The organism is Hymenobacter citatus (assembly GCF_014333615.1).
In the GTDB taxonomy this organism is placed as follows: Bacteria; Bacteroidota; Bacteroidia; order Cytophagales; family Hymenobacteraceae; genus Hymenobacter; species Hymenobacter citatus.
The window spans coordinates 1-57,022 of the sequence record NZ_JACSCY010000007.1 but is presented as its reverse complement, the minus strand read 5'-3'; the positions used below and the strand labels follow the sequence as shown (position 1 = coordinate 57,022).

The window sequence follows — 57,022 nt, the reverse complement described above, 5'->3', positions numbered from 1 at the left end:
CTACAGCGCTTACGGCAGTGCACGATGTACTACAGGCAGAAATTCAGAAAGGCAATATGCAGCTGGTCAGCGACTTTGTTACCAGCAAAGCGCTTCCGGCCGCACGGGCGCTGCTGCTGGAACGCATGGCAGCGCGGGTGCTGGTACGCCTGGGGCTACGGGGCGCATTAGCTTCCAACGTAGTAGGCTGGGTGCTACCCCTGGTGCTGGAGCAGTTGGTACAGGCTGGCCATAAAACCGGCTTTTTCAATAAAGTACAAAGCAACACCACTATTCTCGACGCGCTCAGTCGCCTCGATGAACTCAAACAGACCGTGTGGAAGCGCCTAGTACCCGATGCTGGTACCGGGGCCGAGGTGTTACCCGACGATACGCCCACGCCACTGTTGCTGCCACAACATGTATCCGCCCCTCCAGCGCCAGCTAGCCAAACGTAGCTGCCAGACACGTTTCTCTGAGACACTACTAGTTACTGCTGGCCGGTAGGTGGTTCTGCATTCCACTGCACGGGGGAGTCTTATCTCGCTTTCGTGCTATCCATAGCTGTTATTGTATAACCCCAATTAGAGAATAGGACTTTATTCGCCGTGAAGGTGCATTTGGCTTGTGTTTTGAGTGAATTTACTCGAATGGGTTGTACTTGCCCGCTATGAGTAGCCACAACCTTACCTGCCATCTCGCTACCTTACCTGTTCTCAGCTATGCCCCGCACGTTACTTTCTACCCTTTTGCTTGGCACCTTTCTCTTCGCCTGCCCCACGGTACAAGCGCAGCAACAACCTACCGATGCATTCTCTACTGCTCCCACTGCCGACGGTTTGCAGCAGTTAGACCGCACGTATGGGTTCCGGGATGTCACGTTCGAGACGCCCGTCTCAGCCCTTCGAAATCTGGTGCTGGTGGATGCCACCGGCCACACCAAAATCTACCGCCGCACAACCGACTCATACCAGCTTGGGCAGGCACAGGCCGCCAGCATTCTCTACTATTTTTACAAAGGCAAGCTTATTACGGTACGTCTCACCACTCAGGGCGATGCCAATAGTCGGGGTATGCTAGCGGCTTTCTCTGATCTGTACGGTCCCGGCTATCAGGCCAACGACCACGTAGAGAAACATGTTTGGCAGGGCAAAAAAGCGTATCTGGGTTATGAACAGAATACACTAACCAACAATGCCACCGTCTATATATGGAGCAATGCTCTGGTGGAACAGCGGCGCAGAGAGGAGTTGCAGGCTGCTCCTAAAGCCACTCCATCCCGACCCGCACCAAAAACGTCACGTCGATAGCCCGGTTTTCCGCTAATTTCATTCCTGTCATTTGCTTCATTCCTCCCTTTATGCATCGTAACGAATGGAAACCAGAGCACACCGGTTTATCCAAAAACCATTGGCAATTGGTGTTCATAGGTTTCATCCTGCTTCTATTTAGCCTAATAGCTTTGCTCTGTACTCCCTGACTGTTTCTCTGGCACTACGCCAACGGCCTTTCCTACTTCTGAGCAGGAAAGGCTTTTTTTGTATTTAAAAAGGCACAAAAAAAAGGCGCCCCACCCGGAACGCCCTTTTCGAAACCAAAACCGAAGAAAATTCCCACCCAACTTCGGTTTGGTTCTGTGCTGCTGATACTAGTGCCGGAACAACAGTTCACGGTACTTTACCAGCGGCCAGTCCTCATCGGCCACCATCAGCTCCAGCTTGTCGGTAGAGCGGCGGATGGTGTCGAAATGTGCTTTCACCGTATCGCAGTAGGCAATAGCCCGTGCGTGCGTGTCTTCCAGCTTGTTGGCTACTTTGCGGCTGTTGGTCATGGCATCCACCTCGGTTTTGATGGTGCTGATGTGGCGCGAAATAGCTTTGATGGTGTCTACCGTCACCTGCGAGTGCTCGTCGTCGAGGCCCAGTTCGCGCAGGCCGCGCACGTTCTCGATGAGTTTGGTTTGGTAGGCTACTGCCGTCGGAATGATGTGGTTGATAGCCAAGTCACCCATCGTACGGCCTTCAATCTGAATCTTCTTGATGTACTCCTCCAATAGAATCTCGTGGCGGGCGTGTAGCTCTACCGTCGAGAAGATACCGTGACGAACGAACAAGGCTTCGGCGTCGGCGCTTACTAGAGCGTCCAGCGCCTGGGGCGTGGTGCGCACATTGGGCAGGCCGCGGCGGGCCGCTTCCTCTTCCCACTCCTGCGAGTACCCGTTGCCTTCAAAGCGAATGTCTTTCGACGAGATTACGTACTCGCGCAGCACGTCAACAATGGCTACTTCTTTCTTCTTGCCTTGCTCAATCAGCTCATCTACCGACTTTTTGAACTCGATTAGCTGGTCGGCTACCACAGCGTTGAGGGTAGTCATGGCCGAGGAGCAGTTGGCTGAAGAACCCACTGCCCGCAGCTCAAACTTGTTGCCGGTGAAGGCAAAAGGCGATGTACGGTTACGGTCGGTATTGTCGAGCAGGATGGCTGGAATCTTGTCGATGCCCAGCTTCAGGTAGATGTTGTCTCCTTTGTCGAGCGGTACTTTGGCCGTGCGCTCCAACTCATCGAGTACCGAGTCCAGCATCGAGCCTACGAATACCGACATAATGGCCGGTGGGGCTTCGTTGGCACCCAGGCGGTGGTCGTTGCTGGCCGAGGCAATGCTGGCGCGCAGCAGCGCACCGTGGGTGTGTACCGCTTTGATTACGTTGATAAAGAACGTCAGGAATTGCAGGTTTTCCTTGGGTTTGCGGCCGGGTGCGAGCAGGTTAACGCCCGTATCGGTGCTCATTGCCCAGTTGTTGTGCTTGCCTGAACCGTTTACCCCAGCAAACGGCTTCTCGTGCAGAAGCACTTTTAGGTCATGCTTTTCGGCTACCCGGTCCATGATATCCATCAGGAGCTGGTTGTGGTCGACGGCCAGGTTAGCATCCTCGAAGGTAGGGGCGCACTCAAACTGATTGGGCGCTACTTCGTTGTGGCGGGTACGCAATGGAATACCCAGCTTATTTGCTTCCTCTTCGAAGTCCAGCATGAAGGCGTGCACCCGGCTCGGGATAGAGCCAAAGTAGTGGTCTTCGAGCTGCTGACCTTTGGCCGGAGCGTGACCGAATAGTGTGCGGCCAGTCAGCACTAGGTCGGGGCGGGCATTAAACAGCGCCTTATCTACCAGAAAGTATTCCTGCTCGATACCCAGCGTGGTATTTACACGCTGTACATCCTTGTCAAAATACTGGCAAACATCAACAGCGGCTTTTTCTAGGGCAGCCAGCGACTTCAGCAGCGGGGCTTTGTAGTCGAGTGCCTCGCCGGTGTAGGCTACGAAAATGGTAGGGATGCAGAGCGTTTTGGCGCCAGCGGTTTCGATGATGAAGGCGGGCGAGGTAGGGTCCCATGCGGTATAGCCACGGGCCTCAAACGTATTGCGGATGCCGCCATTGGGAAACGACGACGCATCGGGCTCCTGCTGTACCAGCGCCGAGCCTTTAAAATTCTCAATTGGCCGTCCGTCGGAGTTCAGATCGAAAAACGAATCGTGCTTCTCGGCAGTGGAACCCGTGAGTGGCTGAAACCAGTGCGTGTAGTGCGTAGCACCCTTAGCCATGGCCCAGGTCTTCATAGCCGCTGCTACCGCATCGGCCACGGAGCGCTCTACGGCAGCCCCCTGCTTGATGGCATTCTGAAGCTTCTTGAAATACTCGCCGGGCATGTTTGCCCGCATCGCATCCAGATTAAAGACGTTTTTACCGAAATTATCGGAGCGGCGCTCAGCGGAAGTGAAGACCGGCAGCGGCTGACGCGTGTCAGCTAATTCAAGGGCTTTGAAACGAAGAATGGCCATGTAAAAAATTAAACAGGATACGTTTGGCAGATGACGGGTGGTGTTAGCAAAGGTAAAGCAGCATTTTTTTAAATACCAAACCTGTATACCCTTATTTTTTTACCCCCTTTTCAGAAAAAACTGTCCTTTATTTGAAGTACACCCTGAAAAAGCACCCTACCTATCAACTAAAACGTTTGAAAAATGAAGTGCCTTTCAACATATATATTTTTTGATATTATACAGAAAACGTTTGCGGTCATATTGTAGGGTACTACTGTTCCACTACGACTAGCTAGCCTCATCCATTAAGCCTTGTCAATCAAGTATGTCTGTCTGCCTTTGTAGGCATCACGATCTGTACTTCTGGCCATGTGTCAGTATCCTGCGCTTGACCCGCTACTTTTGTGCTGTGAATACTACTCGCTTTGCTTTCCAAGCCCGTTATTTTCTGTTCTGGCTGCTTTTTTTCGTTGTTACTAAGCTTCTCTTTCTGCTCTATCAGTGGAGTGATACTACTTCACTGCCTCTAAGTATCATTGCTCAGGTTTTTGGGTATGGTTTGCGGCTAGATGCCTCGGCCACGGCGTATGTGTGTCTCCTACCCTTTGCGCTGCTCACGCTGGGCAGCCTGGTAGGCCCTGCTTTTCCGCAGGAACGTCTTGTGCGTGGCTTCTCGGCGGTGGCGGGTATCGTCCTTTCGTTCTTGTCGGTGGCCGATCTGGCCTTATATAGAGCCTGGGGGTTTCGGCTCGACGCTACACCACTACAGTACCTAGACACCCCCGGCGAAATGGCCGCCTCGGCCGCCTCGGCCCCCTTGCTGCTGCTAACGGCACTATTTGTGGCCCTACTTGTGGTGGGCTGGCTCTTATATAAAGGATTGGTAGGCCGACTGGCTCCCCTACCCCTACACGTTGGCCGGGGCCGGGCCGGGCTGATTGGCCTATTATATATGCTGCTGCTGATAGTGCCGCTGCGGGGCGGCGTGCAGCAGATTCCGATCAACCAAAGCGACGTGTATTTCGCGCCGCAGCTATTTGCCAATCATGCGGCCGTGAATGTGCCCTGGAACGTGATGAACTCGCTGTTCCTGCAAAACGCTGGGCCCAATCCGTACCACTTCATGCCCGACACTACGGCTGCTCGGCTGGTTGCGGCGCTGTACCGGCCAGCCGCTACTCCGTTGCCGACGCCTACCCTGCTGCGCACGCCGCGACCCAATGTGTTGTTTATTATTCTGGAAAGTTTTACGGCCAAGCTAGTGGGTAGCCTGGGTGGTGAGGCCGGCGTGACGCCTACTCTGGATAGCCTGAGCCGCACGGGCGTACGGTTCAGCCACATCTATGCGGCCGGCGACCGGAGTCAGAAGGGTTTGGTAGCACTGCTTAGCGGCTATCCTAATCAGCCCACCACTAGCATTATTAAGTATCCGCGCAAAACCGAGCGGCTGCCCCAGCTAGTGGGCACCCTTCGGGCGGCGGGGTACTCATCGCACTATTATTATGGCGGTGAGCTAGCCTTTGCCAACATGAAGAGCTACTTGGTAGCCGGCGGCTACGATGCTCTGACGGAGCGCGCCGACTTTAAACCTGCAGAGCAGAATTCGAAGTGGGGCGCCCACGACCACGTGCTGTTTCAGCGCATCCTCACCGATTTAGAGCGCCAGCGGCAACCGTTCTTTGTAACGGCTTTCACACTCAGCAGCCACGAGCCGTTTGATGTGCCCATGCGCCCGCGCTTTCCCGGCACCAAGGAGGCCAGCCTGTTCCGCAACTCCGTGTATTACACCGACCACGTGCTGGGCCAGTTTCTGCACGCGGCCCGCCAGCAGCCGTGGTGGAACAATACGCTGGTGGTGCTGGTAGCCGACCACGGCCACCCCCAACCCGGCAACACCCCCAACTACGCCCCAAAGAAGTTTCATATTCCGTTGGTAATAACAGGCGGTGCCCTTCTCCCCGCCGCGCAAGGACGCACTATCGACGTAATAGGCTCGCAGACGGACGTAGCCGCAACGTTGCTGGGCCAACTAGGGCTATCAGCGGCGCCCTACTCCTTCAGCCGCGACCTGCTGCGCCCGGCGGCGCGCTCTTTCGCATTCTATTGCTTCACCGACGGCTTTGGCCTGCTCACTCCGCAGAATATGGTGCTGTATGACAACGTGGGCCGCCGCGTGATTCACAAAACGCCCGGCACAACGGCTTCGCAGGTGCAGTTGGGGCAGGCCTACGAGCAGGTGTCGTTCGAGGATTTTTTGCGCAAATGAGATTTGTCGTTCCGAACCCAGCCAGGAATCTGAGTAGTCGTTGTTTACTTAGATTCCTCGTTGCGTTCAGAATGACAGGACGGCGACTCTTCGTATCTTTGCGGCTTGCTTATGGAAACCAGAAAAGTTGCCTTTTACACGCTGGGCTGCAAGCTCAATTTCTCCGAGACTTCCGCTATTGGACGCCAGTTTGAGGAGTACGGCTTCGAGAAAGTAGCCTTTGAGGATGCGGCCGATATTTACGTTATCAATACCTGCTCGGTCACGGACCACGCCGACCGCAAGTGCCGCAAGGTGGTAAAGGAAGCCCTCAAGCATAACCCCGAGGCGTTCGTAACCATCGTGGGCTGCTACGCGCAGCTCAAGCCCCAGGAAATTGCCGAGATTCCTGGCGTGCACGCCGTGCTGGGCGCCGCCGAGAAGTTTCGGCTGGTAGAAACGCTGGCCGGTTTTGAGAAGCCCGCCGCCGGACCAGGACGTGTGTATGCGTCGCCCATCAGCGAGGCTACGGAGTTTCACGCGGCCCACAGCTTCGGCGACCGGACGCGCACGTTTCTGAAAGTGCAGGACGGCTGCGACTACTCCTGCTCCTTCTGCACCATTCCGCTGGCGCGCGGCCACAGCCGCTCCGACTCGGTGCAGAGCGTGGTAGAGCGCGTGCAAAAGCTGGCTGCTACCGGCGTGAAGGAAATTGTGCTAACGGGCGTGAACCTGGGCGACTTTGGCCTGCAAGGCCCGGAGCGCGAGCGGCGCGAAAATTTCTACGACTTGGTGCGGGCCTTGGACGAGGTAGCGGGCATCAACTGCTTCCGCATCAGCTCTTGCGAGCCCAACCTGCTCAGCGACGAGATTATCCGGTTTGTGGCGCAGTCGAAGCGGTTTGCGCCGCATTTTCACATTCCGCTGCAATCGGGCTCCAACAAGATTCTGGGCCTGATGCGCCGCCGTTACCGCCGCGAGCTGTATCAGGAGCGCGTGCGCCTGATCAAGGAAGTGATGCCCCACGCCTGCATCGGGGTGGACGTGATTGTGGGCTTCCCCGGCGAGACGGAGGCCGACTTCCTCGACACCTATCAGTTTCTGAATGAGCTGGACGTGAGCTACCTGCACGTATTTCCGTACTCGGAGCGGGCCAACACACTGGCGCCTACCCTCCCCGGCCGGGTACAGGACCGCACCCGCCACGAGCGCACCACGCAGCTGCGCAGCCTGTCGGAAAAGAAAAAGCGTTTCTTCTACGAGCAGCATGTGGGCCAGGAAGCCGAAGTGCTGTTTGAGGATGACGTAACCAACGGACAAATGGAGGGCTTCACGCCCAACTACATCCGCGTAACGGCCAAGTACGACCCCTTACTGGTGGGCGAGCTGAAGCGCCTGCGTCTTAGCACCGTAACCGCACACAACCTAATGGAAGTGGAGGAATTGGGACTAGAGGTTTTTCAGCATTAGCTTATTCAATTTTTTGAAACGCGGCAAAGCGCGGGGTCATTGGCAACTACTGCCGTGGTTCTGCACTTTGCCGCGTTTTGTATAGTAAAAGCAACGCTTTGTGTTACGTCAACGGTGGGCCACACCTCGACCTTTGTAGCACGCTAATCGTTATAGATCAGCACCCCATTACTACCTCTATGCATCTCACTGATTTTCGTACGCTGGGCCGCTCTGGCCTGTTGGTTAGTCCGCTTACCTTGGGCACCATGACGTTTGGTACGCCGCGCTGGGGCTCCTCCGATGAGGTATCGCGGGCTGTTTTTGATGCGTATGTAGAGGCTGGTGGCAATTCTATTGATACGGCCAACGTGTATGCCAAAGGTCGCAGCGAAGAACTGGTAGGCAGCTACATAGCCGAGCGCGGCCTGCGCGACCAGGTGGTACTGGCCACTAAATTTGCCTTCAATACCACGCCCGGAAACCCGCACGCGGGTGGCAACGGCCGCAAAAACATCTACCAGGCCCTGGAGGCCTCGTTGCGCCGCCTGCAAACTGACTACATCGACCTGTACTGGCTGCACGTGTGGGACATGGTGACGCCCGTGGAAGAAGTGCTGCAAACGCTGGGTGACCTGGTGCGCGCCGGCAAAATCCGCTATTTCGGCTTTTCCGATGTTCCGGCCTGGTACGCTGCCAAAGCGGCCACCCTGGCGCAGGCGCACGCCATGCCCGCCCCCATTGCCATGCAGCTGGAATATTCGCTTGTAGAGCGTCATATCGAACAAGAGCACGTGCCCGCCGCCCGCGAGTGCGGCCTAGGCATCCTACCCTGGAGCCCGCTGGCGGCTGGGTTTCTGGCAGGCAACTATCAGCGCAACGACGCTGGCACGACGGGCGAAGGCCGGTTAAGCGGCAGCAATCCGTTTGGTGATTCCAAGTTTACGGACCACAACTGGCGCGTGCTCGACGCCCTGCGGGCAGTGGCAGCGCAGGCCGGCCGGCCCTTGGCTCAAATAGCCCTGGCCTGGGCTTCGGCGCAACCCGGCATTACGTCGCTGATTCTGGGTGCCAGCAAGCCGGAGCAGTTGCGTAGCAATGTGGCTTCACTGGACATCACGCTCACCCCCCATCAACTCCAACAGTTAGACGAAGCCAGCGCCCTACCCCCGGCTTTTCCCTACGGTATCTTCACCCCAGCCGTAAACAAGAGCGTTTTCGGTGGCAACGCTGTACAGGGCTGGCAATAGCTTTGCCCTAGTATAGTATTGTCACCATCACTGCATAACCATTTGAGTTAGCTAAAGAAGCTGTTGAGGAAGTCTGAAATTCGAAAGGAAGCGTCATGCTGAGCTTGTCGAAGCATTTCTACCGCTTCGTTGAATGCCTACCCTACTGCACCGAAAAACGGAATTCGGCGGGTGTCAGGCCAGTTTTGCTTTTGAACAGCCGGCTGAAATACTGCGGATACTCAAAGCCCAGCTGAAAGGCTGTTTCGTTGATAGTCAGCGAGGTGGACAGCAGCAGGCGTTTAGCTTTTTCGATTAGGGCCTGATGTATATGCTGCTGGGTGCTCTGCCCCGTGAGGGTGCGGAGCATGTCGCTGAGGTAGGCCGGCGACACGTGCAGAGCATCGGCGAAGAACTGTACAGTAGGCAGCGGCTGCTCGCCGTCATCCTGGGCAAAGTAGGCGGTCAGCAACTCTTCGAAGCGGCTGAGCAGGTCGTGCTCGGCAGTGCGGCGGGTAAGGAACTGCCGGTGGTAGAAGCGGTTGGCGTAGCTCAGCAGCACATCGAGCTGCGACACCAGCACGTCCTGACTAAAGGCGTCGATGGGCTGTTCACATTCCCGCCGTATTCCGTTAATCAGCCCAGCTAGTGCGCTTTCCTCATGGGCTGCAAGGTGCAGAGCCTCGTGCACCTGGTAGGAGAAAAAGCCGTAGTTGGTGATTTTCTTCCCCAACGGATACTTCGCCAGCAGATCGGGATGAAAAACCAGCATCCAGCCACTCAACTCTGAAATATCCAGCCCGTCGTTGCCTTCGCAGAGCTGGCCGGGCGCGTAGAATCCCAGCATACCATTGCTGAAATCGTAGCTCTGCCGGCCGTACTGCATCTGGCCGCGCAGGTTTTTCTTCAGGGCAATGATGTAGAGCTGCCGCAGCGCCGGCATGGTAGGCGGCGTGAGGTGGCGGTTTTTCTCTAAGTCGATGACCGTCAGCAACGGGTGCACGGGCTCGGGAAAGCCAAAGTGCTGCGTAAAGTCCGATACGGAGGCAAGCAATTGAAATTCTTTCGCTGATGGCTTCATATTCTGGCTTGAAGTGGAAGCGGTGTATGGGTAGAAATACAGCTGCTTTGGCATTGTAGTAATGCCAAAGCAGTTGCAATGTTTCGTTGCGGGCGCACCTTGCCCGCTTTTCTGGTTTACAGCCCTTCCGGGTAGGCGGCGCCGGCCGTACTACCCACGGGCATAATGGCTTCTAGTTCGGCCAGTTCTTGCTGCGTCAGCACGATGCTGGCGGCGGCCACGTTCTGCTCCAGGTACTTGCGGCGCTTGGTGCCGGGAATGACGACCACCTCCTGCGCCAGCACCCAGGCCAGGGCGAGCTGTGCCGCCGTAACGCCTTTCGCCTGGGCCAGCGTTTGCAGCTTTTCCACCAGCGCCACATTCTTGTAGAAGTTTTCGCCCTGGTAGCGCGGGAAGAAACGGCGCGAATCGTTGGGCTCAAAGTCGTCGGGCGTTTTGATGTCGCCGGATAAAAAGCCCCTACCCAACGGCGAGTAGGCCACGAAGCCAACGCCTAGCTGCCGGGCCGCCTGCAACGTGCCCTTTTCCTCCACGCCGCGGTCGAAGAGTGAGTACTCCGTTTGCAGGGCCGTGATGGGATGCACTTGGTGCGCCCGGTGCAGCTCGTCGGCGGATACTTCGCTTAGCCCCAGATAGCGCACTTTACCTTCCTCCACCAGCCGGCTCATGGCCCCTACCGTTTCCTCAAGGGGCGTGTTGGGGTCGACGCGGTGCAGGTAATAGAGGTCCACGTAGTCAGTGCCAAGGTTGCGCAAGGAACGCTCGATGGACTTGCGCACGTACTCGGGGCGGCCGTTATAGCCGCCGGTCCAGTTTTCCTGGTCGTCTACCTCGAAGCCGAACTTGGTAGCCACGATGTACTTCTCGCGCTGGCCGGCCAGAGCTTTGCTGATCAGCCGTTCGTTGAGCATGGGACCGTATAGGTCGGCGGTGTCCAGCATGTTCACGCCCAGCTCCAGGGCGCGGTGCAGGGTAGCCAAGCTTTCCTGCTCGTCGGCTTCACCGTACACGCTCATGCCGTTGATGCCGCCCGTCATGCCCATGCAGCCCAATCCTTCGACGGGCACTTCCAGTCCCTGGCTGCCCAGGGCTACTTGTTTGATACTGCTCATGATGCTGTTATACCTATTTGTTGAACTATCTTTTTGCTCAACAAAGGTCAGGTGTCGACCAGCCTCCAGGCGTATACAAACTGCGGGGAATGCTACACAAAACGCAGCATCGCCTTACGCTTCAAAAAAAAAGCACCGGCAGATGCCAGTGCTTTATAACAGCTTAAGTGGGTAGCAACCTTAGCTAAGTTGCCGCTGCATCAATTCCATCATTTGTTGCATCATGCGTTGCTGCTCCTGCAAATGCTGGTTGCGCATTTCAGCCATAGCTAATTGATGCGCCATTTGTTGCGTGTAGAGGGCCGTTTGCCAGCTAGCATCGGACGCAGCGGGAGCAGCCACAACAGGCGCTGGCGTTGGGGGTAGCGAGGCAATTGGCGCCGCTGGGGCCGGAGTTACCGGCTTGGGGGCTGCTGGTGCAGGCGTTGGCGCTTGTGCTACCGGCTCGGGGGCCACCGGGGCCGGCGCCGGTGTTGGCGTGGCGGGGGTAGGCGCTACGGGCGCCGGATTGGGTAGTTCTTCTACGGGTGCTGGTGCGGTAGCAGCTACCGGAGGAGTGGCTACAAGCTGCGCTGCTTCGGCGGGAGCCACCATGGTGGCAAACATAGTACCTTCTCCCTGCATCAGCCAGTCTTTTGACACCGCTGGATACGTTTCAAATATCTTACACAAAAGGTCAAATCCTGGCTTATTACGTTCGTCTACAAGGTGTTGGATGACCGTTGCCGTTTTATCCAATGACATTGCAAAAGCATTTTTGGAGATACCCAATTGTGCTATCAACTGACTGATTCGTTGCCCTACCGTGCTGCCTGTGGCCATATATGCTACCTTCTGTGGAAGCACAAATATATACTTGTTTTTACATATCCATAATAACAACATTTGTATATTCTTCTTGCACGCAGAGTTAAGGGCGTTAAAAAAGGGAGTTGAAAAGAGTTTCCATGAACTCCTTTCAACTCCCCTGATTCCGTGCGAAAGCCTAAATGGTTACTCGTAGCGAAGTGACTCAATAGGGTCGAGCCGGGCGGCTTTGCTGGCGGGGTAGTAACCCGAGGCCAACCCCACGCTCACACAAATGAGCAGGCCCAGCATAATCCAGAGCCAAGGCACCAGAAAGCCGCCGCCGCCCACAAATAGCATCACGCCATTGCCCATGGCCACACCCAGCGCCACGCCCAATGCTCCTCCCAGCAGACAAATCACAATGGCCTCCATCAGAAACTGCTGCCGGATCTGGCGGGAGGTAGCGCCCAATGCCTTGCGAATACCAATTTCGCGAGTACGCTCCGTCACCGACACCATCATGATATTCATAAGGGCAATGCTGGCCCCAAGCAGCGTGATAAATCCTACCAGAAAGCCCCCAATGCGAATGTTGCCCGACAGCTCATCGAGTTTAGAGGCCAGCGAGTCGCTACGCTCTACCTCAAAAGAATCGGGTTGGCCCAAGGCATCGTGGCGCACGGCGCGCATGGTGCCGGTGGCCAAGCCCGTGAGGTAGGTGAGGTTGTTGGGGTCGGGGGTAGCGGTTTTGATTTCGTAGTTCAGGGCTTGCTGGCGCGGCATCTGGTTGCCGGTTTCCAACGGAATCAGTACGGTGCGGTCGGCGCCACCGCCGCCCATGGTGCTGCCACTTTTTTCCAGCTGACCAACTACCAAGAAGCGGCGTCCCATCAGGTATACATAGTGTCCTATCGGGCTCTGGCTTGGGAATAGTTTATCCTTAATTTCCTGGCCCACAATGGCCACGTTGGCGCCGCTTTCCAGCTCAGACGCTGAGAAGGTACGGCCGGCCAGCAGGTTAAAGCTCTGGATCAACAGGTAGTTGTCGTCGCCGGCCACTACGCGCATGTTGGGGTTGGTCTTCTCGCTACCCGCCTTCACTTCCACTGCTCCCGAAATAAAGGCCGAGATGCCCACCCTCCCCTCGTCGCCGATCTGTTGCTTGTATTGGCGGGCCTGCAAATAGTTGATAACCGGGTAGACTTTCTCCTGCACGCCCCCGCGCCGGGAGCGGTTGTTATATCCTTTCGCACTGATTTCAAATGAGTTAGCCCCCAGGCTGGCAAATGTCTGGCTCAACGAGAACTTCATGGCGTCGATGGCCGTCAGAATGCCAACCAGCGCCATGATACCAATGCTCACGATGAGCGCCGTGAGGATGGTGCGCAACAGGTTACTCCGGATGGAACGGAACGCCTCCTTTATGTTTTCTAAAAAGTGCATGGCAAAACGTGGTGCAGCTACCCGGCAACGCGCTGGATAGTGGGTAGTGCAAGGTAGGCGCTTTCAGCACAACTCCCGCCCCGTTTCGCTACATTTGTTTAGATGCGATACGGGCTTTTATCTCGTTTTTTGGGCTGAGCGCGTTGTTCTTTTTTCGCGGTTTTTAGTTGTTGAAGCTATGATGTTGAAGCGTTTTTCTCCTCTTCTGCTGCTGGTCGCTCTCTGGGTAGGCGCGCCCGTGGCGGCCTGGGCCAACCATATTCTCATCCCCATGGATGAGGCGCAGAAAGAGCACCTGAAGGCCTACGGCATTGCCTACTGGCTGCTGGGCAAGCAGGTGGAAGTGGACTGGCTCCTGAACTACCGGGGCGGGGCCTTTGCCTTCGACGCGGTGGCCGGCGCCGAAAACGAGCTGGCCGTGCGCGGCGTCACCTACCAGGTGATTTCGGAGGCGCAGTACACGGGCGTACTCAGCCAGATTGCCGACCCTAACGCCAACATGGACATCATGAAGCTGGAGAAGGTACCCAAAATTGCGGTGTACACGCCCAAAGGCAAGCAGCCCTGGGACGATGCCGTGACGCTGGTGCTGGCCTACGCCGAAATTCCCTACACCCAGATTTACGACGACGAAGTGCTGCGCGGCGACCTGCCCAAGTACGACTGGCTGCACATCCACCACGAAGACTTTACGGGCGAGTACGGCAAATTCTACCGCAACTACCGCTTCCGGCCCTGGTACCAGCAGCAGCAGCGCGACTCCGAAGCCGCGGCCAAGCGCAACGGCTTTGCCAAGGTGAGCGAGATGAAAGGCGCCGTGGTGACCAAAATGCAGGCCTTTATTGCCGGTGGCGGCTTCATGTTTGCCATGTGCGGCGCCACCGACACCTACGACATTGCCCTGGCCGGCCTGGGCGTAGACATGGTGGAAAGCATGTACGACGGCGACCCGGCCGATCCGCAGGCCCAAAGCAAGCTCAACTTCAACCGCACGCTGGCCTTCCAGAACTTCCAGATCGTGCGCGACCCATACGAGTACGAATTCTCCAACATCGACATGCAGCCCGCCGAGCGGGGCGTGTACGAGGGAAACGACTACTTCCAGCTGTTCACGTTTTCGGCCAAGTACGACCCCGTGCCCACCATGCTCACGCAGGACCACGAGAAGGTGATAAAAGGCTTTATGGGTCAGACCACCGCGTTTCGCAAGTCGCTCATCAAGCCCGACGTGGTGATAATGGGCGAAAACAAGGCCTCCGGCGAGGTGCGCTACATGCACGGCACGCTGGGCAAAGGCACCTGGACGTTCTACGGCGGCCACGACCCCGAGGACTACCAGCACATGGTAGAGGAAGAGCCTACCGACCTGTCCCTGCACCCCAACTCTCCCGGCTACCGCCTGATTCTCAACAACGTACTCTTCCCCGCGGCCAAGAAGAAGAAGCAGAAAACCTAGGCCGTTATTGGAAATATCATCTGTCATCCTGAGTGCAGCGAAGGACCTTATCACGTGTGAACGGCAAGCGTACCAACGACTCGTTCAACTGGCATAAGGTCCTTCGCTGCACTCAGGATGACAGTACTATTATATTCGCCTTGACTTTCTTTGCCCTACCTCCAAAACCCTCAACCTCTATGACAACCCGGCGGAATTTTGTTAAAAACAGCGTAGTAGCGGGCCTCTCCGCCTCACTCCTACCCAGTGTGGCCGCCGCGGCCGTGCCCGCAGCCGCGCCCAAAACCCGCTGGAAGCACTGGGTATGGACTAACCCCGATGCCAAAGACACCGAGCAACAGCTGGCCGAGCGCTACCGCAAGTATTACGACGCGGGCGTGCGCGGCATTTTCTTCGAGGCCGACAGTGAAAAGCACTGCCGCGCCGCTAAAGCCCAGAAGCTGGAGGCTCACCGCTGGATCTGGACCATGAACCGCGGCGAAAAGTCCTTGCTGGCGGCCCATCCCGAGTGGTACGCCGTGAGCCGCACGGGCAAATCCTGCGCCACCCACCCACCCTACGTAGATTACTACCGCTGGCTGTGCCCCTCGCGCGAGGAGGTGAAACAGTACCTGGCCGACGACTACGAAGCCGCCCTGAAAAAGGACTACGTAGACGGCGTGCACCTCGACTACGTGCGCTTCTGCGACGTAATTCTGCCCGTAAACCTGTGGGACAAGTACAAGATTGTGCAAACCAGCGAGCTGCCGGAGTACGATTTCTGCTACTGCCCGGTCTGCAAAGCCGCTTATAAGGCCGAACATGGTATTGATATCGACACGGTGCAGTATCCGGAGGCCAGCCCCTCGTGGCGGGTGTTTCGCTACCAGCGCGTGAACCGGGTGGTAGAGCGCCTAATGAAGGTGGCTCAGAAGTACAAGAAACCCATGACGGCCGCCGTGTTCCCTACCCCCGACATTGCCCACCGCAACGTGAAGCAGGACTGGGTGAACTGGAACATCAGCGGCGTGTGCCCCATGATCTACCACGGGTTCTACAAAGAAAACGTAGCCTGGATTGGGCAAGCCGTGGCCGAAGGCGTGCAGGCCCTCAACGGCAAATTTCCGCTCTACGCCGGCCTCTTTCTCCCCGATTTCAAGAACGACGCGGAGGTGCAGCAAGGCATTACCAACGCCCTGCGCAACGGCGCAGCCGGTGTATCGCTGTTCGGCGACGTGTCGGATGGGGCGTTGCTGGCCTTGAAAACGGCCTCAGCGCAGGTAGGCACAGCGCAGTAGCCGACATCTGAGCGTCGTGCTGTTGGCTTTGGCCTGACGCGCAGATACCGGCAAACTTTGCGGCCGGTTGTGGGTTGCTTTGAATCTTACAAAGCAACCCACCGCCATGACGACTGCTGCCCTACAGGACCTGTATCAGGAACTGGCTCCCTGCACCGGACTCGACCTGAGCGCCCTGCTGCCCGGAGGCATTCAGCGCGAGGTCGGCCATTTCAATGTGTTTGATTTGACCAACTTCTGGCAGTCCGCCCAACTGCGGCCCGGCACGTCCTACCCCTGCCGCTCGTTCTACAAAATCAGCTTGTTGCGCAGTCACAGCCGCGCCGAATACGCTGATCAGACTATTGATATTGCGCCCGACACCCTGGTGTTTTCGACGCCTAAAGTCTCGTTTCAGTGGCGACCCGCCGAAATGCAGCGGGGGCAGTTCTGCCTTTTCACGGCCGAATTTTTACTACCAGTCCTTGGGGGGCTTACCCCCGACGAGCTGCCCCTGTTCCGGGCCGATGGCTACCTTGTATTTCAGCTAACCCCGGTTGAGGTAGCACGGGTAGAGGCCATTTTCGCGAAGATGCACGAGGAATTATCCTCCGACTACGCCTACAAGTATGACCTGCTGCGGGCCTACGTGTTGGAGTTGCTGCACCTGGGGCAGAGGCGGCAGCCCAGCACGGCGCTGCATCCCGCCCACTCGGCGGCGGCCCGGCTCAGCTCGCGCTTCGTGGAACTGCTGGAGCGGCAGTTTCCGCTTACCACGCCCCAACAGCGCGTGTCGCTGCGCACGGCCAAGGATTTTGCCGATCAACTGGCCGTACACGTCAACCACCTCAATAAAGTACTGAAAGACAGTACCGGTCGTACCACCACCGACCTCATCAGCGGGCGGCGGGCGCAGGAGGCCAAGGCCCTGCTGCGCCAAACCGACTGGACGCTCTGGGAAATTGCCGACAGCCTGGGCTTTGTCGACGTGGCGCACTTCTCGCACTCTTTCCGCCGCTATGCCACCCTGAGCCCCGGCGCTTTTCGGGCGCAGGAAGCCGTGCCGATTTGATTTCTACAATAAGCGGATTGACGAGTACAACATCGCAGGAAGCTGCTCGGGAGACCTTTGTCGTGTTCAATTAACACCACAAATGCGCTTCTATGAGCACTTCCAACATAGCACTCGTAACCGGCGGCAGCCGGGGCTTAGGCAAAGACATGGCCCTGAAACTAGCCCAGCAGGGCATCGATGTTATCCTCACCTACCGCAGCCAGCAGGCCGAAGCCGCCGCCGTAGTTGCCGAAATTGAAGCCCTGGGCCACCGCGCCGTAGCCCTACCCCTAAACGTGGCTGATATCAATACCTTTGGCGCCTTTTTCGACCAGGTTGCCGCGGTGCTGGCCGACACTTTTGGTACCGATCGGTTCGACTTTCTCATCAACAACGCCGGCACCAGCCTGAGCGCCCCCATTGCTGAAACAACGGAAGCGCAGTTTGATGAGATGCTCAACATCCACCTCAAGGGCGTGTACTTCCTCACGCAAAAGGCGCTGCCCCTGCTGCGCGACGGCGGCCGTATCATCAACATTTCCACAGTGTCCGCGCGTAGTTCCTATGCGGGCTTTTCAGCCTACGCCAGCATGAAAGGGGCGGTGGAAGTTTTCACCCGCTACTTGGCCGTGGAGTTGGGCAGTCGGGGCATTGCGGCCAACGTGGTTGCGCCCGGCGCCGTATTTGGTGGCGGCGCGATGCCGGATACGCCCGAGATGCGCGCCTGGGTGGCCCAAGCCACGGCTCTGGGCCGCACGGCCGAGCCCGACGATATCGGCGGCATCGTCGCTTTCCTCTGCACCGATGCGGCCCGCTGGCTCAATGGCCAGCGCCTGGAGGTAACCGGGGGAATAGTGCTGTAAGGCGGCCTGATTTATAAATTCTTGTACATTGATTCCTTAAACCAAAAGCGCGCCGTTGCTGGCATAATCAGCAACGGCGCGCTTTTAGTAAACGGCATTTATTCCGCGTCTTCGTCGGGTTGTTACGCTGCGCATAAGCGAACTACAACAACAGATACGAGAGGTAGGGCTTACTTCACCTCCTTGAATAGCGGTGCGTGAATCTTGCGCAGCGTTTTCACCGGGATTTTGATAACCTCCCGGTCATACGTCAGCAGGCCGTTGATTTCGCCTTCCACATCAGTGGTTTGGGTATAGACAGCAGCCGAAAGTGCCCGATTCTGGTAGTAGTCAATGATTTTGGCGTATTTCTTCCGGTAGGCGTCTTCCACGGCTTTGGCATCGTGGTAGGTTTGGTAGCCCCAGTTACGCATCTCGGGGTTCCAGAGGTGTCCTTCAATGGGCCAGCCAATGCCGCCAAACTCCCCTATCACCACGGCGCGGTTGGGTTTGGCCTCCGGGGCACGGGGCTCCTCCTCGTAGGTATGGATGTCGAAGAAGTCGCCGGCGCCCCGGTCGTTCCAGCCGCTCACGGCGTTTACCAGGCGGCTCGGGTCAAGTTTCTGCGTTTGGGCAGCGAGGCGCTGGTTGTCATATTCACCCCAGCCTTCATTGTGCACCACCCAGGTCACGATGCTGGGGTGGTTGTAGAGGCGGTCAATCATGCGGTGCAGCTCCAGCTCAAACTGCTCCTTGGCCAGGGAGCGGCGCAGAGGTTCCTGCTTTACGCCGTTGTGGTCGTTTTGGGAGGTATGGTCGAGGAAGCCGGAGGGCATGTCCTGCCAGATCAGGATGCCCAGGCGGTCGGCCTGGTAGTAGTAGCGGTCGGGCTCTACCTTGATGTGCTTGCGCAGCATGTTGAAGCCGGACTGCTTCAGGAAGTCAATCTCGAAAATCATGGCCTCATCCGAAGGCGGCGTGAGCAGCCCGGCCGGCCACCAGCCCTGGTCGAGCGGGCCGTTCTGAAACACAAACTTATCGTTGAGCAGCAACACTGGCTGGCCCGGCACCGGCCCTGGCCCCAGCGAAATCTTACGCATGGCAAAGTAGCCCGTCACCACGTCGGTGGGTGCACCTACCACATTGGCTTTGGCGTAGGCATCGGCCAGGGGCCGCCCGTTGCGGGGGCGCTTGTTGCGCTCCATGTCGCCGAAGGGGTCTTCTACGGTCACCAGTTCCGTTTTCACATCATACAGAAACGGCTTATCGGGCGACCAGAGCTTGGGTTTGGCAATGTTGAGGTAGGCCACCTGCCCTACCTTCACCACCGTGCTGGCCACCGTTTTCTTCCCATCCATGGCCGTGACGCGGATAGCGCTGGTGTAGTTCCGTTCGCTCACGGGGCGGTGCAAAAGCGCCTCCACGCGCAAGCGGCTGGAGTCTACCTCGGGCGTGAGGCGCACCTCTTCGAGGTAGCCGGCTGTGGGCACAGGCTCCATCCACACCGTTTGCCAGATACCCGATACGGGCGTGTACCAAATACCCTCGGGGTTGGTGACCTGCTTGCCGCGGGGCTGCTCGCCGGTAGAGCTCGGGTCAGTCACGCCCAGCACCAGTTCGTTGTCGCCGTCGGTTTTCAGAAAGTCCGTAATGTCGAAGCTGAACGGGTCGGAGCCGCCGGTGTGGCTGCCTACCAGTCCGCCGTTCAGCCACAGGCTGCACTCGTAGTCTACGGCCCCGAAGTGCAGCAGCACCCGCTGGCCCTGCCACTGCGTGGGCACTTGCAGGAAGCGGCGGTACCACAGGCGCTGCTCAGGGCGCAGGGGCTTGGTCACGCCCGACAGGGTCGATTCTATGCAGAAAGGTACCAGAATCTTCCCCTCGAACGAGGTAGGCGCGGGCACCGTTTGAGTGGTGATGGCGTAGTCCCACTGCCCGTTTAGGTTTTGCCACTGCGGGCGTACTAGTTGGGGGCGCGGATACTCGCGCCAAGCGTTGTCGGGGGTTACTTTCTTTTCCCACCGGCTCATGATGGGCGCTTTGCGCACCTCGGGGGTAGTACTGGCTGGCGCTTGGGCGTAGGCACCGGAGCCGGCGCCACACAAGACGGCGCTAACGCCAGCCAACAAACAGAGTCGTTGGAAAAGCAGCATAGGGTAGGGTTTTGGTGAATGGAAGCGAAGGACGGAGTATCCGGCAGTACCGTAGTTTTTGCTGAATAGTTGCGGCCATTCCAGCGTATTGCAAAGACTGCAACCCACTGCCAAAGCTGCGTGCCGGCACCAAGTTTCACACCCTACCCATTCTTCCTGCACCGCTGACGCCAGGTATTACTTGCTCACCCGCACAAATTGCTGCGCAAACGCCGGAATGGCCGCGTTGCTTACCGGGTCGGTGGGCGTGGTGAGTTGTATCACCAGCGGCTGCCCGTTCACCACACTGCACGCTACGAGTCTATAGGCCAACCCATTAAAGTTCTTATACGTTAGCTTATACCCCTTCACCTCATTGCCAAGCAGGTAGAAAGTAGCCGGTTCTTGATGAACGCCTTTTAGTCCGCGCCGCACCTGCGCTATGTACTCCTCGCCCAGGGCGCGGTAGTCCTTGAAATCGAGGTAGACCCAGCTTAGCTGCGCATCCTCGCAGGCCAGCTCGTGCTCCGTGACGGCCACGCAGCCCACCGGCGCCGTATAGGGCTGACCACAAAAATTAAGCTGCCGGGACACAGGCATCGGCCCCTGCGCCCACGCCCCCAAAGGCAACCAGAATAAGAAAAGCAGGAAGGAGTAGCGTATATTCATAAAAGCCAATATAGGACGTTTTACGTCCGTTGGCAATTTCTCCGTGCTTTTTCCTATTTACCTGAGGATTAGTGCATCCGGTCGTCGCGCACGGGCAGGCTGGTCACGATGTCGCCCTCGATTTTCAGCAGCTCTTGCAGGCGCGTGTCCACCTCCTTGGGGTCACAATATTCTTTGGCTAGGTCTACGTAGCTCACAAAGTGGCCGGCTTCGGACACCATCAGCTCGTAGTAGAACTGGCTCAGCTCGGGGTCGGGAATGTGTTTCCAGAGCAGCTTAAATCGCTCGCAGCTGCGCGCCTCAATCAGGGCCGATACTAGGAGTTGGTCCATGAGCTGCCGCTCGCGGGCGCCGCCCTTGCGCACGTGCGTCATGAGCTGCACCACGTACTCGTCGCGGCGGGGGCGGCCTAGCTGGTGGCCGCGCTTGCGCAGCTCCTCCAGCACCCGCTCGAAGTGGCTCCACTCCTCGGCCACCAGCAGCGTCAGCTCGTCTACCAGCCGCGTTTTCTCGGGGTACTTCACAATCAGCGAAATGCCGGTGCTGGCCGCCTTCTGCTCGCAATACGCGTGGTCGACGAGAATGTCTTCGATGTTTTTGCTGGCAATATCCACCCACCGCGGGTCGGTATTCAGCTTGAGCTTGAGGATGGTTTTTTCTTTCATGGGAGAGAAAATGGTGAGATAGTGAGATGGTGAAATAATGAGTTTTATGTTCTGGATGCGCCGCTTGCGCAAACTGCACTAACAGAACATAAAACTCGCTATTTCACCATCTCACCATCTCACCTCTAGTTAAAGAACTGCCAGCGGATACCGAACTGGATGCGGCGCTGCTGGGCGGTGTAGTAGGGGGTGGTAAAGTAGCCGTTGCCGGCCAGGCCCTGGTTAAGGTAGGCCACCTTCACAAATACGCCTACGGTTTTCACGTCGGCAGCCAGAAACACGTTGATAACCGGATAGTTGCGAATCTCGAAGCTGTTTTGCAGGTAAAACTGCTGGGTGCTAGGGCTGTACTGGTAGGCCCGGTAGCTCGACTGGTAGTACATCTCGGCCCCAATCTGCCCGAACAGCGCCTTGCGGAAAATCTCGTTCTGGTAGTACACCCGCGACAGCGACACCAGCGTTGGAATGCGAATCGGGTCGTTGTTGCCAGTTCCCTGGCCGCCGAGCGTATAGGTGCCCTGGTTGTCGAAGTATACCTTGCCGTAGTTGAAGCGGTGCCGAGCGGTGAGGGTTACGAGTTGTTGTGCACTAGAATTTCGCGGCTTCCCATCAATATTATAATATACTAAATTAAGGATACTTATAAATGAGCCAGAAGCATTAAAATGATGACGACCCAGTTTCTGTGAAATATGAGCTGAAAACTGCTGTATGTCAGTGTTATTCAAAGTTGTATCGGCTTCGCTTGGTCGATAGTCCCATTTAAAATGATTTCCGCTATACAGCTGTTGCGTGAGGGTAGGCGAATAGCCAACCAGCAGCACTTCCCCTGTCAGCGGCCCCAATCGGGCCTGCCCGCGCAGGCGGTATTCCTTGTTGAGCACTAGATATTCTGCTTCGCCTTGAATAGCAAATTGCTTGTAGTTGAAAGCTGCATTGCCACCCACAAACACCTGGCCTGCAATTGCTTTCCCTTCGCCTCGGTATACTTTCAGAGGATCCAGCTTACGCACATCAGCTGGGGTAGGGGTGCTGGGATACGGCAGTTGCGGCGAGCGACCCGCCGAATCTGTTCCAGTGATGGTAGAAAACAGACTTTCCATACGGAGGCTGATGTCGCGGCGGCGGGCATACACGCGGTACTCCACCAACGACCCTTTCCAGGTGGTAGTCCCCAGAAAGCCGAGCGTGTTTTCTATCTGGTGGTAGGTGGCAATATCATTGGTCTTCGTGAGGTTGAGGAAGGTATTGGGGTAGCCGGGATACACCGGCTGGCCGTTCGCCCGCACGATACCGTTGTCGTAGAAGCGATTACGCTGGGAGTTGTAGTCCAGCACGTGAAAGGCCGTGAGGCCCTGCCCCAGCAGCCGGTAGGTGTGCGCCAGGTGCACGTTGTTGCGCTCCTCTTCGTTAGCGGCGGTGGCGCCCCCGGCCCCTGTCTGCAACCATACTGTCTGCGTGCTGGGTTGTATAAACAATAACCCTTTATCAAGCAATGTATCGGCTGCTATTGGGTCGCTATTGCGCCGGATGCCGCCCTGCTCAATGGCGCGGTGCCGGGAGGTGGTGACGTTGAACAGGCCGTGGTACCGGTCGTTGGGCGACTGGTAGCGCATGAATACCAGCACGTTGGTATGGCGCACCAAGTCGTTGCGGCCCGTTACGTCGGCCAGCGTTTTGGTCGACGTAAACCGCTCATACACCGCACCCACGTTGAAGTACTTCTTCACACTGCGCGCGTAGGACAGTCGGAACGTCGACTCGCCGGTACTCCCCAGATTAAACTGAAAATACGAGTAGGGCGAGCGGGTATCGTAGTAGGGAATGGTAGCCGGGTTGATGGCGTACTTATCGAACACGTTGCGGCCCAGGCGGTTGCCCAGTTGCGTATTGGTCTGCCACAACAGCGGCCGGGTGGCAGTGCCCAGGTTGCCCAGGTCCTGCTGAAACGTGCTATCGTGCAGCCAGTAGCGCTGTTGGGGTAGGCGCGTGAGGGTGGTATCCACCATCACCGGCGTGATGGTGTCGCGCAGCACGTCGGCCTCCCGAATGATGAACGTAGTTTTGGGACCATAGAGCACCTTGGTGGAGTCGTCTACAATCTGGGCGCGGGTGACCAGAGGGAACAGCCACATCACTATAACCACCGGCACTAGCCAGCTTCGCCGGGTCGGCGACAACGACAACAACCGGCGCAGCAGCCGGCTTACGAGCAAAAAACGAAACAAATCAGACAACAGCGTGGGGCTGAAAAATAGGTGTTAGCAGCGCCAGCAAACGGCTTTCGCCATCGGCCAAAAACTGCACGTCAATCGGAATATAAAATAAAGGCCAGTTGGCTACTACCGCCCGCAACGCGGGCACTTGTAGGCGGGCTGCATCTTTTTGCGTGGTGAAAACGCTAACGCCCGGCCGTAATTGCGCAGCTACCTGTCGAAGCTCCGTTTCGCTGAACAAATGGTGGTCGGCAAAGGCGGCGTGGCTTACAATCTGGTACCCCGCCGACTCCAAATATGTGCGTAGCGGCGCCGGATTAGCAACACCCGTTAGTAGTATTATAGCTTGGCTTTCGATATTCTGCGGTTGATGTACGGCCACCGGAGCACCGTATTGGTACGCGGAGAATAAAACCGGCACCTGGGGTCGGGCATAGCGCCGCACACGCCGCATAATTTCCTGCTGCTGCTCAGCGCCAAGGTGAGGGTCGCACTTGGTAATAAGCACGGCGTCGGCCCGTTGGGCGCCAGCGCGGCTTTCGCGCAGGCGTCCGGCGGGCAGCACATGGTCCTCGTAAAATGGGCGCTGCTGCTCCGTTAGCAACAGGTTGAGGGTAGGGCGCACGTGGCGGTGCTGATAGGCATCGTCGAGCACCACGGCGGTGGGCGGCTGAGGTAGGGCCAGCAGCCGCCGGATGCCCGCGCACCGATCTTCGCTCACGGCTACAAGTACTTGTTCGGCAAACTCCTGCACATACTGTTGGGGCTCGTCGCCAATGGTTTGGGCGGTATCGGAAGGGGTAGCGAGGCGGTAGCCGCGGGTCTGACGGCCATAGCCCCGGCTCAGAATAGCCGGGTGCTGACCGTGCCGGAGCAACTGGCGCGTCAGCCAGACTACGTGAGGTGTTTTGCCGGTGCCGCCTACCCGCAGATTACCCACATTTACCACGGGTATCGGAAACTGCTCACTTTTCTTGATTCCCTGGCCATACAACCAGTTGCGCACGTGCATTACTCCGGCATAGAGCCAGGCAACAGGCAGTAGCAAGAGGGTCAGCAACGTGGGCATCAACAACAAGGGGTGAACGGGCCAGCAAAAGTAGCGGGAAAAGCGCAGGAAACCCGACCATCAGTGGCGGATAGGTCGTAGGAAAGCGGAACCCCTACCCTGCCTATGTCTACCTTCGCCGACCGCCTGCTGTCGTTTCTCGCAACGTTTCCCCTACCCTCCGCGCCGTTGCCTGAGGGCGTGGTGGCCGTGAGCCCCTACCAACAGCCCGAGCCATTGCGGCTACTCACACAGTTTGCCCAACGTTACTATGCCACCAACCGCCCGCGGGTGGCGCTGCTGGGCATCAACCCCGGCCGGTTGGGCAACGGCCGCACCGGCGTGGCCTTCACCGACCCTACCGCGCTGGCCGCCTGGGGAATCGACAACGACCTGCCGCGCCGCCGCGAGCCAAGTAGCGAGTTCGTGCAGGCCGTTATTATGGCTATGGGCGGCCCACAGATGTTCTATGAGCACTTCTTTCTCGGTTCACTTTACTCATTGGTTCTGCTAAAAAACGACCTGAACTATAATTTCTACGATTCGCCGGCCGTAACGCAGGCGCTATGGCCCGACATCCAGCAGTCCGTACAACAGATGACCACCGAGGTAGGGCTGGCCCGCCACGCCGCCGTGTGCCTGGGCCGCCGCAATGGGCAGTACTTCCAACGGCTCAACGGCGAACTGCAATTGTTTGATGAGCTGCACATTCTGGACCACCCGCGCTACCTGATGCAGTATAAGCGCCGGGCACTGGCTGAGAATGTAGCTCGGTACAGGGAGATACTTGAGTCCATAAAAAAAGGGTAGCCACATGGCTACCCTTTTTATTACCGTCAGCGCAAGCTGTTACTCCAGCTTTTGCACGGGCGTGTAGAGATATTCACCGGCCCCGCTTGCTCTCACCCCCAGGCGGGCATACACGGGACCCTTGATAGAGGTAGGCACAGCAAGTGAAAAGGTCAGTGGTTTGCTCAGATCAGCTACGTCGGCACCGCTTTTCTCGCTACGGGCCAAGTTGTTCGTTGCGTCCACAATGGCTGTTCGGCTGATAAAAAGCACTACCCGATCAATATTTCTGGTTGCCGTTTTGGCGACGGTACAAGTAGCCGTCACCGTAGAGCCGTTTTTTTGGATGCTGGCATTAGAAAACGTGAAGTAGGGCTGCACCGGCACATCTACCACAGTATTGCCCTTCACATTGACGCTGATGCTGTCTGTATTGTCCACCCATGGGCCATTACCGCGGGAGCGCACCAGCTTGTAGTCACCGTTAAACAATTCCGCCGAGAAGGTACCATCCTGGTCCACAAACACCGGAATTTTGGTAAACAAGCCGAAGCCGCGCTGCCAGAGCTCCAGCATAGAGGCGTTACTACCCAAGTTGGTGGAGCCAAATGAGCGGACGCCCACGGCCTGATCCTGGTACACTACCCGCCCCGTCAGGCGGGATTTAGGAGGGTCTACGTTATCCTTAGCACAGCTTGTAAACAACATCGCACTGGCCAGGAGGCTATAAACTATTGCTTTCATGAGGCTTAGTGGAAGGGGTTACGAACGAGTTTAGGGTTGTTGTTGAGTACGCCCTGATCAATGGAAGAATAATAGTTGCCCAGGCGGAAGTTACGCGGGGCTCGGAAGCGGGGTGCCACCAGCTTCAGGAACACGTATTTGCCGTCGCGCGCAGCATCGCCGGGGCGCACCACGCGGTAGGGATACAGCGCGTACATCATAGCGTTGGGATTCGTGTTGTCGCCGTTCCACAGCACACTCGCCCGGCGCCAACGCATCAGGTCCCACACGCGGTGGTCTTCAAAAGCCAGCTCTACCCGACGCTCGTTTTCCAGTTTCAGTCGGCTGAGGGTAGTGAGACTGTTGGCTGGGAAGCCAGCCCGCTCGCGCACCCGGTTCACGTAGGTAAGTGCCTCGGCTTCGTTGCCTAGCTCTAGCGCGGCCTCCGAGGCGTTCAGCAGCACTTCGCCTAGGCGGAACCAAATCCACCACGTGTCGCTCTGAATACCACGGGTGCTGGATTTAGGCGTCGAATCGATGTACTTGCGCAGGTAGAACCCAGTGTTTGTTACTTCTGACTGCGCCCGTTGCGGCCCCGAACTGCCCGTTAGGGTCTTGCCATCCGTGTAAAGAGTAGCTAGGCCGCCTTCTACCATGTTGTACCCGCTGCCATTCCACACCATCACACCGGCCTGAATTTCCACCTCCTGCCCTTTGAAGGTAGTGCCGGGGTAGATAACCGTACCGTAGAGGCGGGCATCTTTGTTGGCGAAAGGCGCACTCAGGTTATCGTAGTAGATATAGTCGGTATTGGCAGCGTTGCGCGTTTTAATTTCGCCCGACGTGCCATCCAGATATTCGTAGCTCTCTACCAGGTTCAACACCGGCGTGATGATGGACGACGACAGGTTATCCTCCCGAATACCGCGGGCAATGTTGTCGTAGGTGAACAGGTGACGCCGGTTCTTCGCCGTTAAAAAGTCCTTGGCCAGAATCACTTCCGGGTTCGGCGACTTGCGGGTAATCGCATCGTAGAAGTTTTCCCCCAGGTTTACGGGGTTGGCTCGGTAAAGCGAGTAGGGGCCAGCTATTACCTCTTTGGCCGCGTCCAACGATTTTTGGTAATACTCTCTGGCCCGGCTGGCCGGAATGCCTACTTCTCCGCCCGGCGTTTCAATATTCAGGCCTGAAGCGCTGTTGTACTTGGCAATAGAACCCGCGTACAGCATTGCCCGGCATTTCAGCGCCATGGCCGTGTAGCGGTTTGCGCGGGTGTTGCTACCCGCGTTGCCCAGGTCGTTTTTAATGGCGTCTAGCTCACTGCCGATAAAGTCGTACAGCTCCGCCTCTTTGCTGCGCGGTACCTGTAGGGGCGTCGGGTTGCCGCTGAAATCATAGATGAGCTGCTGCGTTATCAGGGGCACGCCGCCCATGCGCTTCACCATTTCGAAGTAGATGTACGCCCGCAGAAAGCGCAACTCCGATTTGAACTGTAGCTTCTGTGTTTCCGGCAGGGAGGTGCTGAACTTATCAATGTTTTCGATGGATAAGTTGATGTCCCGGATCAGGCCATAGTCCCAGTAGCGCCACCAGTCGTAGTTGTATTCTACTTGGTTGTTAAAGCCGTCGCCGTTACCCGACCACATGGCCTCATCGTAGGCAGCAAACCGGTCCCAGCCCGCGTCAATGCGCGTGTGGGCGGGTATACGGTCGTAGAAGTTGGCGAGCAGACTCGTCACCAGGTTCGCGTCGTTCCACACCTGCGCATCCGTCACCAGGTTTGGTGGGTCACGATCTAAGAAATCTTTTTCGCAAGCTCCCAGTCCAAGCGTAAGGCCCAGACCAAGCGTCAAAAGTTTATGTTTCAGTCTCATATGCAGCAGGAAATTAAATGCTCAGGTTTATGCCCGCATTGAACAGTCGCTGGGGCGGATAGATGAGGCCCCCGTTTGACGAAATCTCCGGATCGAGGTCGTATTTCTTTAAAGTATCAAAGGAGTACAGGTTGGTACCGTTCACGTACACGCGCAACGCTCCCACGCCAAACCGGTTCAGGAAAGGCTTTGGCAGGCTGTAGCCCAGCTCTAGGTTGCGGATGCGCAGATACCGCACGTTCACGGTCCAGAAGTCGCTCCGACGGTTGTAGTTCGGGTGGCCGGAGTCGTCGCGGCGTACGGCGGGGTAGGTACCCGGTACCCAGGGGCTGTCGTTGTTGAAGGGGTCTTCGCGGTGCCAGCGGTCCTCAAAGAAGTAGTTGGGCGACGTGCCGTTGTTCTGGAACGGTATTTTTTGCTCTACCTCCCGGCGGAAGGTTTGCAGGCCGGCCCCTACCAGGTCAAAGTTCAGGGTAAATCCTTTGTAGCCGAGCGAGGTATTGAGGGCATAGGTGACGTATGGCGTGGCTCCTTCGGCATAGCCAATCGGCCGCTCGTCGAGGTAGTTAATCACGCCGTCGCCGTTCACATCCTTGTACTTATGGTCGCCAGGCAGCATGTTGCGGTTGCCCTGGCCGTCGTTGTTGATGGGGTAGTCGGCAATTTCCTGCTCCGACTGGAACTGCCCAATCACCTGATAGCCCCAACCCACGTTCGACCACCGGTCGTTGTAGCGGTTGCGGTACTCCTCCCAGGAGTTGCCAAAGCGCGGCTTGTACTGCTCAATATTCCGCGCTCTAGCCAGCGTGGCGTGGGCCGTTACAGTGTAGGTGAAATCGTTGATGGCGCTGGAGTAGGTCAGTGCTCCTTCGAGGCCCCGCACTGCGTCCGAGTTCAGGTTTTCTGGCGGAATCCCGTATCCTATTTCCGCGGGTATCAATACATCATAGCGCTGAGCAAGCAAGCCTGTGCGGCGGCGCTCAAAGACATCGAACTGCCCCGTCAGCTTATTTTGCAGGAAGCCCACATCTATCCCGACGTTGGCATTGGTATTCGTCAGCCACGAAACGTTCGTAATGGGAGGATCGAGGGGGTCAATCCCAATGGTATAGTTGCCGTTGAAGATGGCACTACCCGCCGGAAACCGGTAGCCAGGTAGGAACCTGTAGAAATCTACAATAGGGTTGTTTCCTATATAGTCGCTACCCGTACGGCCATAGCTGGCGCGCAGCTTCAGCTGCGTAATGGTTTCGCCCAGATTATCCTTGATAAAAGGCTCTTCCGAGATGCGCCAACCGGCCGATACCCCTGGGAAGAAGCCGTACCGCTTACCCGGCGCAAACAGCCAGGAGCCATCGTAACGGCCCAGCACTTCCAGCAGATACTTCTGCTTGTAGTTGTAGTTGATACGGCCAATGTAGCCCGCCCGCGCCGACTCAAAGATTTCGTCAATCAGCAAATCCTGGTTGGCAAACAGCTGAATCGGAATGGTATTGTTGGGCGGTACGGTGTGCACCACGTTGTACTTGTTTTCCGTGTCGTAGCGCTCATAGGCCGCTACTGCCGAGATGCCATGGTCACCGAAAGTTTTATTGTAGTTCAGCTGCAATTGCCCGTACCGGTCAATCACGTTGCGCCGCCGGGTTTCGCGCCAGGGGTTTTGGTTGCCCCCACCCGGTACAATGTCGTAGGTATCATTGGCCCCGTTGTAGCGGTAGCCGTTATAGGTGTACTCGAAGCCGTCGAAATCAAAGTTGGTAAAGTTGTAGGAACCAATGGCCTTGGCACTCAGACCAAAATCGAAATCGTACTGCGCCGTGAAGTTGCCTTTGGCCGAGCGCCAGTAGTCCTGCGAGTAGCCCGTTACCTCGGTGCGGTACGTGGCCGGGTTCACGTTGATGTTGTGCGTCTGATTGATGTAGGCCGGGTTGTCGTTGGCGTAGGGCGACTCCGTGGGCCACATCGAGAAGATGCTCAGGAAGGGGTTAAAGTAGTCGTCAATACCCGGCACGCCAGCCTGAAAACGGTCTTCGATACGGGCGTAAATCTGCGTGCCGATGGTCAGGCGCTTGGTAATATTGGCCTCCACGTTGGCCTGCAGGTTGGTACGCTTGAAGTGGAAGTCCTTGATAAGCGCTTCCTGCGCCAAATGCGTACCTGATATGTAGTACCGCACATTTTCTGACCCACCCGATACGCTGGCGTTGACCGAGTACTGCGGTACATTGGGGCGCAGAACCTCTTTGTAATAATCGTAGCTTCTATAGCCAGGGGCACCTACGCGCCACTTCTCCAGCACCTCCGGTGTAATGGTTTCGCCCTTCACAGGCTCGTTTACGGGCGTGCGGCCCTGGTTCTGCCCGGCTTCCTGCAACGCCCGCACGTGCTGGTAGGCAGTGGCCGGACGCGGATAGCGCGTGAAGTTCTGCAACCCGTAGTAGCCGGATATATTAATGGTAGGCTTACCCGTGGTACCTCTCTTCGTGGTCACAAGCACTACCCCGTTGGCCGCCCGCAAACCATAGATAGCGGCCGAGGCGTCCTTTAGAATCGAGATATTGTCGATATCATTCAGGCCCAGGTTGTTGAACTGACCAGCATCCGCCACTACCCCGTCAATAACATAGAGCGGGTCGCCCATATTGCGGATTTGGATGTTAGTGCCGCCACCAGGACGGGCATCGGGCTGGCGGGCCGAAATACCTGGCACCCGGCCTACCAGCGCGCTGGAGGAGGTGGAAGCAGGCGTACGTACAATCTCCGCTGATTTGGTGGTGCTAATGGCGCCCGTTACCGTCGCCCGTGACTGCGTGCCGTAACCCACTACCACTACCTCGTCAAGCGCCTTTTGGTCCGTGCCTAACCGAATTGTCAGGCGCGCAGTAGAGGTAGCCACCACTTCCTGCGACTGATATCCGATGAAGGATACGACCAGTGTGGACCCCTCGGGTACTACCAGCGTAAAATTGCCATCGGCATCAGTCTGGGCACCATTGCTGGTGCCTTTCTGCACCACGTTTACACCCGGAATAGCACTGCCCGTAGCGTCTACTACCCTGCCTTGCACGGTAATATCGGCGGCCGCACTTATCTCTCGTGCGCTTACTGTGGTCAGAGGTAGGGCCTGAACGGATTGACCTGCTGTCAGGCCAAGTGCCGTGCAAAGCACAAGGGGCACAATAGCGCGTCCCGAACTCCTCCTAACACTGCGTTGCCGCTTGTTGCGTATTCGGTTCTTCATATTCGAATAGAGTTTGTGGTGGAAGTGTGAAAAGTGTATTGCTCATCGACAGTCGTCTAAAGACTTGCTATGACTAAGTTATTTCTTGAATAATCAGGTAGAAAAGCTCAACTAATGCAATCGATTGCAAGAACCACTATAAAACAATCGATTGTGCAGAGGATAAAGGCCGGCGTCATTTACTACAGTAGAAGCCCCTGATTGCGATTTATTTGCATTCATCGTATCAATAGTATTGAATTATGAGAATAAAAAACAGTAATCAACTCAAAAATTCATCTATTTTTCACTTTTAGCAAATTCATATATGTTTTGACAAGTATTTAAACAGACGAAACAACAAACGTTTGCAGAAGCTTATACTGGCCAATCGTTTGCATTCATTTACTCAAGGAGTTGCTTATGCTTGCCTGAAATTGTCTTTCTTGCTTTAGCATACCCTTTTCTCTCTTATGCCTACCCTCGCCGACCTGATGCGTGTGCTTGAACAAGCTGCGCCTCTCGCTTACCAAGAATCCTACGACAATGCCGGGCTGCAATGCGGCAACCCGCAACTAGAAATTAAAGGTGTGTTGATTGCGCTCGACTGCACGCCGGCTGTAGTAGATGAAGCTATAGCACGGGGCTGCAATGTGGTAGTAGCGCATCACCCGCTCATCTTCAAGCCACTGAAACGCCTGACCGGCGCCAACGAAGTGGAGCAAACCCTGTTGAAGGCTATTAAGCACGATATTGCTCTCTACGCCGCCCACACCAATCTCGACAACGTGCGCCACGGCGTCAACCGCAAACTAGCTAGCAAGCTTGGCTTGCAAAATCTGCGCATCCTCGCCCCCAAATCTGGCACGCTGGGCAAGCTCATCACTTACGTGCCACCCACCCACGCCGACGCCGTGTTGCAGGCCCTGTACGATGCTGGTGCTGGCCAGGTAGGCAATTACTCCCAATGCAGCTTTCGCATGGAGGGCACGGGCACTTACACGCCTGGTGCCGGTACCAATCCATTTCAGGGCACGCCCGGCCAGCCCGAAACGGCGCAGGAGCAACGCGTGGAAGTGCTCCTACCCCTGCACCTGCAAGGTGCCGCCCTGCGGGCGCTGCGCGGGGCGCACCCCTACGAAGAAGTGGCTTACGAGCTACTAAAGCTGGAAAACGTGCACCAGGACGTAGGCAGCGGCATGGTAGGCGAGCTACCGGAGGCATTGTCGCCGCAGGAGTTTCGGGCACGGCTGCGGGCGGCACTGGGTGTGCCGGTGGTGAAGTATACAGAGTTTGCACAGCCTATTAAAACTGTGGCTCTATGCGGCGGCGCGGGTAGCTTCCTCACGGGTAAAGCCCGCGCTGCTGGCGCGCAGGCCTACGTAACTGGCGATTTGAAATATCACGAGTATTTTGCGGCCGAAGGCCAGTTGATGCTGTGTGACGTGGGCCATTATGAAAGTGAGCAGTTTACCAGCGAGATTTTCCGAGACTTGCTTACCAGCGCATTTACCCGTAAATTTGCGGTCTTAATTGCAGAGACCCTGACCAACCCCGTTCGATATGATTTCTAATACCTCCGCGGATACCCCCGTTGCCAGTAAGCTGGAAGCGTTGCTGAATTTGCAGCGTATTGACTCGCAGCTCGATGAAATTCGGCGCGTGCGGGGCGACTTGCCCGAAGAAGTGCGGGATCTGGAGGACGAAATTGCCGGCTATGAAGTGCGCGTGAGTAAGTTCGACGAGGAAATCTCGGGCCTGAACGACCAGATCAAGCAGCGCAAGCAAAACGCCAAGGATGCCGACGGCCTCATTCGCAAGTACGAGGACCAGCAGCAAAACGTGCGCAACAACCGTGAGTATGAGGCCATTGCCAAAGAAATCGAGTTGCAAAAGCTGGAGATTCAGATTTCGGAAAAGAAAATTAAAGAAGCTCAGTACCAGATTGAGCAGAAAAACACCGAAATCAGCGGCACCAAGCAGCGCCTGGAAGAGCGTCGCAAGGACCTCGACAACAAGCAAGCCGAGCTGCAAACCATTGTAGGCGAAAGCGAAGCCGACGAGAAGAAACTGATGGACGAGCGTGGTGAGGCAACCCAGCCCATCGAGGAGCGCCTACTGACGGCCTACACCCGCATTCGCGGCAACGTGCGCAACGGCTTGGCTGTAGTGCCCGTGAAGCGCGATGCTTGTGGCGGTTGCTTCAACACGGTGCCCCCGCAGCGCCAGGCCGATATTATGTCGCATAAGAAAATTATTGTGTGCGAGCATTGCGGTCGGATTCTGGCCGACGTAGCCGCCCGCGGCGAGTAGGCTTTTTGAGTATATTTTAAAAAGGAACGGCCCATGGGTCGTTCCTTTTTTGCTATATGAGAAGTTGGTTTTCTATTCTGCTTGCTTCCCGCACGGTCGGTGGGGTGTGGCTGGCTACCCTGCTTTTTTCTGCGCACCTCGGCAGGAGTACGCCTTCGCGTGAAGCGTCGCCTGCCCTGACGCCCACTGCGGCCCGCGCCTATGCGGAGCTGCTGAAGCTACGGCCTGCCACGGCCCGCACGTTGCTGCGTACTGAGCCCGCCCAAGCTGCCGGCACCTTGCTGGTGCAGGACTGCATTGAGTTTGCGGAGCTGCTGGTGTCGCAGGACGCCGGGCGTTACGCGGCCACCGTGGCCGCGCAGGATCAGCGGCTGACCTTGCTGGAAAAGCAGACCGGCGCCCTACCCGACTACGCCCGCGCCGAAATCCGGCTGCACCAAGCGGCGGCGCAGGTCACGTTTGGGCACGAAATCAGGGGGGCGTGGAACCTGCGGCAGACCTACCAGCAGATGCAGGCGGTAGTTCGGCACTACCCCGCCTACCTGCCGGCGCGCAAGACACTGGGAATGCTGCAGTTTTTCATTGGCTCGCTGCCCGAAAACTACCGTTGGTTTCTGAAGCTATTGGGCCTGCCGGGCAGTGTAGAAACGGGCTTACAGAACCTGACGGCCGCCGCCCGCTCACCCCACGATTTTCAGTTGGAATCGCACCTGATTCTGGCCCTGCTTCGCGAAACGTATCTGAAAGATGGTGAGGCCACGGCCCGGCAGTTTGAACAACTGGCCGCGCAGCAACCCGACAATTTACTGCTCAGCTATTTGGTAATGAGTCAGCAGAAGAAGCTGCACCACACGGCGGCGGCGCTGGCAGCCTACCGCGCCCGCCCTACCGGCGCGGCCTACCTACCCCTGCCCTACCTGCACCACATGGCCGCCGACCTGCTACTGTACCAGGGGCAGTACGCTGCCTCGGAAAGCGAAAACCTACGCTTTCTGCGCGAATACCGTGGCCAGCACTACCGCAAGGATGCGTATCTCAAGCTTTACCTAGCCGCCTGGCTGGGCAGCAACCAAGTGGTGGCCGCCCAGTACCGCCGACAGATTGACGCGCAGGGCCGCGACGTGCTGGAGGAAGACCACTACGCCCAGCGATTCTACGACGATGGCCTGCCCCTCCACCGCACCCTCACCCGTGCCCGCCTGCAAACCGACGGCGGCTACTACCCCCAGGCCCTTGCTACCCTGCGCACCTTTGCTCCCACACTCGCTACCCCATTGCGCGACCGGCTGGAATGGCCCTACCGCCAGGCCCGCGCCTGGCACCTACTCAGTCAGCCCGATTCGGCCCGCCATTATTATACGCGCACCATTGCCCTGGCAGGCGCGGCCCCGTATTATTTCGCACCACAATCGGCCCTGCAGCTGGGGTATTTGTATCAGGCTGATGGCAAAGAGGATACGGCCCGCTTCTATTTTCAGAAGGCGCTCGGCTACGCAAAGCACGAGTATAAAAACAGCACCGATACCAAGGCAAAAGTGGCCTTGGCTGCGTTGGCGCAGTAGTGCATTTGTACTGTTCTACTCGGTTTTGCCCGCATCTTTGTGCTGTGCTGACTATTCCCTATTCTGAGTTGCCACCCGATTTTCGGGCGCGGGCCCTGCAGTGGGCGGCGCAGTTCCGCTACTGCGCCTACTACGAGCCCAACCACCACGCGTCCTACCCCGGCGGGCCATTCGACCGGCTGCTGGGCGTAGCCGATTCAGCCGATTCGCCTACCTGCTTGGCCGAACTGTCCTCATGGATGCAACAAGCCCCCCAAGCCGGGCCCCGCTTCGGCATCCTGACGTATGAGCTAAAAAACGAAATTGAGGCCCTACACAGTCAAAACTTCACTGGCCTGGATTGGCCCGCGTTACATTTCTTCACGCCTCAAACCTGGTTGCACTGGCGCGATGAGGCACTGGAAATTCATGGCAATATCCGCGGGGTGCTAGCGGCTATTCTGGCCACTGCTCCCCCTACCCCGGCCGCATCCCGCGTTGCTACCATGCAGCCGCGCCTCCCCAAAGCCGACTACCTGGCGGCCGTGGAGGCCGTGCGCGAAGACATTCTGAGCGGTGAAGTGTATGAGCTGAATCTGTGCATGGAGTTCTTTGCGGAGGGCGTGGTGCTTGATCCGGTGGCCACGTTCTTACGGCTGAACGAAGCTTCCCCAATGCCCTTTGCGGGCTTATACAAGGTAGCCGACCACTATCTACTCTGCGCCTCGCCCGAGCGTTTTGTGCAGCGTCGGGGCGCTCGTATTATCTCGCAGCCAATAAAAGGCACTATCCGGCGCGGTGCTACTCCGGCCGAGGACGAGCAACAACGCCAACGGCTTCTCCACAGCGAAAAAGAGCGCGCTGAGAACCTGATGATTGTGGATCTGGTACGCAACGATCTAGCCCGTGTGGCAGAAACCGGCTCGGTGCGGGTGCCCGAGCTATTCGGCCTCTACCCCTTCCGTCACGTGTGGCAGATGATTTCGACGGTAGAAGCCGAGCTACGCCCCGATGCAGACCTGGTAGACATCCTGCGCGCTACCTTCCCGATGGGTTCCATGACCGGCGCGCCCAAAATCCGGGCTATGCAGCTCATCGAACACTACGAGCGCACCCGCCGCGGCCTCTATAGCGGCTGCCTCGGCTACGCCTACCCCAACGGGACATTTGAGTTCAACGTGGTTATCCGCAGCCTCCAATACCGCGCCGACACGGGCTACCTCAGCTTCCAGGTCGGCTCGGCCATTACGTACGACTCGGTGCCGGAGCAGGAATACGCAGAGTGTTTGCTGAAAGCCAGAGCGATGCTGGAAGTGCTGGGAGCGAATGGTGAGTAGTGAGTAGTGAGTAGTGAGTGAAATACGGCTGTCATCCTGAGCTTGCGAAGGACCTTCTCACGGTAGGACGAGTCGTTGTTACGCTTGTCGTTTTACCGTGAGAAGGTCCTTCGCAAGCTCAGGATGACAGCCGTATTTCACTCACTACTCACCATTCAGCCCCGCTTGAAACGCCTCCAAAAACTGCCCAACATGGTAACCGTCGGCAAGGCCGTGGTGGACGTTGACGGCTACGGGCAGCCAAGTACGGCCGTTTTCCTCGTAGGTCTGGCCGTAGGAAACCTTGGGGCAGCTGTCGGGGTGGCGGAAGCTGCGGGCGTGGGTGAGGCCGCTAAAACGCACCCACGGAATGGCCGAGCAGTGCACTACGTCGGGGCGGCCGGTGGTATCATTAAGCCGCAGGCCGGAGCTAGCCTGCACAGCTGCTATTTCGGCGGTAGCAGCGGCTACGAACTCAGGTAACGCGTCGTGCGCTTCAATAAAGGAAAAGCCAAACGTATGGTCGGCCCGACCGATGGTAGCGGAGGCGTGCACCCGGTCGTACTGGTACACTTTTCCATCTTCAATGCGCGTCCGAAACTCCGGCACTTGGTTCGCGGCGCGCAAGGAGTGATAGAGATAGTACAAGAAAAACGACACGCCCAGCCGTTTCGCTTCGGCCCGCGCCTGGGTGCAATCGACCGGCGCCACCAGCCCAAAAAAGGGCTCATCGAAGGTAGAGAAGAAGGCAAAATGCTCTTGGCGGTTCCAGGTAGTCAGATCAACGAGGTGTTTCATAGGCGGCAAGTTCGGTAACTTCGCGGCTTTTCTACCCTCTCCGCTGCTTCTGCTATGCCCGCTTCCTACCTAGTGGCTTTTGATGCCGACGACACCCTTTGGCCCAATCAGCCGCATTTTGACCGGGTAGAGGCCCGTTTGTTTGAGATTATGGCGCACTGCGGCGACGTGGCCTACATCAGCACCCACCTCAACGCCGTGCAGCGCCGCAACATGCAGCTGTTTGGCTACGGCGCCAAGTCGTTCACGCTCTCCATGATCGAAACGGCCATCCAGCTAACCAACGGTGCCGTTACGGGCCACGATATCCAGCAAATTCTGGACATGGGCAAGGATCTGCTGCGCTTTCCCATTGAGCCCCTACCCGGCGTGGAGGAAGTTCTCACAGAGCTCCGCCAGCGTGGCCACCGTCTGCTGCTGCTCACTAAGGGCGACCTGTTCGACCAGGAAAGCAAAATAGCTCGCTCCGGTTTGGGCGAGCTGTTCGACCACGTGGAGGTAGTTAGCGAGAAAGACGAGGCCACGTACCACCGCCTCCTGACGCGCTATAACGCAACGGTTGAGGAATTTGTGATGATTGGCAACTCCCTTAAGTCGGACATTCTGCCGGTGGCGCGGCTGGGCTTCCGGGCCGTGCACGTACCCTACCACACCAACTGGATTTTTGAGCACGTCGACCCTATTTTGCTGGAAGGCATTGTGTTCGAGCAGGTAGCAGATATTCGCGGCGTGCTGGAAATGGTGAGATAGTGAGTGGTGAAATTGTGAAATGGTGAGTTTGATGTTCTGACCGTGCCACTTGCGCAAACAGCGCCACTGGAACATCAAACTCACCATTTCACAATTTCACCACTCACCACTTCCCCCCTCTGCCATTCTGTCATTTCTGCGGTAAAAACCTTACCTTTGACGCTCCCAAAATGTGAAGCTGAAGCTGCGCGCCTCCATGTCTCAACCGCTGATTACCCTCGATTTTCTGGATACTCCTACCTTCGATACACCGTCGGTAGACGCCACCACGCATGCCCACGAGCCCTCCGGCGCCGTGCGCGTGAGCCCGGCCACCCGCACCGGGCGGCAGCGCAAGCTCTACATCGAGAGCTATGGCTGCCAGATGAACTTCTCCGACTCGGAAATTGTGTCCAGCATTCTGTTTGAGGAAGGTTTCGATACGACAGAGCAGCTGGATGGTGCCGATTTAGTGCTACTGAATACCTGCTCCATCCGCGAGAAGGCCGAGCAAACGGTGCGGATGCGCCTCAAGCAGATCAACGGCCATAAAAAGCGCAATCCCGGCCTGCTGGTGGGCGTGCTGGGCTGCATGGCCGAGCGCCTGAAAAGCAAGTTTCTGGAAGAAGAAAAGCTAGTCGACTTAGTGGTAGGTCCCGATGCCTACCGCGACCTACCCCAGCTCATTAAGCAGGTAGACAGCGGCCAGAAAGCCGTGAACGTGCTGCTGAGCCGCGAGGAAACCTATGCTGACATCACGCCCGTTCGCCTGAACAGCAACGGCATCACGGCCTTTGTGAGCATCATGCGCGGCTGCGACAACATGTGCTCGTTCTGCGTGGTGCCCTTCACCCGCGGCCGCGAGCGTAGCCGCGACGCTCACAGCATCGTACAGGAGTGCCGCGACCTGGTAGCCGCTGGATACAAGGAAGTTACCCTACTCGGCCAAAACGTGGACAGCTACAAATGGGCTAGCGAGGACGGCACCGAAGCGGTGAACTTTGCTCAGCTATTGGAGCGCGTGGCCCTGGTGAGCCCCGAGCTGCGCGTACGCTTCTCTACCTCCCACCCCAAGGACATCACCGATGAGGTGCTGCACACCATGGCGCGCCACGAGAACATCTGCAAGTACATCCACCTACCCGCCCAAAGCGGTAACTCGCGGGTGCTCCAGCTGATGAACCGCACCTACGACCGGCCCTGGTATGAAGAGCGGGTGCTGGCCATCCGCCGCATTCTGGGCGAGGACTGCGCCATCTCCACCGACATGATTGCCGGTTTCTGCTCCGAAACCGAGGAGGAGCACCGGGACAGCCTCTCGCTGCTCGACTTTGCACAGTACGACATGGGCTACAACTTCTTCTACTCGGAGCGCCCCGGCACGCTGGCCGCCCGCAAGCTGGAAGACGACATTCCGCTGGACGTGAAGAAGCGCCGCCTCCAGGAAATCATCGACCGGCAGCAGTTGCACGCTCGTGCCCGCTACGCCCGCATGGTAGGCCGCGTGCACAAGGTGCTGGTGGAAGGCCGTTCCAAACGCTCGGACGAGCACTTAAGCGGCCGTAACAGTCAGAACCAGATGGTTATCTTCCCGAAAGGCAATTTCCAGAAAGGCGATTATGTGAACGTGCTAGCAACCAGTACGACGGGCGCTGCATTATTAGGCGAGGCGGTTTAGATGGGTTTTTAGTTATGTCATGCTGAGCTTGTCGAAGCATCTCGCGTGCCGACGACAGATAGTATCCGGTGTCAACACGTGAGATGCTTCGACAAGCTCAACATGACATAAAGTAAATTTCTCCTTTCGAACACTCTCATTACCAATGACTGAAAGAGCAAGAAGATCTGTATGGTCTTTAACAGATCTGCTAGGTTTGTTCTTTATCGTTGCCGCTCCGAATTACTTTCTGTACGAATTAATTCAAGGGAAAAAACATCCCGTGCACTAGAGGCTCCTGGACTTATAGCTCACGCGGTTATTATTGACAGAAAAAACTTCTTTGGGAATAGCTCTGTATCTCACCAATTTTCATACTCTTTCAGAGTAAATGGTAGAGATTACACTGGCAATTCTCGTAATCCTATTTACAAAATCGGTGATACTGTAAAAGTTAGATATATACCGCATAATCCAGAGTATAACGGAATAGTTGAGTAAAATACTCCCGCCCGCTTTTCGTCTACCCTACGAAAACCTACCACGACCTTGACACCATCTGAGATTCAAAGTATAAAACTCCGCTTCGGCATTATCGGCAATGCGCCGGCGCTGAACTACGCCATTCAGGTGGCGGCGCAGGTAGCGCCTACCGATATGACGGTGCTGATAACCGGCGAAAGTGGCTCTGGCAAGGAGTCGTTTTCTAAGATTATCCATGCGCTGTCGCCGCGCAAGCACGGGCAGTTTATTGCCATCAACTGCGGCGCCATTCCCGAGGGCACCATCGATTCGGAGCTGTTTGGGCACGAAAAAGGCTCCTTCACGGGTGCTAATGAGGCGCGCAAGGGCTATTTTGAAGTGACCAACGGCGGCACTATTTTTCTCGACGAAATTGGGGAAATGCCCTTAGGTACGCAGGCGCGCTTGCTGCGGGTGCTAGAAAACGGCGAGTTTATCCGGGTAGGGTCTTCCAAGGTGCAGAAAACCGACGTGCGCGTGGTAGCTGCTACCAACGTGAACCTGATGGATGCCGTGCGCAACGGCCGTTTCCGCGAAGACCTCTACTACCGCCTCAATACGGTGCCCATCACGGTACCACCCCTGCGCGAGCGGGGCGACGATATCTACCTGTTGTTCCGCAAGTTCGCCACCGATTTTGCCGACCGTTACCGTGTAAAGCCCATTTCGCTGTCGCCGGAGGCGGTGCGGGAGTTGCAGCGCTACCGCTTCCCGGGCAACATCCGCCAGCTCAAGAACGTGGCCGAGCAAATGTCGGTACTAGAAATGGAGCGCGAGGTAGATGCCACCCACCTGCGCCAGTACCTTCCCCAGGAGCAAAGCAGCAACCTACCTATGCTGCTGAGCGCGGCGGGTCCGGCCACCGACGGCGCGGGTAATGCTTACTCTGAGCGCGACTTATTATATAAAGTGCTCTTCGACATGCGTCGTGACATGACCGACTTGAAGAAGTTGGTCTTGGACCTAGCAGCCGGTCAGCGCCCCCAGGAGGCCCAGGAGCTGTTGCGCCAGAATAGTCACCTGTTCACCAACCTCAATGTGGCCCCCTACGACGGCGGCCGTCTGAACGCCCGTCCTGCCGATGCAGCTGGTGCTTCGTCGGATTACTTCATGCACCCCGAGGTGGAGGACGCCACCGAATACGAAGATGACGAGCAACGCGTTGAAGATATTCCGCATGAGACGGAAGAGGAAACCCTTTCCCTGGAAGCAAAGGAAAAGGAAATGATTATCAAGGCGTTAAAAAAGCACAACAACAAGCGCAAGTATGCCGCCCACGACCTGGGCATCTCCGAGCGCACGTTGTACCGCAAGCTCAAACAGTATGATCTGGAACAAGCGTAGTTTCTCTAAACTGATGGCTGCTAACCGTTGGCTGTTAGCTCTCAATTTTCTGAATAGGAAGTATGATAAAGCTATCAGCTATCAGCTATTAGCTATCAGCTTCTTACTAAGTGGTTGCTCGGTGTACTCCTTCACCGGTACGAATATCGATCCGTCGGTGAAGACCATGTCGATTGCTACCTTCCAGAACAACTCCAGCAACGGCCCTTCGGCACTGTCGCAGCAGTTTACGGAGGATTTCAAGGACTACTTTCAGCGCAACACGCCGCTGAAAATGCAGCAGCGCGACGGTGATTTACAGATTGAGGGCCAAATTATTGCCTACGATTTCGCCCCAGCCGCCATTCAGCGCGAAGGCAACGTGGATCAAGCTGGTGTGAACCGTCTTACCATTCAGGTGCGGGTGAAGTTCATCAATACCAAGGATGAGAAGCAGAGCTTCGAGCAGACTTTTCAGAGTAACGGTGACTTTCCCGCGTCGCAGTCTATCGTCACGATCAACAGCGACCCGTCGTCCATCCGCAAAATCACTACTAACATCATCACCGACGTGTTCAACAAGTCGGTGGCGAACTGGTGAGGTAGCAGTGTTGCCGAACGTCCTTTCGACTGGGTTGCGCACCAAGCAAGGAGGAATCTCGCGTGCAACGCTAATTTCTGCCGATTGAGTTAGCTATGCATGCGAGGTTTCTTCCTACGGTTGAAATGACGTTCGGTAGTACTCAACATGTAACACTCAAAATTTCAATTAGATGACCCGTGCGTCACTGCTGCATATTCTGGACCACGTAGGCTCCATTTCGGAGGCCGAAAATCAGGAGCTGGTGCAGCTGGCTACGGCCTTTCCTTACTGCCAGACCGCCCACCTGCTGCTAGCCAAAGCTGCTCACGACAAGGGTAGTATGCTGGCTAGCCAGCGCCTGCGCCGGGCAGCTACCTACGCCGCCGACCGCCAATTGCTGCGCTTGCTCATTGAGCAACCCGACGTGCTGCTGCCTGCCGCTACTTCGGCACTTGCTTCTGCAAAGTCAGTTCAGCTGGCAGCTCCTGAGACACCCTTGGCCCTACCCGCGGCTGAGGCAATTTTAGCCGAAGACCAACCGGCAGCTTCTGTATTGATTGAGGTACCTGCTGAGTTAGTGGAAGAGGAAGTTCCGGCTGCTGCCGAGGCCGACGTCCCCGTTTCGGACTCAAATGAAGTATTCACTACTTCGTTGCCTGCGCTTAGCGATTCTCCGCCAGCCGTTGATAGTATAGCCGAGCTAGAAGCTGAGGTAGTAGAGCAGACAGACGAGGTTTTGTCTACTGTTGAGGCTACAGCAACTGAAACAATTACGGAAACTGCGGTAGAGGCTACCAATGAGGCAGCCATTCCTGTTGTGGTAGAAGATTTGCTGCCCGCTACGGCACCCCCTATTCGGCCGCCGGCCGATGCGGGGTCTTCACGCTTTGAGTTTGGCCTAGCCGACTCGCGGCTGCCGGCCCCAGCTGCCTACGAGCTACTCGACGACACGCCTGCTCCCGAGACGCCTACCCCGCCCACGCGTACTGTAGCCAGTCCGCCATTCTACGCCGACCCTACCCTTGGTTACGGCCTGGACCTGGGTAGTCGCCTGGGCACCAGCCTGCAACCGCACAGCCCGTATACCACGGACTTGCCACCCACCGGCTTTTTCTTACCCGATGCGCTGCTGCTGGACCACGTGGCGGCACACCAGCCGGCCCCACGTAAAACACTGGCTATCATCGATCAATTCCTAAAAAACAAGCCTCGCTTAAAAGCACCGGCCGTGGTGCCACCCGCCGAGGAGCAGGCTGATTTATCGGTGCGCAGCACCAGCACCACACCCTCGCTGGCTTCGGAAAGTCTGGCAAAAATTATGGTGAAACAGGGCAAAACGGCCAAGGCCATTGAAATATATGAGCGCCTGATGGTGCGGCAGCCGGAAAAAAAGGCGTACTTTGCCGACCAAATTGCACAACTGAAATCTTCGGAATAGAATGTATTACGCACTGCTTGTTCTTGTCTTTATCGTTTGCTTGCTGCTGGCACTGGTCGTTTTGGCCCAGAACCCCAAGGGCGGCGGACTTTCCAGCCAGTTCGGCGCGGGCGGCACGGCCCAGCTGATGGGCGTGAAGCGCACCGGCGACTTGCTGGAAAAACTGACCTGGGGCTTTGCTATTGCCCTGATGGTGTTGTCGCTGGGCAGCCACATGCTGGGTGGCGGTGGCGGCAACGGCCCCGTACGCAGCATCAACCAGCAGCGTGCCCTCGAAACGCCGGCTCTACCCTCCTCGCCGGCTCTGCCAGGCACGGGTGCTACCCCGGCCCCGGCAGGCGCACCTGCGCAGCAGCCTGCTACCCCGGCACCGACTACTCCTGCCCCCGCGCCAGCCGCAGAGTAGCCCTATCCTTTTCGTCATGATAAACCAGCCGTTTCCTCAAGGAGCGGCTGGTTTTTTTATGGCCTGCGCGGCTACCTGCTGCCAGGCACAGGGTAGTGCGTACTGCCGCTTCAACTACCGCCACCCTGCCACGTATGGCAGTCCTGACAGGCCAAAAGCCCGAAAAATGCACTTCGGGCGTTCATTCTGTCAGGTTTTAGTGGGCTGGCACAAGAAGTGTTCCTCTGCCAACACCCCTTAGTTTTACATTCACTTTCACCCAAAACAACCAATATGTCACTAAGCATTAAACCGCTGGCTGACCGCGTTATCATCGCGCCGGCCGCTGCCGAGGAAAAGACCAAATCTGGCATCATCATCCCCGACACGGCCAAGGAGAAGCCCCAGCGCGGCGAAGTAGTAGCCGTAGGCGAAGGCAAAGTGGCCGACAATGGCACTGCCATTAAGCCCCAGGTAAGCGTGGGCGACCAAGTGCTGTACGGCAAATACGCCGGCACTGAAATCACTGTGGAAGGCAAAGACTACCTCATCATGAAGGAGTCGGACATTTTTGCCGTTCTGTAAGTCGATATCCGTTTCCTTTCTTTTTTGCAGTAATTCCCCCTCAATACCAAGATGGCTAAGAACATCCAATTTGATACCGAAGGCCGCGACCGTTTGAAGCGTGGCGTAGATAAACTGGCGAATGCCGTGAAAGTAACCCTGGGCCCCAAAGGCCGCAACGTGGTTATTGACAAGAAATTTGGCGCCCCCACCATTACCAAGGATGGTGTGACGGTAGCCAAAGAAATCGAGCTGAAAGACCCCATCGAAAACATGGGCGCGCAGCTGGTGAAAGAAGTAGCCAGCAAAACCGCTGATCAGGCTGGTGATGGTACCACTACTGCCACCGTTCTGGCTCAGGCTATCTACACGGCTGGTTCGAAGAACGTGGCGGCCGGCGCTAACCCCATGGACCTGAAGCGCGGCATCGACAAAGCCGTGAAGGCCGTTGTGGAGAACTTGCAGAAGCAGTCGAAGAAGATTGAAAACTCTTCGGAAATCGCGCAGGTAGGCACCATCTCGGCCAACAACGACGCGGAAATCGGCAAAATGATTGCCGATGCCATGGATAAAGTAGGCAAAGAAGGCGTTATCACGGTAGAAGAAGCCCGCGGCACCGAAACCGAAGTGAAAACGGTGGAAGGCATGCAGTTTGACCGCGGTTACCTGTCGCCCTACTTCGTGACCAACCCAGAGAAGATGGAGGCCGAGTTCGACAACCCCTTCGTGTTGATCTACGATAAGAAAGTGAGCACCATGAAAGAGCTGCTGCCCGTATTGGAGCAGGTAGTTCAGACGGGTAAGCCGCTGGTTATCATCTCGGAAGACGTAGATGGTGAGGCCCTGGCTACTCTGGTGGTAAACAAGCTGCGCGGCTCGCTGAAAATTGCCGCCGTGAAAGCTCCCGGCTTCGGTGACCGTCGTAAGGCCATGCTGGAAGACATTGCCGTTCTGACGGGCGGTACGGTTATCAGCGAAGAGCGCGGCTACAAGCTCGACAGCGCCACGATTGAGTACCTTGGCACGGCAGAGAAAATCATCATTGACAAGGACAACACCACGATTGTTAATGGCAAAGGTGAGAAAGAGGCCATCACGGCCCGCGTAAACGAGATTAAGTCGCAAATCCAAACCACTACCTCTGACTACGACAAGGAGAAGCTGCAAGAGCGTCTGGCCAAACTGTCGGGTGGTGTGGCTATCCTCTACATTGGTGCCAGCACGGAGGTAGAGATGAAGGAGAAGAAAGACCGCGTAGACGATGCCCTGCACGCTACCCGCGCTGCCGTTGAGGAAGGCGTAGTACCCGGCGGTGGTGTGGCTCTGGTGCGCGCTCTGGACGCTTTGGACGACGTAGACACGCTGAACAGCGACGAGAAAACCGGCGTGCAGATCATCCGCACGGCCATCGAAGCTCCCCTGCGTACCATCGTGGCCAACGCCGGTGGCGAAGGCTCAGTAGTAGTACAGAAAGTGCGCGAAGGCAAAGGCGACTACGGCTACAACGCCCGCGAAGACCGTTACGAAAACCTGGTGTCGGCTGGTATCCTGGACCCCACCAAGGTAACGCGTCTGGCCCTGGAAAACGCTGCCAGCATTGCTGGTCTGCTGCTGACCACGGAAGCTGTTATCACCGACGAGCCTGAGGAAGACAAGGGCGGCGCTGGCGCCGGTGCTGCTGGTATGGGCGGCATGGGTGGCATGGGCGGCATGATGTAATCATCGCAGCTTGTCGCTGATTTGGCAGATTTCGCTGAATCGGATGCTTATAGAACGGCCCCGCAACGTTGGTTGCGGGGCCGTTCTACTTTTGGTTCCCTACCCGTCTGTCATCCTGAGCAGCGCGAAGGACCTTCTCACGCATGAACGAGTCGTTGGTACTACAGCGGTTTCACGAATGGTGTAGAGACGCGTATTCGCGTCTCGTCGTTGAACTATGCAGCTCGGACGATAAGACATGAGCACGCGTCTTCACACTGTTCAAGAACCTGCTATAGTATCGTTCATGCGTGAGAAGGTTCTTCGCTCTGCTCAGGATGACAGACGTATTTTGACTCAACTTCACTAAAAAAGCCCCGACGCAGAAACTGCGCCGGGGCTTTTTAGCAAAAAGAGCGGGCACTTATTTCGCCACTACCGGCTCTTCCATCATGCGCGTGAGGCGACGGTAGAGGAAGAATAGAATGATGGACGCGGCGGCCGACAGGGCCACGAAAATCATGAAGAACTGGTAGAGGTTCGTGATTTCGATGCCCAGGAAGGTAGGCCACTGGTAGGGCACCTCCAGGCTTTGCAACTTTTCGACAACGGTAGCGCTGGCTTGCTGCGCACCGTTGAGGATGGCGGGGAGGTCGATGCCTTCCTGGGCGGCTTTGGCGAACTCGCCGGGGCCGGGAGGGTACAGGCCGCTGAGCACGCCGGCCAGCTTGTTGCCGGCGGCAGTAGCCAGGAACCATACGGCCATCAGCAGCGAAGCAAAGCGGGCAGGCGCCAGCTTATTCACCAAGGCCAAGCCGATGGGCGACAGACACAGCTCACCAAACGTGTGCAGCATGTACATGGTAATCAGCCAGAACATGCTCACTTTGGTGCTCGCCTCTACCCCTTTCACGCCAAAGGCAATGATGAGGTAACCTATGGCCAGCAGCATCAGACCAATAGACATCTTGAGAGGCGAAGAGGGCTCAATACCGCGCTTGCCCATGAACGTCCAAACGGCCGCAAAAATGGGCGCGAAAATGATAATGAACAACGCGTTGGCCGACTGGAAGTAGGATGCCGGTACCACGTAGGAACCTAAATTCCGATCCGTTTGCTCGTCGGCGAAGAACGTGAGGGAAGCCCCGGCTTGCTCGAACGCGCCCCAGAAGAATATCACGAAGAAGCTCAGAATCAAAATGACGTAGATTTTCTCCTTTTCCCGACGCGTCAACGACGAGTCGGACAGGATGAGCAGGGGCATCACAATCATCGACGCAAAGACCAAGGCTCCAATCCAGTCGTAGTTCATAAGCCAGGCAATGACGCCATAGACTACCACGAATATTCCGATAAACGCGAGGATACGGCCGGAGCTAAGACCGGATTTGGCCGGTTGTGCAACGGTAGTGGCCCGCACCGGCCCATCCGTCTGCACGGGCACCACTGGCGACTCGGCCACCGTGCGCTCGGGTTTGGCACCCAGCGGCGCCCCTTCAGCCGTAACCACGTACTTGTTTTTGAACAACTCAAACGTCAGCGAGCCGATGAGCATCCCGATGCCGGCGGCTAGAAAGCCCCACTTAAAGTCCTCAGGATTACCCGTATTGCCCAGCGTACCGCACACCAGCGGCGAGAAAAACGCGCCCAGGTTGATACCCATGTAGAAAATGGTGTAGGCCGAGTCGATGCGCTTGTCACCCACGGGGTAAAGCGAGCCTACCATAGAGGAGATATTGGGCTTAAAAAATCCGTTGCCGAAGATCAGCAGGCCCAAACCCAGGTAGAACAGCGGCATGGCCACGCCGGCCGACTGGTAGCTGCTGGCACTGAAAAACAGGCTAAATTGCCCTATGGCCATCATCAGGCCACCAATGAGGATAGAGCGGCGGTTGCCCCAGTAGCGGTCGGCCATGTAGCCGCCTAGTAGGGGCGTGAGGTACACGAGGCTGGTGTAGTTGCCGTAAATCAGCGAGGAAAATTCCTTGTTGAATACCAGCGCCTGGGTCATGTACAGAATGAGCAGGGCGCGCATGCCGTAGTAGCTGAAACGCTCCCACATCTCCGTCATAAACAGGATGTAGAGGCCCTTCGGGTGACTGGCCTGCGAGGGATGTCCCTGCGCGGCAGTAGCAGTTTGCATGAAGAGAAAGTAAAGTGGATAGAAAACAGAACGCCCGCGGCCGAAGCCAAACGGGGGTTGGTAAAGCTACAAAACTTTCCCTACTGCACCGTTGAGGCAACCCGCCCGGCTTTCTACCGACTTTGCCGCGTTGCTTTCGCCAGCCAGGTAGCGTTTTAAGCACTAGCTTTGTAGCTGCATCACGTTTTTTCTTTTTTTCTTATGCGCAAACGCATTCTGCCGCTGCTTTTTTTACTGCTTGTTCCGTTTAGCTTTTGCCAGGCTTGGGGCGTAGAGGGTCACCGGGCCGTGGGCCGCTTGGCCGAACATCACCTTACCCGCAAAGCTCAGCGCGAAATAAAAGCTCTCCTCGGCACCGAAACCGTTACACTGGTAAGCACCTGGCCCGACGAAATTCTCTACCCGCCTACCCCTGAGTACAAAGGCACCAGCCCCTGGCACTATGTGAACACGCCCAGCGGCCTCAACCACGACCAGTACATCGAAAACCTGAAAAGCCAGACGATTCCGAACGCCTACAAAGCGTTGCAGGACAACATTGCCATTCTAAAAGACAAGAGCAAGTCTAAGGCTGAGCGCGCCGTGGCGCTGAAATTCGTGATTCATATTGTAGGCGATGTGCACCAGCCCCTGCACGCGGGTCGGCTGGAGGACCGGGGCGGCAACAGCATCAAGCTCACTTACCGCGGCAAGGAAACCAACCTGCACAGCCTCTGGGATAGCGGCTTGCTGGACTACCAGGGCCTCAGCTACTCCGAGATGGGCCAGCAGTACGACCACGTGCCCGCCCACTTGCGCCGCCAATGGCAGCACGACGATATTGCGCAGTGGCTCTACGAATCGTACCAGCTTTGTGAGCAAATCTATGGCGAAGCGGCCCAGAACCCAGCATACGGCTGGGCTTACTTTCCCGAGCACGGCCCGCAGGTGAAGCAGCGCATTCAGCAGGCTGGAATCCGGCTTGCTGGTGTACTCAATGAGGCATTGAAATAAGGTTTCAGCACTGCCTACCTCGACGAAGCTTTTCCAAGCAAAAAGACCCCACCAACGAGTTGGTGGGGTCTTTTTATAATAGGACTACTACACTGGCGTTGGACCGGCAGGCGCCAGTTCGGTAGTCCTGTGTAATAAAGAAATCGTATTTACTCTACACCGGCGTAACGGCCGGACCAGATTCTGGCATGGCCGGACTATGCTTGGTAGCACTTGTGGCCGTAGCATTACGGGCGCTTTGCGTACTGCGCTGTGGGGTAGGCGCCTTGCTATCTTTATTTCGGCCTCTTGCCAGTGCGGCTACTGCTACCCCTGCGCCGGCTACCAGCGCAGCCGTAAGGGCCGGGTGCAAACGCGCTTGTGTGTAGGTGCTTATCTCGCGAGTGTGGCCGGGGTAGTTGCCGCGCTCCTCCAGCTCACCTACACCTTGGTAAAGGCCGCTTTTTTGGTTCTGGCGGGCCGGTTGGTCGGACTTCGACTGCTCCGCAAAGCTCGTTTCCATGAACTTATCCAGTAAAGTAGGCGTCCATTCTTCCATGCCCTTGAACAGCTTGCTGGCGCCGCCCACTTCCACATTGCGGGCCGGCGCAACGGCACATTTGAGGATGGCGCGGGCTACGGTTTCGGGGGCGTAAGCAGGCGGAGCGTGCTTGGGCACCTTGTCCAGGTAGTTTTTGGCGTGCAGGGGGTAGGGCGTGTCGATGGCCGCGGGCTGAATGAGCGTGACCGATACCGGGGCCTCTTCCATTTGCAGCTCCATGCGCAGGCCGTCGGTGAAGCCCTTCACGGCGTGTTTGCTGGCGCTGTATACGGTTTGCAGAATGGCCGTTACGTCGGACAGCACGCTGCCTACGTTGATGAGCGCCCCGCCGCCTCGCTGTTTCAGATGCTTCACGGCCTCCAGCGAGCCGTATATCAGCCCCCACAGGTTAATCTCGAACAGCTGGCGCATATCCTCTATCGACTGCTCTTCCACTTTGCCGTACATGGAAACGCCGGCGTTGTTGATCCAGGTATCGAAGCCGCCAAATTGCTCCTGCGCTTTCTGAGCAATGCGCTGGGCTTCCCCTTGCTTACTCACATCGGCTACCAGGTAGGCGGCCTGTGCGTTCTGGCTTTGTAGCTCGTCGGTGAGCTGGCGCAGGGCGTCTTCGCTGCGGGCCACCAGCACCAGCTTGGCACCTTCCTTGGCAGCCATGCGCGCCGTAACGAGGCCGATGCCCGACGAAGCGCCGGTAATGACGATGACTTGGTCTGACAGTTTTTTCAGGTTGACTTTCATAGGGTTAAGGTATTGAGTGGGTTGGTTATTCGTTTATTGTGTACGGCAAGCCGGTAGTATAATGTTATGTTGAGGTTCTACCTCCGCAGGCAGCCGGCGCCGCAACGCCCGGCATTTCGGCGTAGCTTTGCCCTATGCCATACACTTTTTACGCGCCTACCCTTACCCTTCCTGCTTACACCCTACCCGAAGACGAAAGCAAGCATGCCGTACGGGTGCTGCGTCTGGGGGCCGGCGATGCGGTGCTGCTCGTGAACGGCCAAGGCAGCGTATTTCAGGCAGAGGTGACGGATGCCAACCCCAAGCGCTGCCAGCTGCACATCACCCACGAAACGCAGGTGCCGCGCCGCGCCTACCAGGTGCACCTGGCCGTGGCTCCCACAAAAAACCTCGACCGTATGGAGTGGCTGGTGGAAAAAGCCACCGAAATCGGCGTTGACCGCATCTCGTTTCTGCGTTGCGCCCGCTCCGAGCGGCGCGAGCTGAAGCTGGACCGGCTGGAGAAAATTGCCGTGAGTGCCCTCAAACAATCCGGGCAGGCGTGGCTGCCGCAGCTGGAGGAGCTGACGGACTTCGCCCGCGTGCTACCTACCCTCGACCCGGCCACAACGTTCATTGCTCATCTCGCCGACGATGAGCGGACCGAGCTGGCACAGGTGGCCGGCAACGCGCCTACCTGCTCCATTCTGATTGGCCCTGAAGGTGATTTTACCCCGGAGGAAATCCTTACGGCCCGGCAGCTAGGTATCCAACCGGTGGCGCTGGGCCTCACACGCCTGCGCACCGAAACGGCTGCGCTGGCTGCTGTGCATACCGTACACGTTGCTAAATTACTGCAACGTTGAACGTCCTCAGCGCCCCTCTGCGTTACTTCTGCGTCCTCTGCGGGAACCTTCGTTGCACGATTATGCTCAAAACCCTTCTTCTCAGTTTATTATTTTTCTGCACAATAGCGGCCGCGCCTGTAGCGCCCAGCTTTAAGATTGCCAAGCTGCATTATGGTGGCGGGGGCGACTGGTACGCCAATAAAACCAGCCTACCCAACCTGATTCGCTTCTGCAACCAGACGCTCAAAACCAACATCGCGCCCGACGAGGCCACCGTGGAGCTGGACTCGCCGGAGCTGCTCACCTACCCTTTCCTGCACATGACGGGCCACGGCAACGTGGCTTTCACCGAAGCCGAGGCCAAGAACCTGCGGCGCTACCTGATGGGCGGCGGCTTCCTACACATCGACGATAACTACGGCCTCGACAAGTTCATCCGCCCCGAGATGAAGAAAGTATTCCCGGAGCTGGAGTTCGTGGAGCTGCCCTTTTCCCACCCCGTTTACCACCAGAAATTTGATTTCCCGAAGGGTCTACCCAAAGTGCACGAGCACGACGGCAAGCGCCCGCAAGGCTTTGGCCTGCTCTACAAAGGCCGCATGGTGTGCTTCTACAGCTTCGAGTGCGACCTGGGCAACGGTTGGGAAGACCTCGGCACCTACCCCGAAGACACGCCCGCCGTGCACGAATCGGCCCTAAAAATGGGCGCCAACCTAGTGACGTACGCGCTGACGCAGGAGTAAATTATTGTATGGACTATAACAAGTTAATGCCGTTTCGCCTACCAAGTAATTGGGCTGTATGCTACAATTCCTTTGGTGATGAAGACATGATTGTAGAGGATAATGGCATTGCTAATTTTCAATCTTATAAAGAAGACCTTCTATGGATACAATCTATGCGAACACCTGAGGCAAAAGGAGGTTCTCTGGAATTAGACCCGGCTGGTTGGTTAGCAGACGTTGGTTGGTATCCCAGCGGTGACCCTACCGGTAATTATGTCTTACACATTTTTCGCCTGAATCCTGATGAGGCACATTGGCCAAGCAATCCACCACGCTTTTGCTCTCAAAACCGCTATCATATCTGCCTAGCGCTTGAGTACGTCATCCACAATATCCAACAAACGACAGGCGATACATCTGAAAACGTTCGACAGCAGTTTGTAAAACTCCAATATCTTGAAGATACCGGAGAATTAGCAGACTCGCTGGAGCGGTAATCTATTCTACTTTAAAACTTCCGCCGCAGCACCTCGCTCAGCACAAAAGCCGCCCGCACATCGGAGGCGCTACGGAGCGTGTCGCGCACGGTGCGGCGCGTTTGGCTGGACTTAGCCTTCGTCGGCACGTTGTAAGCGCTTGGGATACTGGTGGTAGCGCGGGGCAAGGTAGCGGCCCGACGGGCGCGGGGTGCAGTTTCCTGATTGGCGCGAGCCGTGGCTTTTTCTTCCAAAGAAACCGGCCGCACTTCGGTGCGCTCCAGGCTATGAGGCTGCGGGGCAACTTCGCGGGGTAGTGGCCGACCTGCGGGCGTTGTTGGTGGAGGGGTGGGTTGTGGCCGGGGCGCGGCGTCAGGCTGATTTTGCGCCTGCATCTGCTTCAACAGCTCTTTGAACGAGGTGTCGGGTAGGCTGGGCACCTTGGGACGAGGCCGCTCCTGGCTCTCGCGGGCCGTGGTTTCGATGGCTTTCTGCACCATGCGCCAAATGAACACCCCTAGCCCAGCTAGAATGACGAGGAATATTTGCAGCTTTTCCATAGGGCTAGTGGGTGAGTTGTTCGTGGCTCGTTTGAAGATACGCAATACCTACACGCTTCGGTCGCATTCCCTACCCTTTCTCGTACGCACAGACGCCGAAAAACTCACCATTTCACAACTTCACCATTTCACCTCTCACCGAATGCCCTGCGTAGGGAAGCGGCCCTGCTTGGTGCGGTAGAAGGCTTTGATTTCCTCCAAGTCCTTTTCGTAGTCACCGGTAGGCCAGAAGGCAGGCCCTACCCCGGCTTCTTTGTTTTTGTAGTCGAGGTAGCCGAGCAGGATGGGTACGCCGGCGCCCATGGCGGCGTGGTAGAAGCCCTTGCGCCACTTGGGCTGGTACTTGCGCGTACCTTCGGGCGTAATGAGAATCACCAGCTCGTCGCGCTCGTTGAAGAGTTGCACCATACCATCCACGAGGCTGTTGTTGCGGCTACGGTCTACGGCTAGGCCGCCCAGGGAGCGAACCAGCGCGCCGAGCACGGGAATGGTCGTCCATTCTTTTTTGATGGTCAGCTTCACGTCTACATCCATTAGAAAGAACGCGGCGCGGGCAAACATGAAGTCCCAGTTGCTGGTATGAGGCGCGGCAATCATCATGCTTTTTTTGATGCCGGGCGGCACCTGTGGCCCTAGGTGCCAACCGGTTATCCAAAACCAGAACTTCGAGAACAGGTACCAGAACGTAGACGTTTTGCGGGCGGCCATAGGGTAGAAAAGACGAAGCAACCCCAAGAAATGGGGCCGCAGGAAAAACAGTCGTCAAAACTAGGAAAAATAACGCGCTACCCCAGCAGCGCCGTCAATTCCTTGGCCCTACCCATGGTATAGTAGTAGCCGATATTGAACAGCGTTTGCGCCTGGCGGTACTGCAAGGGGCGGTAGGTGCGCAGCTCGTCGGGTTCCAGCAGCAGGTCGCAGCGCTGCTTGCTGGCCAGGGTGTTGGTGCTGATGGCCAAGTGTAGTACCCGCTCAATCAGCCCACGGAAGGTGGTGATGCGCGCCGCCCGGTTGCTGGGGTTGCAGTTGATGCCCACTACCGGCATTCCTTTACCTTCTACCGCACTCACGGGCAGGTTGTTGAGCAGGCCTCCATCTACCAATTGCCTACCCTGGTACTCCACTGGCCGATACACAATAGGCACCGCCGCCGACGCCAGCAGCGGCGGAATCAGCGGCCCCTCCGAAAACTCCACCGATACACCCTCTGTCAGGTCCGTTGTTACCAGCGTGAGGGGTAGACGCAGGTCGGCGAAGGTGGCATTGGCGCCCAAATGACTGACAAATAGCTGCTCTACCGCCGTTAGGTGCAGTAGGCCGTAGCGGCTAAGCGCCAAGCGCGTGAGTCGGGCAATATTCACGCTGGTAAGCATGCGCAAAATCTCGGCCGGCGAAAAACCCGCCGCATAAAACGCCCCCGCAATGGCCCCCGATGATACGCCGGCCACTCGGCCTACCGGCAACTCCAGCGTATCCAGAGCTGCCAGCACGCCCAAATGCGCAATGCCCCGCGCCCCGCCACCCGATAAGGCTAGTGCCAGCATGTGGTGAGTTGGTGAAATAGTGAGATGGTGAGATGGTGAGATGGTGAGTTTACAGCTTTAACGGCTAAGATCAGTCGAGCGTTAACCATTCCTATCATCGTGAGCCATGCCCCCAACGCTGAGGCTTTAGGCTAATCAGTAGGACGTCATACGCAACCGCTCTGTAGTCCAGGGCTTCAGCCCTGGGGTGTATAGCTGTATTTTCTACCCTGCCGGCTTATAACTCGTCTAGCCGGAACGTGTCGGCTACGCGCATGCCCTTTTCTGTTAGCTGCACGGTGCAGGCCTCCACGGCGGGGTCGTGTTCCAGCAGCAGCACCCAGTTTTCCTCGGCGGCGCGGCGCAGTACCTGCTCTTTTTCGCTGAGCGTCACCAGGGGGCGCATGTCGTAGCTCATCACGTAGGGCAGCGGAATATGGGCCACACTAGGTAGCAAGTCGGCCATGTAAGCCACGGTGCGGCCTCTGTATTCCAGTACCGGCACCATCATTTTCTCGGTATGCCCATCGGCAAAGATGATTTCCTTGAACGCCGGCAATGCGCCGGGCACGCCCTGGGTAGGGTCCACGAATTGTAGGTGGCCGCTTTCCTGGATGGGTAGGATGTTTTCCTTCAGAAAACTCGCTTTTTCGCGGGCATTAGGCGTTACGGCCCAATCCCAGTGGGCCTCGTTGCTCCAGTAGGTAGCGTTGGGGCAGGCCAGCACCAGCTTATCGTCGGGGGTGCGCACTACGGCGCCGCCGCAGTGGTCGAAGTGCAGGTGCGTCAGGAAAACGTCGGTGATGTCGGCCGTGGTGAAGCCTTTTTCGCGCAGAGAGCCTTCCAGCGTGGCATCGCCGTGCGGGTGAAAGTGGCTCCGAAACTTGGCGTCCTGCTTGTTGCCCATGCCCGTATCCACCAGAATCAGGCGGTTGCCATCTTCCACCAACAGGCAGCGCATAGCCCAGGTGCAGAGGTTGTTGGCATCCGGCGGGTTCAGCTTTTCCCACATCGTGCGCGGCACCACGCCAAACATGGCGCCACCGTCGAGTTTGAAAAAGCCGGTATCAATTGTGTGTAAGGTCATGGGTAGGAAGTTGGGTGGGTAGGGCGTAAATAACAAAAAAATGTCATCCTGAGCACAGCGAAGGACCTTCTTACGCAAGAACGAATCGTTGGTACGATGGTCGTGCTGCCGTGAGAAGGTCCTTCGCTCCGCTCAGGATGACACTTCTGTTCTAGATACTGCCTCTACTCTATTCCACTACCACGCCCATCGCCGAGAACTTGTCGATGCGCTGGCTGATGCGCTCCTCGTGCGGAATGGCTTCCAACTCGTCGAGTGTTTTGAGTAGGGTTTTCTTGAGGGTAGCAATCATTTTGTCGGGGGCGATGTGGGCGCCGCCCAGGGGCTCTTTGATGATGCCGTCGATGAGCTTGTTGCCCAGCATATCGGTGGCCGTGAGCTTGAGGGCCTCGGCAGCCTGCTCCTTGTAGTTCCAGGAGCGCCACAAGATGCTGGAGCACGACTCGGGCGAAATCACGGAGTACCAAGTGTTTTCCAGCATCAGCACCCGGTCGCCGATGGCAATACCCAGGGCTCCACCCGAGGCACCCTCGCCAATGATGACGCAGATAACGGGCACCTTCAGCAAGAACATCTCCTTGAGGTTGCGGGCAATGGCCTCGCCCTGCCCCCGCTCCTCGGCTTCCAGGCCAGGGAAAGCGCCGGGCGTGTCGATGAGGGTGATGATGGGCTTGTTGAACTTCTCGGCCAGCTTCATCAGGCGCAGCGCCTTGCGGTAGCCTTCGGGGTTGGGCATCCCAAAGTTGCGGAACTGCCGCTGCTTGGTGTTGTGCCCTTTTTGCTGGCCAATGAACATCACGGAGCGGCCGCCCAACTCGGCAAAACCGCCCACCATGGCCTTGTCGTCGGCCACGGTTCGGTCGCCGTGCAGCTCGATGAACTTGTCGGTCATGCCCTCAATGTACTCTAGGGTGTAGGGGCGGTCGGGGTGGCGCGAGAGCTGCACGCGCTGCCAGCGGGTGAGGTTGGCGTAGGTTTCCTTTTTGAGGGCCTTTATTTTGGCTTCCAAAGCGGCCACGGCCTCCGATACATCTACCTGGCTATCGTCGGCCAGTTGTTGCATTTCGCGGAGCTTGCCTTCGAGGGCGGCAATGGGTTGTTCGAAATCGAGGAGCATTGCAGAAGAAAGAATGCGCGGGATGGCGGAAAAAGAATAGAAGACAAAGGTAAGCGAAACCTGTGCACCGACCTTAAATCGACTTCAGGAAAGACAAAGCAAAAAATAATCTCCCTGAAAAACAGCGATAACCGCTGGCAAGGGCACTTTTTTTAGGCAAAAAGCACGTCGGGGTTTGACAATGTCCGTCAGCCCCCTACCTTTGCATCACTTTAACGGAAAGACAGACGGTTTTTCGGCACACAAAGTACTCTGGTTCGGTAGTTCAGTTGGTTAGAATGCCGCCCTGTCACGGCGGAGGTCGCGGGTTCGAGTCCCGTCCGGACCGCTC

48 protein-coding genes and 1 tRNA gene (1 of these 49 cut by a window edge) are annotated in these 57,022 nt (G+C 57.0%); 28 read left to right on the top strand and 21 right to left on the bottom strand.

Annotated elements, in window-relative coordinates; all coding sequences use genetic code 11:
• Together H8B15_RS10820 and H8B15_RS10815 are read left to right on the top strand one after the other, a co-directional pair.
• Positions 1–437: the 3' portion of a hypothetical protein gene (locus H8B15_RS10820; protein ID WP_187319704.1), read on the top strand. The gene continues 97 nt to the left of window position 1, outside the view; the window shows 437 of its 534 coding nt (coding positions 98–534); the start codon falls outside the window, past its left edge; the stop codon is at positions 435–437.
• 264 nt (positions 438–701) lie between these two features.
• Positions 702–1,289, top strand: a complete 588-nt coding sequence (locus tag H8B15_RS10815; RefSeq protein WP_187319703.1) for a hypothetical protein — start codon at positions 702–704, stop codon at positions 1,287–1,289.
• A 338-nt stretch (positions 1,290–1,627) separates the two neighbouring features.
• Here the strand turns inward: H8B15_RS10815 and H8B15_RS10810 are convergent, their stop codons facing one another.
• Positions 1,628–3,817, bottom strand: a complete 2,190-nt coding sequence (locus H8B15_RS10810) for a glutamine synthetase III family protein (protein WP_187319702.1) — start codon at positions 3,815–3,817, stop codon at positions 1,628–1,630.
• A 391-nt stretch (positions 3,818–4,208) separates the two neighbouring features.
• Between H8B15_RS10810 and H8B15_RS21275 the strand changes: the two genes are divergently transcribed.
• The 3 genes from H8B15_RS21275 (at position 4,209) to H8B15_RS10795 (ending at position 8,743) form a co-directional block, all read left to right on the top strand.
• Positions 4,209–6,065 (top strand): sulfatase-like hydrolase/transferase, encoded by a 1,857-nt coding sequence (locus H8B15_RS21275; protein WP_187319701.1) that lies wholly within the window; start codon positions 4,209–4,211, stop codon positions 6,063–6,065.
• 111 nt (positions 6,066–6,176) lie between these two features.
• Complete coding sequence (mtaB, locus tag H8B15_RS10800; RefSeq protein ID WP_187319700.1) at positions 6,177–7,514, top strand: tRNA (N(6)-L-threonylcarbamoyladenosine(37)-C(2))-methylthiotransferase MtaB; 1,338 nt, start codon at positions 6,177–6,179, stop codon at positions 7,512–7,514.
• 179 nt (positions 7,515–7,693) lie between these two features.
• Positions 7,694–8,743 carry an aldo/keto reductase gene (locus H8B15_RS10795; RefSeq protein WP_187319699.1) on the top strand — a complete coding sequence of 350 codons (1,050 nt, stop codon included), beginning with the start codon at positions 7,694–7,696 and terminating at the stop codon, positions 8,741–8,743.
• Between the two features lie 142 nt (positions 8,744–8,885).
• Here H8B15_RS10795 and H8B15_RS10790 read toward each other — a convergent pair whose 3' ends face one another.
• The 4 genes from H8B15_RS10790 to H8B15_RS10775 form a co-directional block, all read right to left on the bottom strand.
• Positions 8,886–9,803 (bottom strand): helix-turn-helix domain-containing protein, encoded by a 918-nt coding sequence (locus tag H8B15_RS10790; RefSeq protein ID WP_187319698.1) that lies wholly within the window; start codon positions 9,801–9,803, stop codon positions 8,886–8,888.
• 116 nt (positions 9,804–9,919) lie between these two features.
• On the bottom strand, positions 9,920–10,915 hold the full coding sequence (locus tag H8B15_RS10785) for an aldo/keto reductase (RefSeq protein ID WP_187319697.1): 996 nt from the start codon (positions 10,913–10,915) through the stop codon (positions 9,920–9,922).
• Between the two features lie 180 nt (positions 10,916–11,095).
• On the bottom strand, positions 11,096–11,557 hold the full coding sequence (locus tag H8B15_RS10780) for a hypothetical protein (RefSeq protein ID WP_187319843.1): 462 nt from the start codon (positions 11,555–11,557) through the stop codon (positions 11,096–11,098).
• A gap of 351 nt (positions 11,558–11,908) precedes the next feature.
• On the bottom strand, positions 11,909–13,147 hold the full coding sequence (locus tag H8B15_RS10775) for an ABC transporter permease (protein ID WP_187319696.1): 1,239 nt from the start codon (positions 13,145–13,147) through the stop codon (positions 11,909–11,911).
• A gap of 181 nt (positions 13,148–13,328) precedes the next feature.
• On the opposite strand from H8B15_RS10775, the gene H8B15_RS10770 reads away from it, so the two are divergent.
• The 4 genes from H8B15_RS10770 (at position 13,329) to H8B15_RS10755 (ending at position 17,776) form a co-directional block, all read left to right on the top strand.
• Complete coding sequence (locus tag H8B15_RS10770) at positions 13,329–14,603, top strand: asparagine synthetase B (protein WP_187319831.1); 1,275 nt, start codon at positions 13,329–13,331, stop codon at positions 14,601–14,603.
• A 179-nt stretch (positions 14,604–14,782) separates the two neighbouring features.
• Positions 14,783–15,880: a family 10 glycosylhydrolase gene (locus H8B15_RS10765; protein WP_187319695.1), complete on the top strand. Its 1,098-nt coding sequence runs from the start codon at positions 14,783–14,785 to the stop codon at positions 15,878–15,880.
• Positions 15,881–15,986: 106 nt separating this feature from the next.
• Positions 15,987–16,931 carry a helix-turn-helix domain-containing protein gene (locus H8B15_RS10760; protein WP_187319694.1) on the top strand — a complete coding sequence of 315 codons (945 nt, stop codon included), beginning with the start codon at positions 15,987–15,989 and terminating at the stop codon, positions 16,929–16,931.
• Positions 16,932–17,023: 92 nt separating this feature from the next.
• Positions 17,024–17,776: an SDR family NAD(P)-dependent oxidoreductase gene (locus tag H8B15_RS10755; protein ID WP_187319693.1), complete on the top strand. Its 753-nt coding sequence runs from the start codon at positions 17,024–17,026 to the stop codon at positions 17,774–17,776.
• A 170-nt stretch (positions 17,777–17,946) separates the two neighbouring features.
• On the opposite strand, the gene H8B15_RS10750 is transcribed toward H8B15_RS10755, so the two are convergent.
• From H8B15_RS10750 to lpxK, 5 genes are all read right to left on the bottom strand, one after another.
• Complete coding sequence (locus tag H8B15_RS10750; protein ID WP_246455395.1) at positions 17,947–19,908, bottom strand: glycoside hydrolase family 2 protein; 1,962 nt, start codon at positions 19,906–19,908, stop codon at positions 17,947–17,949.
• Positions 19,909–20,085: 177 nt separating this feature from the next.
• A complete protein-coding gene (locus H8B15_RS10745) occupies positions 20,086–20,556 on the bottom strand; it encodes a hypothetical protein (RefSeq protein ID WP_187319692.1) in 471 nt (156 codons plus the stop codon).
• A gap of 68 nt (positions 20,557–20,624) precedes the next feature.
• Positions 20,625–21,221 (bottom strand): MiaE family protein, encoded by a 597-nt coding sequence (locus H8B15_RS10740; RefSeq protein ID WP_187319691.1) that lies wholly within the window; start codon positions 21,219–21,221, stop codon positions 20,625–20,627.
• A 125-nt stretch (positions 21,222–21,346) separates the two neighbouring features.
• Positions 21,347–23,458 carry a putative porin gene (locus H8B15_RS10735; RefSeq protein ID WP_187319690.1) on the bottom strand — a complete coding sequence of 704 codons (2,112 nt, stop codon included), beginning with the start codon at positions 23,456–23,458 and terminating at the stop codon, positions 21,347–21,349.
• On the bottom strand, positions 23,451–24,506 hold the full coding sequence (lpxK, locus tag H8B15_RS10730) for a tetraacyldisaccharide 4'-kinase (protein ID WP_187319689.1): 1,056 nt from the start codon (positions 24,504–24,506) through the stop codon (positions 23,451–23,453). Before lpxK ends, H8B15_RS10735 begins: the two co-directional genes overlap by 8 nt.
• A gap of 105 nt (positions 24,507–24,611) precedes the next feature.
• Between lpxK and H8B15_RS10725 the strand changes: the two genes are divergently transcribed.
• Entirely contained in the window at positions 24,612–25,295 is a 684-nt protein-coding gene (locus H8B15_RS10725; RefSeq protein ID WP_187319688.1) for a uracil-DNA glycosylase family protein, read from the top strand.
• Positions 25,296–25,334: 39 nt separating this feature from the next.
• Here the strand turns inward: H8B15_RS10725 and H8B15_RS10720 are convergent, their stop codons facing one another.
• The 3 genes from H8B15_RS10720 to H8B15_RS10710 are packed head-to-tail and all read right to left on the bottom strand — an operon-like array spanning position 25,335 to position 31,112.
• Positions 25,335–26,018 carry a DUF3823 domain-containing protein gene (locus H8B15_RS10720; RefSeq protein ID WP_187319687.1) on the bottom strand — a complete coding sequence of 228 codons (684 nt, stop codon included), beginning with the start codon at positions 26,016–26,018 and terminating at the stop codon, positions 25,335–25,337.
• 5 nt (positions 26,019–26,023) lie between these two features.
• Complete coding sequence (locus H8B15_RS10715; RefSeq protein ID WP_187319686.1) at positions 26,024–27,871, bottom strand: RagB/SusD family nutrient uptake outer membrane protein; 1,848 nt, start codon at positions 27,869–27,871, stop codon at positions 26,024–26,026.
• A 13-nt stretch (positions 27,872–27,884) separates the two neighbouring features.
• On the bottom strand, positions 27,885–31,112 hold the full coding sequence (locus tag H8B15_RS10710) for a SusC/RagA family TonB-linked outer membrane protein (protein WP_187319685.1): 3,228 nt from the start codon (positions 31,110–31,112) through the stop codon (positions 27,885–27,887).
• 452 nt (positions 31,113–31,564) lie between these two features.
• Between H8B15_RS10710 and H8B15_RS10705 the strand changes: the two genes are divergently transcribed.
• Genes H8B15_RS10705 through H8B15_RS10690 form a run of 4 tightly spaced genes read left to right on the top strand, consistent with a single transcriptional unit; the run spans position 31,565 to position 36,282 of the window.
• Positions 31,565–32,665, top strand: a complete 1,101-nt coding sequence (locus tag H8B15_RS10705) for a Nif3-like dinuclear metal center hexameric protein (RefSeq protein WP_246455392.1) — start codon at positions 31,565–31,567, stop codon at positions 32,663–32,665.
• Positions 32,655–33,404 (top strand): zinc ribbon domain-containing protein, encoded by a 750-nt coding sequence (locus H8B15_RS10700; RefSeq protein ID WP_187319684.1) that lies wholly within the window; start codon positions 32,655–32,657, stop codon positions 33,402–33,404. The genes H8B15_RS10705 and H8B15_RS10700 overlap by 11 nt, the downstream gene beginning before the upstream one ends.
• A 56-nt stretch (positions 33,405–33,460) precedes the next feature.
• The gene (locus H8B15_RS10695) at positions 33,461–34,966 is read left to right on the top strand and encodes a tetratricopeptide repeat protein (protein ID WP_187319683.1); all 1,506 of its coding nucleotides are present in this window, start codon (positions 33,461–33,463) and stop codon (positions 34,964–34,966) included.
• 44 nt (positions 34,967–35,010) lie between these two features.
• Positions 35,011–36,282, top strand: coding sequence for a chorismate-binding protein (locus H8B15_RS10690; protein WP_187319682.1), 1,272 nt, complete (start codon positions 35,011–35,013; stop codon positions 36,280–36,282).
• A gap of 144 nt (positions 36,283–36,426) precedes the next feature.
• Here H8B15_RS10690 and H8B15_RS10685 read toward each other — a convergent pair whose 3' ends face one another.
• The gene (locus H8B15_RS10685) at positions 36,427–37,059 is read right to left on the bottom strand and encodes a chloramphenicol acetyltransferase (protein WP_187319681.1); all 633 of its coding nucleotides are present in this window, start codon (positions 37,057–37,059) and stop codon (positions 36,427–36,429) included.
• A 54-nt stretch (positions 37,060–37,113) separates the two neighbouring features.
• Here H8B15_RS10685 and H8B15_RS10680 point away from each other — a divergent pair, with 54 nt between their 5' ends.
• The 9 genes from H8B15_RS10680 to groL all read left to right on the top strand — a co-directional run bounded on the left by H8B15_RS10680 (position 37,114) and on the right by groL (position 45,979).
• Positions 37,114–37,809 carry an HAD family hydrolase gene (locus H8B15_RS10680; RefSeq protein ID WP_187319680.1) on the top strand — a complete coding sequence of 232 codons (696 nt, stop codon included), beginning with the start codon at positions 37,114–37,116 and terminating at the stop codon, positions 37,807–37,809.
• Positions 37,810–38,005: 196 nt separating this feature from the next.
• Positions 38,006–39,466, top strand: coding sequence for a tRNA (N6-isopentenyl adenosine(37)-C2)-methylthiotransferase MiaB (gene miaB, locus H8B15_RS10675; RefSeq protein ID WP_187319679.1), 1,461 nt, complete (start codon positions 38,006–38,008; stop codon positions 39,464–39,466).
• A 171-nt stretch (positions 39,467–39,637) separates the two neighbouring features.
• The gene (locus H8B15_RS21385) at positions 39,638–39,946 is read left to right on the top strand and encodes a DUF3592 domain-containing protein (RefSeq protein WP_425489798.1); all 309 of its coding nucleotides are present in this window, start codon (positions 39,638–39,640) and stop codon (positions 39,944–39,946) included.
• Between the two features lie 48 nt (positions 39,947–39,994).
• Positions 39,995–41,311, top strand: a complete 1,317-nt coding sequence (locus tag H8B15_RS10670) for a sigma-54 interaction domain-containing protein (RefSeq protein WP_187319678.1) — start codon at positions 39,995–39,997, stop codon at positions 41,309–41,311.
• 13 nt (positions 41,312–41,324) lie between these two features.
• A complete protein-coding gene (locus tag H8B15_RS10665) occupies positions 41,325–41,891 on the top strand; it encodes an LptE family protein (RefSeq protein ID WP_216859132.1) in 567 nt (188 codons plus the stop codon).
• Between the two features lie 172 nt (positions 41,892–42,063).
• Positions 42,064–43,311, top strand: coding sequence for a hypothetical protein (locus H8B15_RS10660; protein WP_187319677.1), 1,248 nt, complete (start codon positions 42,064–42,066; stop codon positions 43,309–43,311).
• 1 nt (position 43,312) lies between these two features.
• Positions 43,313–43,717 (top strand): preprotein translocase subunit SecG, encoded by a 405-nt coding sequence (gene secG / locus H8B15_RS10655; RefSeq protein ID WP_187319676.1) that lies wholly within the window; start codon positions 43,313–43,315, stop codon positions 43,715–43,717.
• A 273-nt stretch (positions 43,718–43,990) separates the two neighbouring features.
• The gene (gene groES, locus H8B15_RS10650; protein WP_185283850.1) at positions 43,991–44,281 is read left to right on the top strand and encodes a co-chaperone GroES; all 291 of its coding nucleotides are present in this window, start codon (positions 43,991–43,993) and stop codon (positions 44,279–44,281) included.
• 51 nt (positions 44,282–44,332) lie between these two features.
• Positions 44,333–45,979, top strand: a complete 1,647-nt coding sequence (gene groL, locus H8B15_RS10645) for a chaperonin GroEL (RefSeq protein ID WP_187319675.1) — start codon at positions 44,333–44,335, stop codon at positions 45,977–45,979.
• Between the two features lie 403 nt (positions 45,980–46,382).
• On the opposite strand, the gene H8B15_RS10640 is transcribed toward groL, so the two are convergent.
• Positions 46,383–48,101, bottom strand: coding sequence for a peptide MFS transporter (locus tag H8B15_RS10640; RefSeq protein ID WP_187319674.1), 1,719 nt, complete (start codon positions 48,099–48,101; stop codon positions 46,383–46,385).
• 201 nt (positions 48,102–48,302) lie between these two features.
• Between H8B15_RS10640 and H8B15_RS10635 the strand changes: the two genes are divergently transcribed.
• Entirely contained in the window at positions 48,303–49,094 is a 792-nt protein-coding gene (locus tag H8B15_RS10635) for a S1/P1 nuclease (RefSeq protein WP_187319673.1), read from the top strand.
• A 154-nt stretch (positions 49,095–49,248) separates the two neighbouring features.
• On the opposite strand, the gene H8B15_RS10630 is transcribed toward H8B15_RS10635, so the two are convergent.
• Positions 49,249–50,376, bottom strand: coding sequence for an SDR family oxidoreductase (locus H8B15_RS10630; RefSeq protein ID WP_187319672.1), 1,128 nt, complete (start codon positions 50,374–50,376; stop codon positions 49,249–49,251).
• 134 nt (positions 50,377–50,510) lie between these two features.
• On the opposite strand from H8B15_RS10630, the gene H8B15_RS10625 reads away from it, so the two are divergent.
• From H8B15_RS10625 to H8B15_RS10615, 3 genes are all read left to right on the top strand, one after another.
• The gene (locus H8B15_RS10625; RefSeq protein WP_187319671.1) at positions 50,511–51,221 is read left to right on the top strand and encodes a 16S rRNA (uracil(1498)-N(3))-methyltransferase; all 711 of its coding nucleotides are present in this window, start codon (positions 50,511–50,513) and stop codon (positions 51,219–51,221) included.
• Positions 51,222–51,283: 62 nt separating this feature from the next.
• On the top strand, positions 51,284–51,946 hold the full coding sequence (locus H8B15_RS10620) for a DUF4159 domain-containing protein (protein ID WP_187319670.1): 663 nt from the start codon (positions 51,284–51,286) through the stop codon (positions 51,944–51,946).
• An 8-nt stretch (positions 51,947–51,954) separates the two neighbouring features.
• Positions 51,955–52,425, top strand: coding sequence for a hypothetical protein (locus H8B15_RS10615; RefSeq protein ID WP_187319669.1), 471 nt, complete (start codon positions 51,955–51,957; stop codon positions 52,423–52,425).
• An 11-nt stretch (positions 52,426–52,436) separates the two neighbouring features.
• On the opposite strand, the gene H8B15_RS10610 is transcribed toward H8B15_RS10615, so the two are convergent.
• The 5 genes from H8B15_RS10610 to H8B15_RS10590 all read right to left on the bottom strand — a co-directional run bounded on the left by H8B15_RS10610 (position 52,437) and on the right by H8B15_RS10590 (position 56,691).
• Positions 52,437–52,964 (bottom strand): hypothetical protein, encoded by a 528-nt coding sequence (locus H8B15_RS10610; protein ID WP_187319668.1) that lies wholly within the window; start codon positions 52,962–52,964, stop codon positions 52,437–52,439.
• A 135-nt stretch (positions 52,965–53,099) separates the two neighbouring features.
• Complete coding sequence (locus H8B15_RS10605) at positions 53,100–53,672, bottom strand: 1-acyl-sn-glycerol-3-phosphate acyltransferase (protein ID WP_187319667.1); 573 nt, start codon at positions 53,670–53,672, stop codon at positions 53,100–53,102.
• A gap of 77 nt (positions 53,673–53,749) precedes the next feature.
• Complete coding sequence (locus H8B15_RS10600; RefSeq protein ID WP_187319666.1) at positions 53,750–54,508, bottom strand: patatin-like phospholipase family protein; 759 nt, start codon at positions 54,506–54,508, stop codon at positions 53,750–53,752.
• Positions 54,509–54,725: 217 nt separating this feature from the next.
• Positions 54,726–55,574, bottom strand: coding sequence for an MBL fold metallo-hydrolase (locus H8B15_RS10595; protein WP_187319665.1), 849 nt, complete (start codon positions 55,572–55,574; stop codon positions 54,726–54,728).
• 169 nt (positions 55,575–55,743) lie between these two features.
• Entirely contained in the window at positions 55,744–56,691 is a 948-nt protein-coding gene (locus H8B15_RS10590) for an acetyl-CoA carboxylase carboxyltransferase subunit alpha (protein ID WP_187319664.1), read from the bottom strand.
• A 254-nt stretch (positions 56,692–56,945) separates the two neighbouring features.
• Here H8B15_RS10590 and H8B15_RS10585 point away from each other — a divergent pair.
• A tRNA-Asp gene (locus tag H8B15_RS10585) sits at positions 56,946–57,019 on the top strand.
• Positions 57,020–57,022 lie beyond the last annotated feature (3 nt).

What these genes read in the sequence shown, in the direction of transcription:
- H8B15_RS10815 (WP_187319703.1), top strand. Translation starts at nt 702, where the DNA reads ATGCCCCGCACGTTACTTTCTACCCTTTTGCTTGGCACCTTTCTCTTC.
- H8B15_RS10810 (WP_187319702.1), bottom strand. Translation starts at nt 3,817, where the DNA reads ATGGCCATTCTTCGTTTCAAAGCCCTTGAATTAGCTGACACGCGTCAG.
- mtaB (WP_187319700.1), top strand. Translation starts at nt 6,177, where the DNA reads ATGGAAACCAGAAAAGTTGCCTTTTACACGCTGGGCTGCAAGCTCAAT.
- H8B15_RS10795 (WP_187319699.1), top strand. Translation starts at nt 7,694, where the DNA reads ATGCATCTCACTGATTTTCGTACGCTGGGCCGCTCTGGCCTGTTGGTT.
- H8B15_RS10790 (WP_187319698.1), bottom strand. Translation starts at nt 9,803, where the DNA reads ATGAAGCCATCAGCGAAAGAATTTCAATTGCTTGCCTCCGTATCGGAC.
- H8B15_RS10785 (WP_187319697.1), bottom strand. Translation starts at nt 10,915, where the DNA reads ATGAGCAGTATCAAACAAGTAGCCCTGGGCAGCCAGGGACTGGAAGTG.
- H8B15_RS10775 (WP_187319696.1), bottom strand. Translation starts at nt 13,147, where the DNA reads ATGCACTTTTTAGAAAACATAAAGGAGGCGTTCCGTTCCATCCGGAGT.
- H8B15_RS10770 (WP_187319831.1), top strand. Translation starts at nt 13,329, where the DNA reads ATGTTGAAGCGTTTTTCTCCTCTTCTGCTGCTGGTCGCTCTCTGGGTA.
- H8B15_RS10765 (WP_187319695.1), top strand. Translation starts at nt 14,783, where the DNA reads ATGACAACCCGGCGGAATTTTGTTAAAAACAGCGTAGTAGCGGGCCTC.
- H8B15_RS10760 (WP_187319694.1), top strand. Translation starts at nt 15,987, where the DNA reads ATGACGACTGCTGCCCTACAGGACCTGTATCAGGAACTGGCTCCCTGC.
- H8B15_RS10755 (WP_187319693.1), top strand. Translation starts at nt 17,024, where the DNA reads ATGAGCACTTCCAACATAGCACTCGTAACCGGCGGCAGCCGGGGCTTA.
- H8B15_RS10750 (WP_246455395.1), bottom strand. Translation starts at nt 19,908, where the DNA reads ATGCTGCTTTTCCAACGACTCTGTTTGTTGGCTGGCGTTAGCGCCGTC.
- H8B15_RS10745 (WP_187319692.1), bottom strand. Translation starts at nt 20,556, where the DNA reads ATGAATATACGCTACTCCTTCCTGCTTTTCTTATTCTGGTTGCCTTTG.
- H8B15_RS10740 (WP_187319691.1), bottom strand. Translation starts at nt 21,221, where the DNA reads ATGAAAGAAAAAACCATCCTCAAGCTCAAGCTGAATACCGACCCGCGG.
- lpxK (WP_187319689.1), bottom strand. Translation starts at nt 24,506, where the DNA reads ATGCCCACGTTGCTGACCCTCTTGCTACTGCCTGTTGCCTGGCTCTAT.
- H8B15_RS10725 (WP_187319688.1), top strand. Translation starts at nt 24,612, where the DNA reads ATGTCTACCTTCGCCGACCGCCTGCTGTCGTTTCTCGCAACGTTTCCC.
- H8B15_RS10720 (WP_187319687.1), bottom strand. Translation starts at nt 26,018, where the DNA reads ATGAAAGCAATAGTTTATAGCCTCCTGGCCAGTGCGATGTTGTTTACA.
- H8B15_RS10715 (WP_187319686.1), bottom strand. Translation starts at nt 27,871, where the DNA reads ATGAGACTGAAACATAAACTTTTGACGCTTGGTCTGGGCCTTACGCTT.
- H8B15_RS10710 (WP_187319685.1), bottom strand. Translation starts at nt 31,112, where the DNA reads ATGAAGAACCGAATACGCAACAAGCGGCAACGCAGTGTTAGGAGGAGT.
- H8B15_RS10705 (WP_246455392.1), top strand. Translation starts at nt 31,565, where the DNA reads ATGCCTACCCTCGCCGACCTGATGCGTGTGCTTGAACAAGCTGCGCCT.
- H8B15_RS10700 (WP_187319684.1), top strand. Translation starts at nt 32,655, where the DNA reads ATGATTTCTAATACCTCCGCGGATACCCCCGTTGCCAGTAAGCTGGAA.
- H8B15_RS10695 (WP_187319683.1), top strand. Translation starts at nt 33,461, where the DNA reads ATGAGAAGTTGGTTTTCTATTCTGCTTGCTTCCCGCACGGTCGGTGGG.
- H8B15_RS10685 (WP_187319681.1), bottom strand. Translation starts at nt 37,059, where the DNA reads ATGAAACACCTCGTTGATCTGACTACCTGGAACCGCCAAGAGCATTTT.
- H8B15_RS10680 (WP_187319680.1), top strand. Translation starts at nt 37,114, where the DNA reads ATGCCCGCTTCCTACCTAGTGGCTTTTGATGCCGACGACACCCTTTGG.
- miaB (WP_187319679.1), top strand. Translation starts at nt 38,006, where the DNA reads ATGTCTCAACCGCTGATTACCCTCGATTTTCTGGATACTCCTACCTTC.
- H8B15_RS21385 (WP_425489798.1), top strand. Translation starts at nt 39,638, where the DNA reads ATGGTCTTTAACAGATCTGCTAGGTTTGTTCTTTATCGTTGCCGCTCC.
- H8B15_RS10665 (WP_216859132.1), top strand. Translation starts at nt 41,325, where the DNA reads ATGGCTGCTAACCGTTGGCTGTTAGCTCTCAATTTTCTGAATAGGAAG.
- H8B15_RS10660 (WP_187319677.1), top strand. Translation starts at nt 42,064, where the DNA reads ATGACCCGTGCGTCACTGCTGCATATTCTGGACCACGTAGGCTCCATT.
- secG (WP_187319676.1), top strand. Translation starts at nt 43,313, where the DNA reads ATGTATTACGCACTGCTTGTTCTTGTCTTTATCGTTTGCTTGCTGCTG.
- groES (WP_185283850.1), top strand. Translation starts at nt 43,991, where the DNA reads ATGTCACTAAGCATTAAACCGCTGGCTGACCGCGTTATCATCGCGCCG.
- groL (WP_187319675.1), top strand. Translation starts at nt 44,333, where the DNA reads ATGGCTAAGAACATCCAATTTGATACCGAAGGCCGCGACCGTTTGAAG.
- H8B15_RS10640 (WP_187319674.1), bottom strand. Translation starts at nt 48,101, where the DNA reads ATGCAAACTGCTACTGCCGCGCAGGGACATCCCTCGCAGGCCAGTCAC.
- H8B15_RS10635 (WP_187319673.1), top strand. Translation starts at nt 48,303, where the DNA reads ATGCGCAAACGCATTCTGCCGCTGCTTTTTTTACTGCTTGTTCCGTTT.
- H8B15_RS10630 (WP_187319672.1), bottom strand. Translation starts at nt 50,376, where the DNA reads ATGAAAGTCAACCTGAAAAAACTGTCAGACCAAGTCATCGTCATTACC.
- H8B15_RS10625 (WP_187319671.1), top strand. Translation starts at nt 50,511, where the DNA reads ATGCCATACACTTTTTACGCGCCTACCCTTACCCTTCCTGCTTACACC.
- H8B15_RS10620 (WP_187319670.1), top strand. Translation starts at nt 51,284, where the DNA reads ATGCTCAAAACCCTTCTTCTCAGTTTATTATTTTTCTGCACAATAGCG.
- H8B15_RS10615 (WP_187319669.1), top strand. Translation starts at nt 51,955, where the DNA reads ATGGACTATAACAAGTTAATGCCGTTTCGCCTACCAAGTAATTGGGCT.
- H8B15_RS10610 (WP_187319668.1), bottom strand. Translation starts at nt 52,964, where the DNA reads ATGGAAAAGCTGCAAATATTCCTCGTCATTCTAGCTGGGCTAGGGGTG.
- H8B15_RS10605 (WP_187319667.1), bottom strand. Translation starts at nt 53,672, where the DNA reads ATGGCCGCCCGCAAAACGTCTACGTTCTGGTACCTGTTCTCGAAGTTC.
- H8B15_RS10600 (WP_187319666.1), bottom strand. Translation starts at nt 54,508, where the DNA reads ATGCTGGCACTAGCCTTATCGGGTGGCGGGGCGCGGGGCATTGCGCAT.
- H8B15_RS10595 (WP_187319665.1), bottom strand. Translation starts at nt 55,574, where the DNA reads ATGACCTTACACACAATTGATACCGGCTTTTTCAAACTCGACGGTGGC.
- H8B15_RS10590 (WP_187319664.1), bottom strand. Translation starts at nt 56,691, where the DNA reads ATGCTCCTCGATTTCGAACAACCCATTGCCGCCCTCGAAGGCAAGCTC.